The sequence below is a fragment of the Pseudomonas guariconensis genome (genome assembly GCF_024127895.1).
Lineage (GTDB): Bacteria > Pseudomonadota > Gammaproteobacteria > Pseudomonadales > Pseudomonadaceae > Aquipseudomonas > Aquipseudomonas guariconensis_B.
In genome coordinates this window covers 1-57,671 of record NZ_JAMYBK010000013.1, presented here as the reverse complement: position 1 = coordinate 57,671, position 57,671 = coordinate 1, and the positions used below count along the sequence as shown (strand labels likewise).

Here is a 57,671-nt window from a genome sequence, read left to right as displayed (position 1 = left end):
TTCAGGCAGGTCACGCCGATGCCGATGAGCACGGCACGCCAGTGCTGGGTCAGCAGTTCGCGGATCGGTGATGGCGTCGCGCAGGCCTTGCTTTCCAGACGCTGCTCCATCTCCAGGAACTTCGGCGTGTCCTGCAGGCTCATGCGGATGTAGCGGCCCACCAGGCCGAATGGCGCGGCCAGCAGGAATGGCAGGCGCCAGCCCCAGCTGTGCAGGTCCTCGGTGCTGAGCAGCGCGTGCAGGGTGGCGACGAAGGCCGCGCCGAACAGCAGGCCGGCCGCCGTGCTGGCGGGCACGATGCTGGTATAGAAACCTCGCCGGCCGGGCGGTGCGTACTCGGCGAGGAAGGCCGCGGCACCGGCGTACTCGCCCGAGGCGGAGAAACCCTGCACCAGGCGGATCAGCAACAGCAGGCACGGTGCCCACAGGCCGATCTGCGCATGCCCCGGCAGGATACCGATACAGAAGGTCGACACCGACATGATCAGGATCGACCAGGACAATGCGTTGCGCCGACCATGCCGGTCGCCGAAATGCCCCCATACGACACCGCCCAGGGGGCGCACGATGAACGACAGGGCGAATACCGCGAAGGTGGCCAGCAGGCCGGTGGTCTTGTCCGCCTCGGGGAAGAAGGTGACGGCGATGATGGTGGCCAGGTAACCGTAGGCGGCGTAGTCGAACCACTCGACGAAGTTACCCATGAAACTGGCCCGCGCGGCCTTGCGCAAGGCCTGGCGTTCGGCATCGCGGGCCTGGACGCCGAGATCTGGTGTGCTCATGGTGGTAGTGCCAGGGAGACTCATCGCGCACCTCCGCGGACGGCGTGCGAAATACGGCTCGAGACACAGCAATCGTGACGCTGGGACATGACGGGTACCCTCTGTTCTTGTAGTTGGTGGCAGGGTCTAACGGTCACACTGGAGGTGTTTTTTCTTGGAAGAACGCGGCCCACCTCCTGGCCGCAAGCGCCGCTGGCGCCAGTACCGCGCCCTTGGCGGGCAGGTCGGCAACCGACCGGTCCGCCAAGGGGCAACGCGATCACTTGCGGATGATGTTGTGCTCCGGGCCGTAGGGGAACTGGGTGATGTTCTCGGCGCCGCTCTCGTTGACGATCAGGATGTCGTGCTCACGATAGCCACCCGCGCCCGGCCGCCCCTCTGGCAGCATGATCATCGGCTCGATCGACACCACCATGCCCGGTTCCAGCACCGTATCGATGTCCTCGCGCAGCTCCAGGCCTGCCTCGCGGCCGTAGTAGTGGCTAAGGGTGCCGAAGGAGTGGCCGTAGCCGAAGGTGCGGTACTGCAGCAGGTCGTGGCGCAGGAAGATCTCGTTCAGCTCACGGGCGATGTCGCAGCAACGCATGCCGGGCTTGACCAGTTTCAGGCCCGCCTCGTGAACCTCGACATTGGCCTGCCACAGGCGCAGGTGCTCATCCGGGCAGTGGTCGAGGAACAGCGTGCGCTCCAGGGCGGTGTAGTAGCCAGCGATCATCGGGAAACAGTTGAGGCTGAGGATATCGCCCTTGTTCACCCGGCGGCTGGTGACCGGGTTGTGCGCGCCATCGGTGTTGATCCCGGACTGGAACCAGGTCCAGGTGTCCATCAGTTCGGCCTCGGGGAAGCTGCGGGCGATCTCGCGGACCATCGCCTGGGTGGCGTGCAGCGCCACTTCGTACTCGGGCACCTGGTCGCGCAGCGCCTCCACCACCGCCGCACCACCGATGTCGGCGATGCGTGCGCCATGACGGATCAGCGCCTGCTCCTCGCGCGACTTGATCATGCGCATGCGCATGCAGGGTGCAGCGATGTCCACCAGTTCGGCCTTGGGATAGCAGGCGGCGAGCTTGCCGTGGTTCTGCAGGTTGAGATGGTCGAACTCCACGCCGATGCGCGAGGCCAGCGGCAGGGCCTGCTGGATGGCGACGAAGAAGTTGTCGCGCTGCCAGTCGGTGTAGACGATGTTGTCGGTGCCGACCGTGCGCCGCCAGGGCTGGCCGCCGTCGATGTTGGCACTGATCGACACCACCTTGTCCTGGGTCACCACCAGCGCGTAGGGCCGACCGAAGGAACAGTAGAGGAAGTCGCTGTAGTAGTTGACGTTGTGGTACGAGGTGAAGATCGCCGCCTCGATGTCCTGCTCGGCCATGTAGGCACGCAGCCTGGCCTGGCGGGCGGCATATTCCTGCTCGGAAAAGGTCGGCTGGACCTTCTGGCCATTGCGGATGTTCAGGGTCTTGGGCATTTGCATGGTCGGGTATTCCTTGTCGTTGTGAGCACGCTGTTTCAGGCCGGTCGCCTGAGATGCATTGCAGCAGAACGCCCAAGGGAGCTTTTGTACCTATCCGACCTGGAATTGGCGAAATGGCCAGCGGCGCTGACGGATAAATTTCCCTACGCACGCCTCGTCTTCTGTTCAGAACAACCAACGAGAGAGCGTGCCGTGGACCTGCAGACCATTCTGGGCAAACTGTTTGCCAGCGCCGACAGCGTCGGCCTCAAGGGCCTCTTCCAGTTCGTCTTCGACGGCCATACCGCGCTCTGGTTCAAGGCCGGCGGCCAAGGGGGCAGCGGCCAGGGCCGACACCCGGCGGCGGATGTGACCATCGAGGTGGCCAGCGGCGACTTCATGAACATCATGGCCGGCAAGGCCAATGTCGAGGAGCTGTTCGCCAACGGCCGGCTGAAGATCGGGGGCAACCTGGGGCTGGCCACGCTGCTGCCCCAGGCGATTCACACGGCGCTACGCGGTACCCGTGCTCCTGCGGTCGAGGCCAATCGACGCTACCCGGCGCGGCCACGCGCCAGCGACCGGCTCTCGGCAAGCCAGGCGCCCCTGCTCGCCATACAACGCCGGCCACGCAGCGGCCTGTCGGTGGAGGAGTTCCGCGAGCGCTACATGCGCCATGGCATCCCCGTGGTGATCAGCGACGCCCTGCACGACTGGCCGTTGTTCAACATCGGCCGCCAGGCCTCGCTAGAGCTGTTCGCCAACCTGCAGGGCATCACGCGCCATGGCGACTACGTGAAGAAGACCTTCTCCACCGAGCGCGACTTCCGCTCCACCTCCATGGCCGAGTTCATCGCCAGCCTGGACGCGCCGGCACCCGCGACCCGCGACGGCCAACCGCCGGCCTACATGGGCAACAACATCTTGCCCACGCAGTTGCTCGAACATATCCGCTACCCCGCCTACTTCGAGCCCGACCAGTTCATCCCGCCGCGCATCTGGATCGGTCCGAAAGGCACCCTGACCCCGCTGCACCGGGACGACAGCGACAACCTGTTCGCCCAGGTGTGGGGAGAGAAGTCCTTCATCCTCGCCGCGCCCCATCACCGCGATGCCCTGGGCTGCTGGGCGACCTCGCCCGACGGCGGCCTGGAAGGCTGCGACGTCGACCCCAGAGCGCCGGACTTCGCGCGCTTCCCCGGGTGCAGGGCGGTGCATTTCATCGGGGTGATCCTGCAGGCTGGCGACCTGCTGTTCCTGCCGGAGGGGTGGTTCCACCAGGTGGAGTCACGCTCCACCTCGTTGTCGGTGAATTTCTGGGTGGATTCCGGGCGCGGCTGGCAGCGCTCGCCCCTGCCCGAGGTGCAGGCCGGCCATCTGCCGGCTTGATGTGCCTGTCGGCAGCGACTAACTGCTTGGGGGCGCGAAGCGCCCCCATGACAACGATTACGCCAGGTCGAACCGATCCAGCTCCATGACCTTGTTCCAGGCCGCGACGAAGTCTTTGACGAACTTGTCCTTGCCGTCACCGCTGCCATACACCTCGCACAGGGCCCGCAGCTGGGCATGGGAGCCGAACACCAAGTCGACGCGGGTACCGGTCCACTTCACCTGGCCGGTCTTGCGGTCGCGGCCTTCGAAGGTCTCGTTGTCCTCGGAGGTCGGTTTCCACTCCACGCCCATGTCCAGCAGGTTGGTGAAGAAGTCGTTGCTGAGCACGCCCGGCCGGTCGGTGAACACGCCATGCTTGCTGCCGCCGGTATTGGCCCCCAGCACCCGCAGGCCACCGACCAGCACGGTCATCTGCGGCGCGGTGAGGGTCAGCAGTTGGGCCTTGTCCACCAGCAGCCGCTCGGCCTTGACGCTGTAGCGGGCCTTGGAGAAGTTGCGGAACCCATCGGCCAACGGCTCCAGCACGCTGAACGACTCGACGTCGGTCTGCTCCTGGGAGGCGTCCATGCGCCCTGGCCTGAACGGGACGCGGACATCGTGCCCGGCATCCTTGGCAGCCTTTTCCACCGCTGCGTTGCCGGCCAGGACGATCAGGTCGGCCAGAGAGACCTTCTTGCCCGTGGCATTGAAGTCAGCCTGGATCTTCTCCAGCACCTTGAGCACCTTGTCCAACTGTTCGGGCTGGTTGGCCGCCCAGAAGCGTTGTGGCGCCAGGCGCAGGCGCGCACCATTGACGCCACCGCGCTTGTCCGAGCCGCGGAAGGTGGACGCCGCGGCCCAGGCCGTGGCCACCAGTTCCGACACGCTCAGGCCCGAGGCCAGCACCTTGGCCTTGAGCTCGGCGATGTCCTGCTCACCCACCAGCGGGTGGTCGACCGCCGGGATCGGGTCCTGCCAGAGCAGCTCTTCCTGGGGCATTTCCGGGCCCAGGTAGCGCGACAGCGGGCCCATGTCACGGTGGATCAGCTTGTACCAGGCGCGGGCGAAGGCGTCGGCCAATTGGTCCGGGTTGTCCTTGAAGCGGCGGGCGATCGGCTCGTAGATCGGGTCGAAACGCAGGGCCAGGTCGGAGGTCAGCATGGCCGGGGCATGGCGCTTGCTCGGGTCGTGGGCATCGGGGATCTGCCCTGCCCCTTCGCCATTCTTCGGCCGCCACTGGTGGGCACCGGCCGGGCTCTTGGTCAGTTCCCAGTCGAACTTGAACAGGTTCTCCAGGTACTCGTTGCTCCAGCGGGTCGGGGTGGACGTCCAGATCACCTCCAGGCCGCTGGTGATGGTATCGGCGCCTTTGCCGGTACCGTACTTGTTGTGCCAACCCAGGCCCTGCATCTCCAGGCCCGCAGCCTCAGGCTCAGGGCCGACGTTCTCGGCCGAGGCGGCGCCATGGGTCTTGCCGAAGGCGTGCCCACCGGCGATCAGCGCCACGGTTTCCTCGTCGTTCATGGCCATGCGGCCGAAGGTCTCACGGATGTCCTTGCCCGAGGCCACCGGGTCGGGGGTGCCGTCCGGGCCTTCCGGGTTGACGTAGATCAGGCCCATCTGCACGGCGGCCAGGGGGTTTTCCAGGTTGCGCCCAGGTGCCTCGTTGCGGCTCTCCTCGCTGCCGTGCAGTTGTGGCTGGGCTACCAGTGGGCCTTCGCCGCTGCTGGCGTAGCGCACGTCACCGCCGAGCCAGGTCGTTTCCGAGCCCCAGTAGACATCTTCGTCCGGCTCCCAGGCATCGACACGCCCGCCGGAGAAGCCAAAGGTCTTGAAGCCCATGGACTCGAGGGCGACGTTGCCGGTGAGGACGATCAGGTCGGCCCAGGAGATATTGCGACCGTACTTTTGCTTGATCGGCCAGAGCAAACGCCGGGCCTTGTCGAGGCTGACGTTGTCCGGCCAGCTGTTGAGCGGGGCGAAGCGCTGCTGGCCAGAACCCGCACCGCCACGGCCGTCACCGATGCGATAGGTACCGGCGCTGTGCCAGGCCATACGGATGAACAGTGGGCCATAGTGGCCGAAGTCGGCCGGCCACCAGTCCTGGGAGTCGGTCATCAAGGCGTGCAGGTCTTGCTTGAGGGCCTGGAAGTCGAGGCTCTTGAACGCCTTGGCATAGTCGAAATCCGGCTCCATCGGGTCGGACTTGGACGAATGCTGGTGAAGGATCCTGAGATTCAGGTAGTCAGGCCACCAGTCTTGGAGGGTGGGGCCGCCACCTGCGGTTTGATGGAACGGGCATTTCGATTCGTTCGCCATCTGCGTTTACCTTTGGGTCGGTTATCCAGATTTCCGGTCTATGCCAGGTATTCGATCAGCCGAGCACGGTGGCTCATGCCTACCCCTCATCAGGTCTGGTCGGTCTCGCGCCGACACGGGCTTGCGAAGCGCTGGCGGGCGTTGGACGGCAGGTACGGGCACGCCGCCTGCGCGTTTTTCGCGGGGCCAGGGGAAAGACTAGTCGAGCTTGCGCAGAGGTCTAATAGAGCCAGTATTCAGTGGCGATAGCGTCACTCTGTCAGCGCCCCGAAGCGGCACTGCGCAGCCACCCCAGGGCGTGAGCGACGCTACTTGCGGTGCATCCAGGCGGCGCCCAGGCCGCTGAGGCAGATGATGGCGATGCCCACCAGGCTGGTGTTGTCCGGCATCTGGCTGAAGATCAGCAGGCCCAGCAGCCCGGCGAAGACGATCTGGCAATAGCTGAACGGCGCCAGCAGCGCCGGCGCGGCATGACGGAAGGCCTGGGTGAGCAGCAAGTGCGCGGTCATGCCGCATCCGCCCAGGGCCAGCATCAGCAGCGCATGCTCCCACTGCGGCAGTTGCCAGAAGAACGGCACCAGCGCCGTCATCACCAGGGTGTTGCACAGGCCGGCGTAGAAGTTGCTGGTGGTCGGGCTGTCATGGGCGGCCAGCTTGCGCGTGAGCAACTGGTAGAAGCAAAAACCCAGGGCCGAGCCGAAGGGGAACAGGATCGCCGGGGTGAACATCGCCCCGCCCGGGTGCACCACCACCAGCACACCGATGAAGCCCATCACCACCGCCACCCACTGCCCCAGGCTGACCCGCTCCTTGAGCAGCGGCGCTGACAGGGCCGTGACCAGCACCGGGGCGAGGAAGTTGACCGCCGTCGCCTCGGCCAGCGGCAGGTACTGCAGGCCAGCGGTGAACAGCAGGCTGGTGCTCAGCAGGCTCAGGGCACGCAGGGTCTGCAGCATTGGCCGACGGGTACGCAGCACGCGCAGGCCGGCCTTGGGCAGGAAGATGCCGGCCATCAGCAAGGTATGCACCAGGTAGCGCGCCCAGACCACCATGATGATCGGGTACAGGCCCCCCAGGAACTTGGACAGGGCATCATGGCTGGCGAACAGGAAGGTCGCCATCACCACCAGGGCGATGCCACGTAGCGGATGGTTGACCCCGGACAACGGTGTGCTGGAACTCATGGTGTTCTCGACGACGGCGCGGCCCGATGCTGCGCCTGGGAGGCGCCCTGGCCTGTGCGGGCCTGGGGCATGGGACGGATTCTAGAAGAGATGGAGCGGGATGAGAAACCCGCCAGGCCGTGGGGCCTGGTCCGGGAGCGGTTTCCGTTCGCTGATCGACCAGATTCTGGGGGCCTTGGCAAATGTTGGGGCCGCTTCGCGCCCCCAATGGCGGCGACTGACTACATAGCCGCGACACTCTTCAACCGCTGGCTCGCCGGTGCCGGTCGGCCATACAGGTAGCCTTGGAAATGCGAGCAGCCTTCGGCGGCCAGGCGCGCCATCTGCTCCCGCGACTCCACGCCCTCGGCGGTGGTCTTGATCATCAGGCTGTTGGACAGCTCGGTGATGGCGCGGATGATCGACATGGCCTCGCGGCTCTCGCACATGTCATGGACGAACGACTTGTCGATCTTGATCCGGTCGAAGGGGAACGAACGCAGGTAGCCGAGCGACGAATAGCCCGTGCCGAAATCGTCCAAGGAAATCGACACCCCCAGGTCCTTGAGCGCACGCAAGGTACGCACGTTCTCCTCGCTGTTGCCCAGCAGCACCGACTCGGTGATCTCCAGCTCCAGCCGATGGGGCGCCAGGCCCGAGTCAGCCAAGGCCAGGGCCACGCTGTGCACCAGGTTGGCGCTCTTGAACTGCACCGGCGACAGGTTCACCGACACGGTCTGCTCGCTGTCCCAGGTGGCCGCCTCCTGGCACGCCAGGTTCAGGGCGCGGGCACCGATCTCGTGGATCAGCCCGGTTTCCTCGGCGATGGGGATGAAGTCCATGGGCATGACCATGCCCCGGGTCGGGTGCTCCCAGCGCAGCAGCGCCTCGTAGCCGGTGACGCTACGGCTCTGCTGGTCCACCACGGGTTGGTAGTGCAGTTGCAACTGCCCCATGTGCAGGGCGGTGCGCAGGTCGGTTTCCACCAGGCGACGCTGACGCGCGGCGACATCCAGCTCGACCTGGAAGCATTCGTAGCGGTTGCGGCCATTGCGCTTGGCCTCGTACAAGGCCATGTCGGCATAGCCGAGCAACTGTTCAGCCTGTTCGTGATCGTCCGGGGCGATGGCGATGCCGATGCTCACGCCGACCGAGAACTGGTGGCCCTCGATGTGGAACGGTGGGCAGACCGCATCGATCAGGCGCTGGGCAGTGCTGCAGGCGGACTCGCGGCTCTCCAGCCCGACCAGGACCACGGCGAATTCGTCGCCCCCCAGCCGTGCCAGGGTGTCGTGCTCACGCAGCTCACGGCGCAGGCGCTTGCCCAGGGCACGCAGCAGCTTGTCGCCGAAGGCATGGCCGAGGGAGTCGTTGATGTTCTTGAAGTTGTCCAGGTCCAGGCACAGCGCCGCGGTCAGCTTGCCGCTGTCGTCGCCACGCACCAAGGCTTGCTTGAGCCGCTCGTGGAAGAGGACACGGTTGGGCAGCCCGGTCAGGGCATCATGATGGGCCATGTGGTGGATCTGGGCATGGGCGGCCAGCTCTTCGGTGGCGTCCTCGGCGATGAACAGCACATAGTCGGCCTGGCCTTCGCGGTTCTGGCTGAGCAGCGCGCGGCTACGCAGGATCCGCAGGCCGCAAGCGGTGTCGACGCGGGTCTCGGCGGCGTACCCCTTGGTGCTGCGCGCACCGCGGGCCAGTTGCTGCTCCAGGTACTGAGCGATGGCCGGTGTCAGGCACTCGTCGGGGCGAAGGCCGACCATGCTTGTCTGCTGCCCGCCGAACAGGCGCTCGGCCTGCTGGTTGGCCAGCAGGATGCGCTGGCTGTCGAGGTCCTGGGCGATGACGCTGGCGGGAATGTTGGCGATCACCGAATCGAGGAAGCGCGACAGGGTGCCGGTCTCCTGGCTGCATCGCTCGGCCAGTTCCTTGGCCTGGACCAACGCCTCCTCGTAGCGGCGGCGCTCGGAGATGTCACGGGTGGTCTTGGCGAACCCCACCAGGCGCCCATCGTCGTCGTGCACCGCGTCGATCACCACATGGGCCTGGAAGGCCGAACCATCCTTGCGCAGGCGCCAGCCAGTGGCCTCGAAGCGACCGGTACGGCGCGCCTGGTCGAGGTTCTGCTCGGGCACCCCGGCGTCGCGCTCGGCCTGCGGGTAGAACAGCGAATAGTGCCGCCCGATGATTTCCTGCGCCTCGTAGCCCTTGGCCCGCTGCGCCCCCGGGTTCCAGTTGGCCACCACCCCCTCGGGGGTCAACAGGCAGATGGCGTAGTCCGCTACGCTCTGGATCAACAACCGGTACATGATGTCGGGACTTGCGACTAGCGACATAGGCTTTACCTGAACCTGCGGCACGCACGGAAACGGATCGCCAGCCCGACAGGGCCGGGCCTGGATGATGACGTGCTGGCATTATGCCGCTTGTCGGATTTTTTTGTGAAGCAGTTCACATAAATCCGTCGCCGCGGCACAACCCGAACCCTGACCGGCGCCGTCAATGACGCGAGGCGCTCACCAGGAAATTCAGCAGATCGGGCTCGTCTTCCAGCGCGATCGCCCTCGACGCGCGTGGCAGGCCGGTCAGCACGGCCTTGCAGAACGCCACGGCCACCGGGTCCTGGCGATAGCAGCGCAGCAACCAGTCGCCCTCCCCGCTGCACAGCAGCGACTGCGCCACAGTCTGGCCGATGCCCTGGCGGCGATATTTTTTCAGGATGAACAGGTCGGCCAGTTCGCTGGCCTCCAGGCCTGGCAGCTCACTGCGCTCGATCAGCACGAAGCCAGCGATGAAGCCGTCCACCAGCACCAGGCTGGCGCTCCAGCCGGGCGACTGCCAGTAGCGCTGCAGGTGTTCGTCGTGGATGTAGAAGCGGCCATCGGCCTCGACGTCCTCCTGTTCCCAGTCGGAGGACTCGTAGGCATAGAACTGGTAGAGGTTGCGGATCAGCTCGGCCTGGTCGGGGTGGGTCTGGAGCAGTTCGATGGGGGCAGGCATGAAGGGCTCGGGGTGGGCAAAGGGGTATTTTACGCCCGCATGCCCTGCGGGTGCCCAGGATTCTCATCCTGGGGCTGCTTTGCAGCCCAGATTCAGGCATGCACCCACCGACGATGCAGGCCCCGGGCCAAGGCATCGAGCATGAACCCCAACACACCGATCAACAGCACCATGGCCATCAGCTCCGAATAGGCCAGCCGGTCACGGGTATCGAGGATGAAGTAGCCCAGCCCCGCACTGACCCCGAGCATCTCGCACGGCACCAGCACGATCCACAGAATGCCGATGGCCAGGCGCACGCCGGTCAGCACATGACCGATCACCCCCGGGATTATCACCTTGCACAGGGTTTCCCAGCGCGTGGCGCTGAGGCTGCGCGAGAGCTGCAACCAACGCGGGTCGAGCTGGCGTACGCCAGCGGCGGTGTTGAGCAGGATCGGCCACAGCGCGGCGAAGGCCAGGAGGAAGTAGATCGGCTGGTCGCCCACGCCCATCAGCATGACCACCACAGGCATCCACGACAGCGGCGAGATCATCCGCAGGAACTGGAACGCTGGCGTGGTCGCCGCCTCCAGGTGCCGGTAGCTGCCCACCAGCAGCCCCAGGGGCACGCCGATCAGCAGCGCCAGCAGCAAGCCGACCAGGATGCGCTTGAGGCTCACCCAGACATGCCCGTAGACCTCACCCTGACCGAGCAGCTCGACCAAGCTGGCCAGGGTCGCCTCGGGCGAGAAGCGCGCCGACAGGCCATCGGCCTCGCCGAACACGCCGACCCCCGCCCACCACAGCAACAGCAGGGCCGCCAGGCCAGCCAGGCCCAGGGCACCTTGCACGACGTGCTTGCGCATCAGACCGAAAACTCCTCGCTACGCTCGAACCCCTCGGGCTGGCCGAAGGCCGACAGGCCGCCCGCCGCGGCGATGGCGTTGCGCACGAAGCGGTCGTCCACCAGGTCGCGGGCGGTCAGGGTCGGGTCCAGGCCGGCCAGGAAGCTGCTGTCGCCCTCAATCAGCGTGTGCTTCAGGCGCTTGACCAGTTCCTCGGTGTAGCTGGGGAACGGATAGGGCTGGAAATCGATGCGCCTCTCATCCCACTGCTGGTGGCGGATCGCACCGCTGGCGATGTAGCCGGCACGGTCCTCGGCGGCAGGCGCCAGCACCTTGCCGAGCACCTGCGGGGTGTGCGGGGTGTACTTGTTGGGGCCGGCCTTGGACAGCAACGCGGCCGCCTCGGCGCGGTGGTCGCGGGTCCACAGCTGGGCCTTGACGATGGCGTTGACCACCTTCTGCGACCACTCGGGGCGATTGGTCAGGTCGTGCTCGTGCATGAACACCACGCAGCAGGCATGGTTGCGCCAGACGTCGCCGGTGAAGCGCTGCACACGGCCGACTTTGAGGTCCTCGGCCAGCGCATTGAACGGCTCGGCGACGATATAGCCAGCGATGCGCTTGCTGGCCAGGGCCGGCGGCATGTCCGACGGCGGCAACACCAGCAGGTTGACTTCACTGCCCGCCAACTGCGCGCTGGCCGGCTTCGACACCGGCGTGAGGCCGTGGTCGCGCAACATCTGCTGCAGCACCACGTTGTGGATCGAGTACCAGAACGGAATGGCCACGGTCTTGCCGCCCAGCTGTTTCACGTCGGTAATGTCCGGCGCCACGGTCAGCCCCGAACCACCGACGTGGTTCCAGGCCACCACCTTGGCCGGCACCTTGCTGCCATAGCGCGCCCAGACCGTCATCGGCGACAGCAGGTGGATGACGTTGACCTGGCCGGAGATGAACGCCTCGATCACCTGCGCCCAGCTACGCAGCAGCACCGGGCGCTCGGCCTTGATGCCCTCGGCCTCGAACAGGCCATTGTTGTGCGCCACCAGCAACGGCGTGGCGTCGGTGATCGGCAGGTAGCCGATGCGCACCGGCGCGTCCGGCTCGACGGCGGCGCGCGCCTGCAGGCTCGTCAGCAATGGCAGCGCCCCGGCGGCACTGAGCATGGCGCCGAGCTTGATGAAATCGCGGCGGGAAGTAGAGGAACAGCAGTCATCCATGCACATGGGCAGCCTCCGACGGCAATGGCAAGGGGGAAGAAGAAGGTTCGCTGATGCGGCTTGCCCGCCGAAGGGTCTTGAGGATCTCGATACGCAGCGCGCCCAGTTCCTCGACCCACTGCCCACGCGGTTGCGGCAGGTCGATGTGCCATTGGCCAAGGGTGTGCGCCGGGTGGTTGCCCAGTAGCAGGACCCGGTCGGACAACAGTAGGGCTTCGTCGATATCGTGGGTGATCAGCACCGCCGCCGTCCCGTGGGTGGCGATCAGTTGCAGGAGCAATTGCTGCATGTCGGCGCGGGTCACCTCGTCGAGGGCACCGAAGGGTTCGTCGAGCAGCAGCACCTGCGGCTGGCGCGCCAGGCAGCGTGCCAGGGCGGTGCGCTGGGCCATGCCGCCAGACAGTTGCGCCGGGTACTGGTTGCGCGCATGGGCCAGGCCTACCGCCTCGATGGCATGGTCGATGCGCGCGCGCTGCTCGGCCGCCGCCAGCTTTGGCTGGCGCGCGAAGTCCAGGCCGAAGGCGACGTTCTTCTCCAGGCTCAACCAGGGCAGCAGGCTCGGGTCCTGGAAGGCCACCGCCAGGCGCGGGTGCGGGCCCAGCAAGGGCTCGCCGTGCAGGGCCACGCGGCCACCCTGGGGCTGCTGCAGGCCTGCCAGTACGCGCAACAGGCTGGACTTGCCGACCCCGCTAGGGCCGAGGATGCTCACCACCTCGCCCGGCGCCAGGCTCAGGTCGAACTGTTCCAGCACCGCTTGCCAGCCACCTTCACGCGGGTAGCCCAGGCAGATGTCACGGGCTTCGAGCACTGCCTGGCTCATGCCGCGGCCGCCTGGCGTTGCAGTTCGGCACGCAGTTGCACCAGGCTCGGGGTGACGATCGGCACGAACGCCGACTCGCGCCAGCGACGGGCGAAGCCGGCGCCATAGGCGTCCAGGTAGGCCTTGCCGCCGCTGGCCTGCAGCTCCAGTTGCACGGCGTCGGCGGCGCTTTCGGCCAGGATGATGCGCAGCTTGAACAGCGCCGCCGGCTGGCTGACGAAGCGGCCGTCGAGCAGGCCCTGCTTGAGTGCATCCACGGTATTCTCCAGGCGCTCGGCCAGCACCTGGCGGGCTTCCTCGAGGAACGAACCGCGCCCTTGCAGATGCCCGCTCACCTCTTCCAGGGCACGTCGGGCCAGGCCGATGGCCATGCCGCACTGCAACGCCAGGAAGGCCGGCCGCACCTTGGGCAGGAACTCGCGGGCGTTCTCGTGCAGCAGCCAGTCACGGCCCAGCTCGACCTGGTGGAAGGCCAGCGCGGCGGTGTTGCTCGATTGCAGCCCCATCAATCGCAGGTCCTCGGAGCGCTCCACGCCCACCTGAGTGGACGGGATCGCCAGGACGAACGGCGCAGCACCGGCATCCTCTTCGACCGCCGCGGCAACCACGAAACCGCTCTTGCGCAGGTTGGTCACCCAGTGCAGGCGGCCTTCCAGCGTCCAGCCGGCGGCTTGGGGGCGGGCTCGCACCTGCAGGGCCTCGATGCCAGACAGGTACTTCATGGCATTGGACAACCCGGTAGCGCCAGCCAGCTCGCCCTTGAGCAGGTCCGCCAGCAGGCGTTCGCGCAGGGCCAGGTTAGGGCTTTGCAGCAGGTATTCGATGAACGCGCGCTGGCCCCAGCAGACGAAGGCCGCCGCCAGCGAACGGCTGGCGATGGCGGCGATGGCTTCCACCGCGTCGGTGATCTGGCCGCCCGAACCGCCCAAGGCGGGGTCGATGCCCACGCGCAGCAGCTGCGACTCGGCGATATGCCCCAGGACCAGGTGCGGGTCGCACTGGCCCAGGTCGATAGCCTCGGCATTGGCGTCCAGCCATTGTCGAAATGCGGAATCAAGCATGTCCCTTCTCCTTTACGAAACGCGGCCCGAACGGCACCGCGCGCGGCTCACGCCGACGGCTGCCAGCGGTATTTGCCGAGTTCGTCGTTGAGCGGCGTCTGGGCGAACACATTAGCAAAGTTGCACAGGGTTGCGAGGCTCACCCCGAGAATCACTTCCAGGGCGTTGCCCTCGCTGTAGCCGGCCCCGCGAAACGCCGCGTAGGTGGCCTCGCCGACATTGCCACGGGTGGCGATCACTTCGCGGGCGAATTCGGCCAGGGCCTCGTACCTGGCATCGGGCAGCTCGCCACGGGCACGCAGGGCGTCGACCACGTCCTGAGGCAGCTTGGCCTTGTTCAGGGCCACGGCGGTGTGGCCGGCCACGCAGAAGTCGCACCCGTGGTGGGTGGCGGCGATCAGCTGTACCACCTCGCGCTCGGCCAAGGACAGCTGCGACTTGCCGTTGAGCGCCGAGACGGTGACGTAGGTTTCCAGCGCCGCTGGGGCGTTGGCCAGGATACCCAACAGGTTGGGGATGAAGCCGGAGTTCTTCAGGGCATTCTCGAGGAACGGACGCGCAGCTTCCGGGGCGCTCTGCAGAGTGTGTAGAGTAATGCGCGAGGACATGGCGTGGTCTCCTTTGGTGGGGGTTGCGTACAGTCTGTTGGTTATAAGAATTACCCTCCATATTCATCAGTCGCCTTTCCTTGCTCCTGAGTCTTTGCATTAGATGATTTCATCCTGCCACCCTGTCGATTGGTTATTAGAGAGCCTGGAGCTCGATGCCAGCCTGTTCCATGTCGGCCGCTACTGCGGCGGCTGGCACGCCAGCACCCAAGGCATGGGCCGGGCGAGCTTCCACCTGGTGGTGCAGGGGCACTGCTGGCTGCACATCGACGGGCAACCCGGGCCCATACGGCTGGAAAGCGGCGATGCGGTGTTCCTGCTGCGCGACCTGGCCTATCGGCTGTCTGGCGACGAAGACCCGGCCAGCGCCTGTGCCCAACCACGCCAGACGATGCAGCCACTGGACAGCGAAGCCGGCGACGGCGTTGGCCTGGTCTGCGGCTTTTTTCATTTTCGCTCGGGGTTGTCGTCGCTGATCGTCGAAGGCTTGGCCGACTGGATCCTGTTGCGCGCCGCAGAGCCTGCGGGGCATGCCGCACGCTCGCTGTTCGAGCTGATCCTCGAGGAGTGCCGGCGCACGCCCACGCCGTCGCAGGCGCTGCTGGAGCGCTTGACCCACCTGTTGTTCCTGTATGTATTGCGCCAGCAGGTACACGCTGGGCGATCCTTGGGTGGGTTGGTCGCCCTCGCCCGCCAGCCGGCCTTCGCGGCGTTGCTGGAGCAGTTGATCGCGCAGCCGGGTCAGGCCTGGCACCTGGAAAGCATGGCGGCCTGCACGGGGTTGTCGCGTTCAGCGTTCTTCAAGCGCTTCAACGAGCTGGCGGGGCAGTCGCCCGGCCGGGTGCTGCTGGCCTTGCGCATGCGCCATGCCTGCCAGTTGCTCAAGGCGGGGAATACCGTGGAACAGGTGGGGGCGCAGGTGGGGTATCAGTCGGTGGCGGCGTTTACCCGGGCGTTCGCCAAGGCGGTGGGGGTGCAGCCGGGAGCGTACCGCAAGCGGCATGAGGCCCGGGCGGGCTGAAGACATCTGGGGCCGCTTGACTGACTGACCTCGAGGCAACCCCACAGGGCCGGTACTGCCATTCCCCTTACACCTGGGTAACCGCGATCTCCCCTCCGCTCCCTTTGCCTTCCCGCCGCTCACTCATCCACTCATTGACCTTCACCCCGAACTCCGTCGGGGCCTTGCGCCCGAAACGCCGGGCCAGGTCGAGGATGGTCTGCTGCGCGAGCGCCTCTTCCATCCGCTTCTGCGCCCCCAGCATCACGGCATGGATGGCGCAGGTACCCTCGGTCGCCCAACCTGGCGCCGCGCCTTCGAACAGCGTGCAGCGCTCGCGGATTTCGCGGCAGTCGAAGATCTTCTTCGGCCCATCGATGGCGGTGACGATGTCGAGCACGGTGATCTCGTCGGACGGCCGCGCCAGACGAAAGCCCCCGCGCACGCCTTCGGTGGCGGCCACCAACCCCGCGCGCGCCAGCTTGGTGAAGACCTTGGCCAGGTACTCCTGGGGCACCCCCTGCAACTCGGCCAGGTCGCGCACGCTGGACTCGCGGGTATCGCCACGCTCGTCCACCAGGAACAGCAGGCAATGGAGGCCGTATTCGACGCCGGCACTGTATAGCGACATGTCAATCTCCGACTAATTTTGTCGTAAATACTACGCCTTCTCCTGCCGGCGAGCAAAGTGCCTTGGCGCCATCCGTCGTCTTTCTCGGCTCACGATACAGCCCTGTAAGCCAGGAAATACAGCATTATCGAAGGGGCCAGCGGGGCATGCAGGAAGACCTTCGGCGAAAAAAAGACTTGCCGCCACAAACTACGATCAATACAGTCGTAGTTATTCGGCGGGTACACGAATCCACGCCGTACACCTTTCACCCCCCATGCAATCCAGCGGAGCACCCTCATGAACCCACACATCCTGATCATCGGTGCCGGCTTCGCCGGTGTCTGGAGCGCCCTGAGCGCCGCACGCCTGCTCGACCAGGCCCAGCGCGGCGACGTCACGGTCAGCGTGCTCGCGCCCCAGCCTGAGCTGCGCATCCGCCCGCGCTTCTACGAAAGCGACGTACACGGCATGAAGGCACCGTTGGGCGCCCTGTTCGAGGCGGTGGGCGTGACCTTCATCCAGGGCCATGCCGACACCATCGACGTGGACGGCCGCAGCGTCGGCTACACCGACAATCACGGCCAGCGTCAGCGGATCGGCTACGACCGCCTGGTCCTGGCCGCCGGCAGCCAGGTGGCACGCCCGGCCGTGCCGGGCCTGGCCGAGCATGCCTTCGACGTCGACCAGATGGAGTCGGCCATGCGCCTGGAGCGGCATCTGGTCGACCTGGCCGCGCTGCCCGCCTCCCCTGCCCGCAATACCGTGGTGGTCTGCGGCGGCGGCTTCACTGGCATCGAGACCGCCACCGAGCTGCCCGCCCGCCTGCGCGCCATCCTCGGTAACGACGCAGCACCACGGGTGATCGTCGTCGACCGGGGCGCCAGCATCGGCGCAGCGCTGGGCGCGGGCATCACCCCGGCGATCGTCGCAGCCTGCGAGCAGGCCGGCGTGGAGTGGCTGGCAGGTACCTCGGTGATGGGCATCGACGCCGGCGGCGTGACGCTGGACAACGGCGACTACATCGCCAGCAAGACCGTGATCTGGACCGTGGGCGTCAAGGCCAGCCCGCTGACCGCCCAAGTGCCGGGCGAACGCGATGCCCTGGGCCGCCTGCGCGTCGACGAACACCTCAAAGTGATCGGCCAGGCGCACATCTATGCCACCGGCGACGTGGCCTGGGCCGTGGTGGACGAGCGAGGCAACCATGCCCTGATGACCTGCCAGCACGCCATTCCCATGGGCCGTCACAGCGGCAACAACGTGGCGGCCGACCTGCTGGGCGTGGCACCGGTGGTGTATCGCCAGCCCAAGTACGTGACCTGCCTCGACCTGGGCGACTGGGGCGCGGCGTTCAGCGAGGGCTGGGAGCGTGAGCTCAAGCTGCAGGGCCAGGAGGGCAAGGCCCTCAAGCGCCAGATCAACTCGGTGTGGATCTACCCGCCGGCCGCCGATCGCGCCCAGGCCCTGGCGGCAGCCGATCCACTGATTCCGATCGTGTAGACAGACCCGATCGTCACCGGGGCCGCTTCGCGTCTCCCCTGCGGCTCGATGCCGCGAGGGGGCGGGAGGCGGCCTTCTGTCTATTGTCTGTATACAATTTTATTGGATACCTGTTCAATCGATAGTGGCTATATGGCATCATTCAGCAAAAACACCATCAACTCTAGGGACTTAACCCACATTTGCAGCCCGTCGAGAGCCTGATCACCCTCCTGTGCCGTCTAGCGCTCTTGGGGCTGCCAACGCCAAGGAGCATTCAATGCAACTCCGGAACATGAAGATCGGCATACGGGCCGCCGCCGTATTCACCCTACTGGGCCTGTTGGTCCTGGCCATGGGGTTGTTCGCACTCTACGAAACCCGCCAGATGGACCGTGCCACCGACGAGATCCGCGTGACCTGGATGCCGGCAGTCATCGCGCTGGGCGATGTCAGCAACAACCTCGGCCGGGCGCGGGCGCTGACCCTGCGCAGCGTGCTGGAGGAACAGCCCAGCGCCAGGCAGGCGACACTGGCCTCGATCGTCCAGGTCAACCAGCAGTTGGAAAGCGACCTGAACGCCTACGAACGCACCATCATCGCCGATGACGATCGCGCCCTGTTCGACACCTTCATGAAGCTGAGCGAGCGTTACCACCGGTTGCAGAAGTCGATCCGCGACGCGGTCGCCACCGACCGTCTCGACGAGGCCCGGCGCCTGATCAACGGCCCCCTGGCCGAATACGCCGACACCATGCTCCAGTCCCTCAATGCGCTGATCCAGTACAACGCCGACGGCGCTGAAACGGCCTCCCGGCGCAGCAGCAGTGTGTTCGAGCAGGCCTTCTCGCTGATCATCACCTCCCTGGTGGTGATCATCCTGGCCTTGGCGGCCTTCGCCACCCTGCTCACCCGCAGCATCGTCATCCCCCTGGCCGACGCCGTGGCCGTGGCCGAGCGCGTGGCCACCGGCGACCTGACCCGCGACATCCAGGTCCACGGCCGCGACGAGCCGGCCCTGCTGCTGCGTGCCCTGGCCCGCATGCAGCAGAGCCTGCGCGAGACCATCCGCAAGATCGCCGCCTCCTCGGACCAGTTGGCCTCGGCCTCGGAAGAACTGCACACAGTCACCGAAGACACCAGCCGCGGTCTGCACCAGCAAAGCGCGGAGATCGACCAGGCGGCCACGGCGGTCAACCAGATGACCGCCGCCGTCGAGGAAGTGGCCAACAACGCGGTGAACACCGCCGATGCCTCCAAAGGGGCCGATCAGACCACCCGTGATGGTCGCGACCAGGTCAACCAGGCCCTGGCTTCGATCCAGCACCTGGTCAACGATGTCACCGGCACATCCGAGGAAATCGAGCAACTGGCCAATAACGCCAACGAAATCAGCCGCGTGCTCGACGTGATCGGCGCGATCGCCGGGCAGACCAACCTGCTGGCGCTCAATGCCGCCATCGAAGCGGCCCGTGCCGGCGAGGCCGGACGCGGTTTCGCCGTGGTCGCCGACGAAGTACGCGCCCTGGCCCACCGTACCCAGCAGTCCACCGCCGAGATCGAGCAGATGATCGTCGGGATCCAGTCCGGCACCGAGCGCGCGGTCACGGCCATGCACACCAGCCAGGGGCGTGCCACCGGCACCCTGGAAGTGGCCCAGTCGGCCGGCCAGGCTCTGGAGGTGATCGCCGAGGCCATCGCCTCGATCAATCAACGCAACCTGGTGATCGCCAGCGCATCGGAGCAGCAGGCGCAGGTGGCCCGCGAGGTGGACCGCAACCTGGTCAACATCCGCGACCTGGCCATGCAGACCTCGGCCGGGGCCAACCAGACCAGCGCGGCGGCCCAGGACCTGTCGCGACTGGCGGTGGAGTTGAATGGCATGGTGGCGCAGTTCAAGGTCTGAGCCGCCTGAGGCAGGCGGGGCTGCTTTGCAGCCCCGGATGCGGAGTCACTGACAGCTCACTGCCCGGACAGGAACCCCACCAACTGACGCCCATGGGAGCTGAGGCTCTCCCAACCACGAAAACACACCCGCAACTCCAGCGTCGCCCAGCGCTCCTCCAGCGCCAGCCGGCGCACCGGCAGCTCCTGCTCGGCACGCAGGGCTGCCGTCTCGGGCAACATGGCGATGCCGGCGCGCTGGGCCACCAGTTGGGCGATGGCCTCGAAGCTCGGCGCACGCACCCGGACCTTCAGGGGCATGGCCAGGTTCATCGCCAGCTCCTCGACGAAGCGCTGCATGGCACGCTCGGCCGGCAGGCAGACGAAGGGAAACCCTAGGGCATCGACCAGCCGCAGTTGCCCGCGGGACGCCAACGGGTGGTCGGCGGGCGTCAGCAGGACCAGGCGCTCGGTACGAAACGGCAGCGACACCAGCCCCTCGTTGGCCAGGTTGCCGTCGTACACGCCGATCTCGCACTCACCGGCCAGCACCACGCGCAGCACGTCCAGGCTCTTGTGCTCGACCAGTTGCAGGTCCACCTCCGGATAGTCGGCCAGAAACGGCCCAAGCACCGCCGGCAGCAGGGTGCTGTTGGTCACGGTGGACGCGGCCAGGTGCAAGGTGATGCGCCGCTGGCCGGCCAGCTCCTGCAAGGTGTCCTGCAGCCTCTGCGCCTCGCCCAGCACACTGCGGGCGGCTTCGAGCACCAGGCGGCCGGCCGGGGTCAGTTGCATGCCGTCGACCCGACGTACGAACAGGGCAAGGCCGCAACGTTCCTCGAACAGCCGCAAGCGGGTACTGGCGGCCGACACCGCCACCGGGAAGGTCGCCGCCGCCTTGCTCAGGCTACCGGTGGCGGCGATGGCGGCGAGCAGGCGCAGGTCAGGCAGGTCGAAATGCATGGGGCTTCTCCAAATCAGAACGCCATGTTCGATAAAAAGCGATTCTAGCGCCAGCGCCTTCTGCCCAGAATAAGCCTCGCCACTCCCCTTTCTCGGACACGCCATGCTCGCCATCCGCGCCCACTTGCAACGCCAACTGCACAACGGTGCCTTGTATGCCGTGCTCGCGGCCTTGGGTTTCAGCTTCAAGGCCATCTTCGTCAAACTCGCCTACGCGGCAGGCCCCGTGGACGCTATCAGCCTGCTGGCCATGCGCATGGGCATCGCGCTGCCCTTGTTCGTCTGGCTGGTGTGGTTCAGCCGTGGCTCGTCCAGCGCTGCCCTTGGGCTGGGGGATGGCCTGCGCGTAGCGCTACTCGGCCTGTTCGGCTATTACCTGGCCAGCCTGTTCGACTTCTATGGCCTACAGTACATCAGTGCCGGGCTGGAGCGGCTGATCCTGTTCACCTACCCGACCCTGGTACTGGTGTTCCAGGCCGTCGCCCTGCGTGAACGGCCCAGCCTGCGCACCCTGTCGGCCATGGGCTTGTGCTACCTCGGCCTGGGCATCGCCTTCGTCCACGACCTCGGCATGTCGGGGGGCGGCCAGCAGGTGCTCGTCGGCGCGCTGTGGGTGTTCGCCAGCGCGGTGACCTATGCCCTGTACTACGCCGGCACCGGCATGATGCTCAAGCGCATGGGCTCCATGCGCCTGGCCGGGCTGTGTGGCACGGCCTCGTCGCTGATGGTGCTGGCGCACTACCTGCTGGTGGCGGACACGGCCCAGTTGTGGCAACTGCCGCCGGCGGTATGGACCCATGCGGCGATGATGGCGGTGTTCTCCACCGTGCTGCCGATCTACTGGGTAGCCCTGGCGATCCAGCGCATGGGCGTGACCCAGACCGCGGCGGTCGGCAACCTGGGGCCGATGCTGACGGTGCTGGCGTCGTGGGCGATCCTCGGCGAGTCGATCTCGGCCTACCAGATCGCGGGGCTGGCGCTGGTACTGTTCGGGGTGTCGCGGTTGAAGCCGGCCAAGCGTTGAGCCTCGCGCACAGCCGCTTTGGGACAACCTATCGCGTACCGACGATGATCCCCTGCCCGCGCAGAGCCTCGAGCAAAGCCAGCCCCTGACGCTGGATCTCTTCGCCTCCCAAGGCCTGCAACCGCTCGCGCCCGCTACCCTGGAGCCCTGCCAGCAACTGGTAGGCCAGCGGCGTCAGGCGGGCGAAGCGCACCTGCAGGTCGGCGTCGCGATACACCAGCAGCAAGGTGGGTGTATCGGGGGGCTCGGCAGGCTGGTAGCCGGGGCCGATGCGCTCCACCGGCCAGCGGTAGGCGAGCACCCGGGCCACGCAGGAGAGCAACGGCTCGCCTTCGAGCAGATCCCCCTCGGGCCGGTGCTCTGGGTCCTCGGCATCGCTCAGGTACAACTGCGCCTCCAACCATTCATAGTGGGCCAGTTCCAACTGCCAGGGTGCATCCGCCTCGATGCCGTGCAGGTAGTCGATGAACACCTCGGCGACCTCGGTGAACAGCGGCGTCTGGCTGCGATAGTGGGCATGGAAGTCACGCACCCGGGCATGCCAGCGGGCCTCGCCGAGGGTCTGGCGCATGACTGGGAAGCTGCCGGCCAGCAAACCCTCGATGGCGTTGTAGAACAGCTCCCGATAGACCTTCAGGCGCCGCGCCTCGATGCCCGGCGGTGGTGGATTGGCTGCGGGATCGCGCAGATGGCGGGCCAGGGTGAACTGCTGCTGACGCAAGGTTTCATTCATCGCGCACACTCCCTGCCGCCTGCTGCAACTGGCGGATGCGTGCCGTCTCGTCGAGCAGCGCGTCCAGGGGCGGGTAATTGAAGTCGCGCTCCAGCACCGTCGGTTGCACGCCGAAGCGCTGGCAGGCACTGGCGAACAATGACCAGACATCTTCTTTCACCGGCGCCCCATGGGTGTCGACCTTCAGGTCCGGTGCTTCGTCGTAATGCCCGGCCACGTGCATGCCGACCACACGCTCGACCGGCAGGCCCTGGAGGAACGCCAGCGCGTCATAACGGTGGTTGCAGGCGTTGACGACGATGTTGTTGACGTCCAGCAGCAGGTCGCAGTCGGCCTCCTCGAGCACGGCGCGAATGAACGCCAGCTCGCTCATGGCTTGGTAGGGCGCGGCGTAGTAGCTGATGTTCTCCACGGCGATGCGGCGGCCAAGCTGGTCCTGGGCCTGGCGGATGCGCGCCGCGACATGCACCACGGCCTCGTCGGTGAACGGGATCGGCATCAGGTCGTAGAGGTGACCATCGTCGCTGCAGTAGCTCAAGTGCTCGCTGTACAGGCGTACCTGGTAGCGCTCGAGAAACTGCCGGGTACGCGCGAGAAAGGCCTGGTCCAGCGGTGCACTGCCGCCCAGTGACAGTGACAGGCCGTGGCAGGCGATGGCGAAACGTTCGGCCAGGCGTTCCAGGCCCTGGCCATAGGCTCCGCCGACACCGATCCAGTTTTCCGGCGCGCATTCGAGAAAATCCACCGCGCCGTCCGCCATCGTCAGCAGCTCGGGCAGCAGGCCACGGCGCAAGCCGAGGCCGGTGCGCAAGGGGTGGTCGTTCATGTTCGGTTCTCCACAAGGCGCTGCGACAAGGCCCCCACATCACCGCCCGCAGGCAGTCCGTGGGAGCCCGCTCGATCAGGACTCGCCAGCCAGGTGGCTGAACAGCCCCTCGGGCATCGGCTTGCCGCTGGCCTGGTAGAGGGCCTTGAGGTGGTCGTAAGCCTCCTGCTCGGAGATCACGCCGTCGTGGTTGCTGTCGATCTTGTCGAAGTCGGCGGCGCGGTCCTTGGCCACGGCGAGGAACTCCTCGCGCGAGACCTTGCCGTCATGGTTGCTGTCGGTACGGGCGAAGGAGGCATCGCCACACTTGCCCTCCCCGCACTTGCCCTCGGCCTGGCCGACCTTGGCGCTACCGCCACACTTGCCTTCGCCACACTTGCCTTCGCCCTGGGTGGCCTTGCCGCTGCCCCCACACTTGCCTTCGCCGCATTTGCCTTCGCCTGGGGTCTTGGCTGCGGCCAGTTGGTAGCCCTGGGCCAGGGGCTCGACAGCGAACGCGCTGTTGCCCAGGGCCATGCCGCCGAGCAGTGCGACGCTGAGCAGGCCAAGGGTGTTCTTCGAATGTTTCATGCTGGTGCTCCACTGTGGTTGAGAGGTGGAGCCATTTCGCCGCAGTGGTGTATCGCAGGTGTATCAGGCAGGTGGGCTTTCTGTATGGAAGTGGGTCGACCAGGTGGCTGGATACAGTCAGATACAGACCACTGGAACATCGCCTCGCGGCTATCAGCGAAGGGTCGGGGACGAGGCGTCGCCGGCGCCCCACCCCGCGCGGCACATCCTCAGTCTTCCAGCGGTTTGGGCGGCGCCAGGGGCTTGGTCGGCTTGCCGGGCTTGCTGTCCTTGGCCTTCTCGGTGCTGCTGGCCACCGGCTCGGGCGCGGTCACCGCCTTCTCGCTGGCGGGAAGCTCGTCCACCGCCTTGAAGATCACCTGCGGGTCGAGCTGCTCGCCGCTGTCGTCATCCTTGAGCATGTGCCGCTCACCATCCTTGCCCACCAGGATCACCTTGGTGCCCTTGCTGGCACCAAGCTTGAGCTCGCGGATCAAGGCCATGGTGGTCTGCTGCTCGAGGTTCTTGTCCTCGCGCTTGCCCATCATGTTGGCGACGCTGTAGAGCACCAGGCTGCGCTCCTTGAACGCGGCCTGGGTGGCCGGGTCCTTGAGGGCCTCGTTCAGGCCGCGCAAGGTGGGGTCGGCGGTGCTGGGGGCGATGATGATCAGCGGCCTGGCCTTGCCCAGCTCCTTGGCCAACGGTGCATCGCTGTCCGCAGCGAGCAAGGGGCCGGCGACGGCGAGCAAGGTGGCGAGGGTCAGTGACCGGACGAGCATGCGCATCTCCTTATTGTCTCGATGAACCAAATGACTACAGATCGGGGAGAAAGATCCGGCCTGCGAGCCTAAACCACCTGCCTGGGCAGGTGGTCAGGTCAAAGGTAACTTCCGGTTTCCAGACCAGGCCTACGGCATCTCCGGAAAATGCCGACACCCGAACCTGAGCATAGCCGAAAGCCACCGGGGTCGCGGCAGGTGCTCGCCCTACCCCTCGCCTCAGGAGGCCCCCGGGGTGTCGTCACTGGCAGGCGGCGCCTCGGCCAGGGCGATGCGGGTCAGGGCCAGCATCCGCTCGCGCCGAGCCGCCTGGCGCTCGCTGCCGATGCTATTCATCCGCGCTAGGTATTGGCCCTCCGGCAACGCCGACGATCTCTCCATCAATGCCTCGACGCGGCGTTGGAACGGCGCATCGAGGGCCTCGAAGACCTCGGCGTGGGCGCGTAGCAGGTGTTCCTGCCAGAAGTCCCGCTCTACCAGCGACTGCGCCAGGCGTTCCGGCGTCTGCAGTGCCAGCACGCGCTCCCGGGCCTGGTCGATGCGCGACCGGTCCAGCCCGGCAACGTCGGCGTAGGCCATGTCGGCAGGTTGCCCCGGCAGGTCGAGCGCATCACGCAATGCCAGGCGGTAGGCCAGGCTTACCTCGATCTCGTCCGGATCGCTGCCTGCGGCCCGGCGCGCCTGGATGTCCTCCAGGGCGATACGTTCGACCTCGTCCAGCCGCCACAGCTGGCGGCCCAACCGTACCAGGGCCTGCTCCTGGCCACCGGCGGCCGCGTCGACCCGCGCCTGCCAGACCAGCATGCGCAGTTCCAGGGCGCTGAAGCTCAGGATCACGCTGTCCTGGCAGGTCAGGGGCATGCGCGCTTGGTTGAACAGCTCGCTGCGCAGCCCTTCGTAGCGGCACATGCTCTGCAGCAGGGTGAACACCCGGTTGGCCAGGGCCTGGCGATGATCGCGAAAATCCACGGTTTCCAGCAGCCGCGCGAGCATGGCGAAGAAATCGTCCGCACCATCCTCGGCTTCCAGCTCGTCCCACGTCGAGGACTGCACGGCCCGTTGGACACTGTCGGCGGCGTCGAGCCAGCGTCGGCGCAACGACATCGAGGAAGGGCCCGCCACCTGCGGCGCCGGCATGCCATGGGCCTGGGAAAAGGCCTCCAGGCGTTGCGCGGCCTGTTCGTCCAACGGGTTGCCCGTCAGCATCACGGTACGCCCCACCCAGATCGGTGCACGATAGAAACGCTCCGGCAGCGTCGTGATCTGGTTGTCGCGCAGGTCGGCGATGGTCAGTTCCAGGCGGTCCATCAGGGCGGGCGGGAGTTCGTTGATCCCGGTGGCGCGAAGGTACAGACGCCGCAAGCGGTCCAGCCGGTACAGCGGGAAGGTTCGCCCCAGCGGGTTGCGCGACAGGTTGATGAACTCCAGCATTTCGCCGTTGGCCAGGGTCATGGCCTGCTCGGTGTCGAGCACGACACGGTTGTCGTACAGGTCCAGCTCACGCAGCGATGTCAGCGCCTCCAGGCCCGGCGGCAGGCGGGTCAAGCGGTTGCTGGCCAGCTCCAGCACCTGCAGGTTCGGGAAAGCGCCCAGGAAACGCTGTGGCATTTCCCGCAGCCCCAAGCCCATCAGCGACAACTCATGGATGTGGGGGAAACTCACAGCCTCGGGCAGCTCGGGCAAGCGCTCCAGGCTGAGCGCCCAGATACTCAGGCGATACCCCGTCGCTTGCCCACGCTGGTCGAACAACTGCGGCCCCCGGCGCTGCCAGCAACTGAGCAGGACCTGGGCGAAATGCCGCCGCTCGCGGCGCTGCATGCCGCTGGCGGGCTGCTCGCTCCAGGCCCGCAGGTGGTCATCCAGTGCCTCGAACTCATGCCCCAGCCGGGCGAGTTCGCTCTCCACCTGCCGGCCCGAGCGCCCCACCTCCTGCAGCCAGGCATCGATCTGCGCATCGTCGAACGTCGGATACACCGCCCGCACCCGGGCGAACAGCGCCTGCGGCCTGCCCCGCGATGCGCCCCGGCCACTCAGCGGATAACCGACTCGGCCATCGTCCAGGCGCCGTGGAGGCCGGAACCAGCCGATGGGCTCGCCCTGCCCCAGTAGCCGTGCGACCGCCTCACGCTGGCGCGCCGCCAGCCGCCCCACCAGCACCCGCAGGTTATGGGCGAAGGGCTCGCCGATGCCCATGGCATCCCGCTGGCGGTCGCCGTAGGCGGCGGCGATGACCTCGAACAGCTCCCCCCAGCCGGCCAGCACCTGGCCCTGCTCGTCGAGCAACTGGAAGCGGCCATCGCGGTGGAGCAGGTCGAAGCCGCCGCCCTCCTCGCCCTGCTCCAGGACCAGCAGCAATGGCCCTTGCACGCTACCCTCGAACAAGCGCCAGCGCCCCGCCGGCGCGCCCGGCAGTTGCCTGGCCATGGCCAGGGCCACACGCGCCAGGTCGCCCGTCTGCAAGGTGTCCAGGTACAGCGCCTCGAATACCCTGGCCACACGTATCTGTCCCACGCTCGTCCTCGCCGACTCGGCCAGGCGCAGCGCAACCCGACCGGTGTCGAGCAAGCGGCGCCGGTCCGCGACCCGGGCCGCCTCCAACAACGCTTCGGCAGCCCGGCCATGCAGGCCGGGGAATGCTCGGCGCAGGGTCGCGACACCGGGCTTGTCGCTGCCCTGGGCGCTCTCGTACAGGCGCTGGAACAATGGCCTGCGCAGGTTCCAGGCCAGCTCTGCCACCCCCTGGTCGGGCAGCCCAGCCGCCCCGGGCAAGGCCTGGGCATGCTGCAGCACGAAGCGGTCGCTGACCGGCTCGCCGCCGCGCAGGCGGCCGACCAACTCACGGATACGCTGCTCGAGCAATACCCGCTCGACGCTGTCGACCAACTGCGCCTCGGGCGCCTGCCCCTGGACATGCAGCGCACGCAGGTGACTGGCCTCCAGGCCATGCGCCGTCATGAGCTGGTCGATCTGTTCGTCGTCGAGGCGCGCGAACGGGCCACCCAGGCGGCGGAACAGGCGATGAGGATCGTCCCAGCGGGCCGGCTGCTCCGACCACAGGCGCCAGGCACCGGCACCGTTGTGGCATAGCAGCGGCCCATGGCCGCCCTGTGGGCGCAATTGCCAGCGGCCATCACCGGCGCGCTGGACGATAGGGTAATGATGCCCGTCCATCTCGATCCAGGCCTGTGCCCCCAGGCGGTGGATACCCTGCGCATCGGGCACGGCTTGCGGCGGTGGCGCCTCGCTGCGAAAGGCCGCCAGGTCAAGCTTGTACAAGCGTGTGCTGCCGTCCTCCAACTGCGCCGGCAACAGGCTGTCGACAAGGCTGGAGCGGGACCAGGCGTTGCGCACCAGGGTGATGCCCGCAGCGGTAGCGGCGACTACGGCAACGTCGATGGCGACATTGAACAGGTGCTCGAGCGCTTCGGTGGTTTCCCCCTCGTGCCAGGCCTCGATACCGTGGTAGACCTCGCCAAGCAGCTCCCAGGCGCTCACCGCCAGCAGCGCCGCGCCGATCACCGGGACGAACAACCCGGCGAGGTTGAGCAGGGTCCAGCCTTCGGCTGCCAGGCGCTGGGCGTGCTCGCGCTGGACCTGGCGATCGACCTCGGCCTTCGGCACCGCGATCATGGCGGCATCGTCCTTGATCTGGCCGATGCGCGCCCGGGCCAGGCTATCGAACAGCGGCTCCGGGTAGGCATGCATGCGCGCCTCCAGGTCGATGTTGGCCAGCTCGGACACCCCCTGGTAGCCCTGGACCACGCTGGCAAAGAAGCGCTGGCTGTCGCGCCGCCGCACGAAGCGGCTGAAGAAGCGTTGGTACTGCGGGGTGCGCAGGCGCTTGCCCAAGGCATTGGCGAAATGACGCAAGTCCGGAAACGCCTGCCAGGGTGCCTGCGGATCGTCCGGGATATGCACCAGTACCCGGCGGCTGGTGCTGTACAGCGGGCTGAGGCTTTCATCGCGGACATCGAGCACGACGATCTGCTCCAGCGTGCAACCGAGCAGGCTCAAGCGCTTGGCGATGACCGGGCTGCCCTCGAGCGTGGGCGCGCGATGCAGGCCACACAGCCGCACCAACAGCTGCAGCTCGGCCTCGTTCAACGCACCCTTGATCCTGGCCACATGGGCATCGGCCAGCATGCCGTAGCGCCGTGCCCGCGCCAGCAACGACAGCACCTGGCGGCGCGCCTCGCCGTCGGCCGGTTCGAGGATACCCTGCAGATGGCGCTGGTAGCGCCCACCCAGGTCGAGTTCACGGCACAGGCTGGCGAACTGCTGCGCGCACGGCAGCTTGGCCTGGGCATCCAGCGGGTCCACCAGGCCGTTGCCGGGCAACTGCCCTCCTGCCTCGGCCTCTGCCGCAGTGAAATTGCGCAGCGCGGCCTCGAACAGGCCGATCTCGGCATAGACCGGCACCGTCACCGGATAGCCGATCGGCTGCGAGGTGATCACCGGTTCCCGGTGCCCCAGGCGAAAACGCAGGCGATGAATGTCCAGCGCTGCGCCGAAGCGCGCCCGCAACGCCTGGACCAGCAAGGGCTCGGCGAAGCGGTCGATGCCCTGCACGCCTGCAAGTAACTGCCGAACCCGCTGGCGAAAGTACAGGCTCAGGCCCATGGCATCCTGCAACGGTGCCAGTTGCTCGACGCTCGCCGAGCGCAGCCAGTACGGCAGACGCGCACCGATGAGCGCGTCCTGGGCGGCCGCGTATGCCGAAGGTGGGGTGTGGGTGACCATCGATTGCCTCTCCTGGGTGGCGGAAAAGGCAGCACCCTAGGCCGTGCGAGGCGGCGGACGGCGTTAGAGGGGTAATACCCGCGGGTCAGAAGAGCAGTAGCTGGCGATCGGTCAGGGCCGCGAAATCATCGCCCACGAACGGCAGTATGGCGTCCGCCACCGGTTGCAACTGGCGGCTCAGGTAATGCTCGTGGTCGATCGGCGACTGCAGGTTCTCGAGGGGTTCGGGGCCCGAGGTGGTGATGACGTAGCTGATCCAGCCACCGTTCTGGTACTGCCGGGGCCGGCCCAGGCGGCTGTTGAACGCATCGGCCAGCCGTGCGGCGCGCACGTGGGGCGGCACGTTGCGCTGGTAGTCGGCCAGCGGCCTGCGCAGGCGCTTGCGGTACACCAGCAACTCGTCCTGCTCACCGGCCAGGGTGCGGCGCACATAGTCACGGACATAGTCGCGGTAAGGCTGGCCACGGAAGATCCGCCCGTAGAGCTCCTGCTGGAACTGCCGGGCCAGGGGCGACCAGTCGGTGCGCACCGACTCCAAGCCCTTGAACACCAGTTCCTCGCGCCCCTCGCCGCGCTGTACCAGGCCGGCGTAGCGCTTCTTGCTGCCCTCGTCGGCACCACGGATGGTCGGCATGAGAAAGCGCCGGTAGTGGGTCTCGAACTGCAGCTCCAGGGCGCTGTCCAGGTCCATCGTCTCGCGCAGGTGTTGCCGCCACCACTGGTTGACCTCGGCGACCAGGGCCTGGCCGATGCGCGCGGCGGCCGCTTCGTCATGGGCCTCTTTGAGCCAGACGAAGGTCGAGTCGGTGTCGCCGTAGATCACGTCGAAGCCACGGGCTTCGATCAGGGCGCGGGTCTGGCGCATGATCTGGTGCCCGCGCAGGGTGATGGACGAGGCCAGGCGCGGGTCGAAGAAGCGGCAACCGCTGGAGCCGAGCACGCCGTAGAAGGCGTTCATGATGATTTTCAGCGCCTGGGACAGCGGCGCGTTACCGGCCCGCTTGGCCGCCTCGCGCCCCTGCCAGACCCGCTCGACGATGGCTGGCAGGCAATGTTGGCGGCGGGCGAAACGCGCCCCACGAAAGCCCTCCACGGAATCGGCGTGATCCGGCTGGCGCAGGCCCTCGACCAGGCCCACCGGGTCTATCAGGAAGGTACGGATGATCGAGGGGTACAGGCTCTTGTAGTCGAGCACCAACACCGAGTCGTACAGGCCAGGCCGCGAGTCCATGACGAAACCGCCGGGGCTGGCTTCGTCCGGGCGGCTGCCCAGGTTGGGGGCGACGAAGCCCAGGCGGTGCATGGACGGGATGTACAGGTGGCAGAACGCGGCCACCGAGCCGCCACTGCGGTCCACCGGCAAGCCGGTGACGGTGGAACGCTCGAGCAGGAACTCGAGCAGCCGGGTATGGGCGAAGATCCGCGTGACCAGCTCGCAGTCCTTGAGGTTGTAGCGGGCCAGGGCCGGCTTGTCCTCGGCGAACATGCGGTTGATCTCGTCCATGCGCTGGTACGGGGTGTCGATGGCCTTGCCTTCGCCGAGCAGGGCCTGGGCGACGCTTTCCAGGCTGAACGAAGGAAAGCTCCAGGTCGCCGCGCGCAGTGCCTCGATGCCATCGATCAGCAGGCGCCCCGGCGCATCGGCGAACACATGGTTGCGCCCGCTGTGGGCACGCAGGCCCAGGGGCGCGCCGTTGCGGCCGAGGGCCAGCGGTACCTGCAGGCGCGTGGCGTGCTCGTGCAGCAGGCGCAGGTCGAACTGCACCAGGTTCCAGCCGATGATCGCATCCGGGTCATGGCGGGCCAGCCACTGGTTCAGGCAGCCGAGCAACTGGGTACGGTCGTCGCAATACTGCAGGTCGAAATCCAGGTCATCGGCCTGGCCGTTGGCCGGCCCGAGCATGTAGACCTGGCGCTGGCCGCAGCCCTCCAGAGCGATGCTGTAGAGCTCGCCGCGCTCGCTGGTCTCGATGTCCAGCGATACCAGGCGCAACGCCGGGCGGTAATCCGGCAAGGGCTTGAGCTGGGCATCGCAGAGCACGCCCTGGGCATCCGGGCGACCGCTGAACAGCACCGGGGCGGTGATGAAGCGCTCCATCAGGTAGCGCTCCGGGGGACGGATATCGGCTTCGTAGACGTCGATGCCGGCACTGCGCAGGCGCTGTTCGAGCTGGATCAACTGACGGTGCTGGCGGCAGTACAGGCCCAGTACCGGCCGCTGCTCGAAATCGCGCAGGCGCAGGGGCCGCAGCTCGACGCCCCGCTCGTTGGCCAGCAAGGCACGGGCGCGCACGGCATGCGCCAGTGGCACGAACGCCACCGACTCCTGCGGTGCCAGGCGCAGTTGCCGTGGGCCTTGGTCGGTGGCGAGCCAGAACTCCACGCAGGTCCCCTCGGGCGTGTCATGCCAATGCCGGGTGAGGACAAAGCCCTGCTGCAACTCCACCGCGTCGACCTCGAATCGTTTTGCTCAAGCGAAGGAAGCATTCTACCGCTGAATGCCAGAGATGGGCTGCGCAGCAGCCAGCAGGAACCTCAGCCGTACAGGTAGTCGATGTCCTTGTGCGCCAATGGCGGCACCTGGCTGAGCAGGAAGTCGCGCAGCCGGTGCATCTGCCGCGCCTTGGGGCTGGCCTTGAGCCAGGTCATGTAGTAGCCGTCGCCGGTGGCCACCGCATGCTTGAACGGCATGACCAGCCGCCCTGCAGCCAGGTCGGCGCTGGCCAGCACCAGGTCGACCACCGAAATGCCCAGGCCCTGCTGGGCTGCCGAGATGCCCTGGTCGAGCGTATCGAACACCTGCCCCCTGTCGATGCTGATGTCCAGCGCATCCATGCGCGCCAGCCAGCGCCGCCAGTCGCGCCGGTCCGCGGAGGGGTGCAAAAGCTCGCAGCGCTCCAGCACCGCCAGGTCCGGCTTCGGCTGGTCCAGGTACTCGGGATGGCACACCGGGATCAGCCACTCGTCGAACAGCTTGAGGCTCTCGACGTCGGCCGGGAAACGCCCGCTGCCCAGCAGGATGGCGCAGTCGTAGGGTTCGGAATAGAAATCCACCGTGTCGATGTCCATCCACACGCTCGAGAGTTGCACGCTGCAGCTGTTGTCGACCTTCTTGAAGGCATCCAGCGCCTTGAGCAGCCAGCGCACGGTGAGGGTCGAGGGGGCCTTCAGGCGCAGGCCGTAGCGGTCCTGGCGCAACAGCGCGCAGGCGTTCTCGATGATCTTGAAGCCGACCTTGAGCTCCTGCGCCAGCAGCCGGCCGTGCTCGGTCAGGCGCAACTTGGGGCCGCGCCGCTCGAACAGGTCGCAGCCGAACAGGGTCTCGAGGGTCTTGATGTGGTGGCTGACCGCCCCCTGGGTCAGGGCCAGCTCCTGCGCCGCCCGGGTGAAAGAGCCGTAGCGTGATGCCACTTCAAAGGCACGCAGGGCATGCAGCGCCTGGATCCGTTCCGACATTCGCAGCGTCCGAAGCATGAGTGAAGCTAATAGTAGGTCATAGTTCCAGGCGTTTTACAACCTGGGGGTGTTCTCAGAAAATGCAGGTAAACAATAAACATATATAGCGAAACCGCTTGTATCTGGCGGGAAGTTCAAAAGAACTGCTGGGGTAATCATGTTTACGGGTTATGGGAACTGCTATCGCCTGGATGCGCTAGAGCTAGCCTCTGAACATATCCAGAACCAACGACACTGGGCGTACGAAACCATCGAACGCTTTCGCGCCATCCTCGCCAACCCCGACTTTCCGTGCCTGTTCGGCCGCAAGGCGGTGGCCGCCGGCACCTGCTCCATCGTCTTCGCCCGTGCCGGGCAACTGGCCGCGGACATTGCCCGGGGCCTGGCCGAATACGTACGCGCCCTCGAGCCCGTGCCGCTCAAGCAGCGCATCGGCAACCCACTGCTGGTGTTCCTCGAGACCCATGCCGGCAGCAGCCTGGCGCAGCAGCAGGCGCTGGCCTGGTCGGTGCTGCAAGAGCTGCATGAGCACGACCCGCTGCCCTGGCCGGAGGACATCCCCAAGGATCCCCACGACAGCGGCTGGTCGTTCTGCTTCGCCGGCATGCCCCTGTTCATCAACATGAACTTCCCGGCCCACCAGCAGATGAAGAGCCGCAACCTGGGCGAGCATATCGTCTTCGTCATCAACCCCCGGGAAAGCTTCGACGAAGTGGCCAGCGCCACCAGCGAAAGCGGCCAACGCATCCGGGCACGCATCCGCGAACGGGTGCGCCATTACAACGACGGGGTGATGCCCGATACCCTGGGCTTCTTCGGCCAGGCCGACAACTTCGAATGGCGCCAGTACCAACTCCAGGAACCGGGCTCGCTGAATCCTCCGCGCTGCCCGTTCCAGGCCCTTGCGACACCCGACACACTGATCGAGAACTGAACGTGAATACCGCACTGACCGCCACCTACGCCCTCACCGTCCTGCTGCTGATCGCCACGCCCGGCCCGGTGGTGGCACTGATCGTCAACACCGCCGCGGCCTCCGGCACGCGCAAGGCCCTGTTCACCGCCGTCGGCACCAACTGGGCCTCGCTGGTACTGATCGGCGCCGCGGCCTGGATCATCATGACCAGCGCGGCCGTCGACAAGGCCTGGCTCAGCGGCATGAGCCTGCTGGGTTGCCTGTTCATCGGCTACATCGCCATCGGCACCCTCAGGGAAGCGCTGCAGGCCCCCATCGCCGAGGCCGGGCCCGACACCGCCGGGCCCGGGCGCGGTGGGCTGCTGCAGGGGTTCATGGTGGGCATCTCCAACCCCAAGGACATCATCTTCTTCATTTCCTTCTTCCCGCAGTTCATCCAGATCACCGAATCCTTCGAAAAAAGCATGGTGGTGCTGTCGCTGCTGTGGATCGCCATCGATTTCGCCGTGCTCAGCCTGTACATCTTCGCCATCGGCAGGATCACCTCGCAGCGCAGCAATCGCCTGATCACCCTGGCATCGGGCGTCGCCCTGCTGCTGATCGCCGTCGGCGGGCTTGCCTACAACATCAAGGCGCTGGCCGGCTAAGCCGGCACGCCCCAGACCGTCGATTCGACAAGGAGCGCCCATGAGGCCGATCGATCACGCCACGCACGCCCAGGACAGCCTCCTTCCTCTGCCCCAGGACTACCAGCGCTTCCTGCTGCTGGGTAGCCGCCGGGCGCCGCATACCCTGTACATGCACGAGCGTGGCTATCGATCCGGCACCATCAATACCGACGCCCTCGGGATGCGCTACAGCCACGCGGGAGACAAGCGCTACTCGGTGGCCGAACACAAGGGCGCGAAGCGGGTCAATCTGCTGGTGGGCGGCTCGACCGCCCTGGGGATTGGCGCCAGTTCCGATGAACACACGGTGGCGTCCTACCTGTCGCGGCTCACCGGCGAGGTCTGGCTGAACCTGGCCGGCTGTGGGCTCAACGCCACCCAGGAACTGCTGACCTTCCTCAGTCATCAGCACCGTTTCGCGCAGATCGGCCACGTCGTGGTGCTGAGCGGCCTGAACACCCTGGCGCAAGAGGCACTGGGCGAGGTCCTGGCGAGCGAGCAGGCCACCGCCTACCAGGATGTGCTCAACAGTTTCAACGAAGGGGTACAGGCCTGCGACGCACCGCGCCGCGAATCGTTCTGGCAGCGCCTGGGCAAGGCCTTCGCGCCCCGCCACCAGCCCGCAGCGGTCGCCTGGACGCTGCCGGCCCCGGGCAAACGCCTGAACCAGGCGGCAGACTGCATCGGCCGCACCCTGCAACAGTGGGACCGGCTCCTGGCCAACGGCCATGCCACCCTCACCTTCATTCTCCAGCCCCTGCTGCCCTGGTGCCGGGAGAGCCTGCCGGCCGGCGAACAGGCCATGCTCACGGCGCTGCAACAGCAACCGACGAATTTCGACCGGCTCCTGGCCGACGTTTTCGACAGCCAGTTGCACACGGCATTTTTCCGGCGCATCAAGGACCAGGCCGGGCCAGTCCCGTGCTACGACATGAACAGCATGCTCAGCAGCTCGCCGGTGTTCGGCGAGCCCCTGTTCGTCGATCGCCTGCACTTCAACGACCTGGGCAACAATGCCCTGGCCAAGGTGATCACCGCCAAGCTGGGGCTGGCCCAGGAAAAGTACGAATTACAAGCTGCCTCCCGTCTGGCTCGTCCGACAGGTCGGGAAATGGGCTTCCGGCATGTACCGGTCGGTGGCTAGAATACGGGCTTGTCGTTCTGATTTGCCTGAGGCACATGTGTAACCGTGAACATCGAAGCCGCCCTGCCACATCTGGCCGCACGCCGTAAACGGTCCGCCACCGAGGTCTGCCCGTGAGTCGTGCCGCGCTCCTGCCGCCCTTGCTCATGGCCCTCGCACCGCTCGGCGCCCACGCGCTGGAGGTGCAGATCGATCCACATGCCGACCTGCTCTATCGCCAGGCCTTGCCCCTGCTCGAACAGGCCGACACCCAGGACGACAGCGCCAGCACCCTGCGTACCGCCGTCGACAGCGATCCGGAGCTCAGCCGCCAAGGCCAGGCCATGGCCAGGACCCTGCCTACGGCCGTGGCGCTGCTCAAGAAATCAGTAGCGCTTGGCCACCCGGTGGCTCAGTACCGCCTGGCCCTGTACTACATGACCTACCTGCCGGCCGCACAGATTCCCGATGCAGCCTGCCCATTGCTGCAGGCCAGTCTCAAGCAGGGCTTCGCGCCGCCGGCGCCGGCGATCGCCACCTGGTGCCCGCCCTACAACGCCAGCCCCGCCTATCGCGATGCCTTGGAGGCGATCCCCGGCATGGCCACCCTGTATGCGCCCTACTACCCGCAACCGGCGGTGCGCCTGGCCTGTAACCGCAGCCAACCGCAGGGGCTGGAGATGCAATGGGGGCGCCAGCGCGACTACCAGGCCGAAGTCTACCGCCTGCTCGGCGACCTCGATCCGCAGCATCGCCAGGTACTGCTGCAAAAAGCCGTGGAGATCAACGGCTGCGCCGCGGCCCAGCAGCGGCTGACCAGCAGCCACTAGGGGCTTCGCTTGCCCCCGACGTCAGTCGGTTGAGCTGCATTGGGGGCTGCTTTGCAGCCCATCGCCGGCAAGCCGGCTCCAGCCCCTGCAAACCGCATCAAGTATGGCCGACTCGAACCCTGTGGGAGTCGGCTTGCCGGCGATGGGGCGCGAAGCGGCCCAATAGCGTTGAACAGCATCGAAGCGAACAGCCCCCGCAAGCAGAGCAAGATCATTCAAGCCACGCCCCTTGCGCCTCTGGCATGCTGCCCTTCCCTGTCGACTCATCGCCGCCACCATGCCCAGCAGTCCGCCCATCGCTCGCCAAGCCTTCCTCCACGGCGCCGTCGCCATCCTTCCCCTGTCCCTGGCCGTCGCGCCCTGGGGCCTGCTCGCCGGCTCCATGGCCATCGAAGCCAAACTCAGCCCCTGGGAAGGCCAAGGGCTGTCCGCCATCGTCTTCGCCGGTGCAGCACAACTGGTGGCGATCGGTATGCTCAAGGGCGGCGCCAACCTGCTGTCGATCCTGCTGACTACCTTGCTGCTGACCTCCCAGCACCTGCTCTACGGCCTGTCCATGCGCCCGGTGCTGTCCGGCCAGCCGCTGCGCTGGCGGCTGGGGCTGGGCTTCCTGCTCACCGACGAATTCTTCGCCCTGACCAGCCAGTACGACCAGCAGCAATTCAACCGCTGGTACGCCCTGGGGGTCGGCCTGACGTTCTACGTCGCCTGGAACCTGTTCACCCTGGCCGGCATCGTCCTCGGCCAGAACATCCCGCACCTGGATCGGTTGGGCCTGGATTTTTCCATCGTCGCCACCTTCGTCGCGCTGATCGCCCCGCTGGTGCGCAACCTGCCGACGCTGGTCTGCGTGGCAGTGTCGCTGTTCTGTTCGGTGCTGTTCAGCTACTGGCACTGGGAAACCGCCCTGGTCGCCGCCGGCCTGCTGGGCATGGCGGCCGGCTTCGTCTGCCAGAAACTCTCGGGAGCCCGCCCATGACCTGGTTGCTGATCTTCGCCATGGGCGCTGTGGTGTTCCTCAATCGTTACGCCTTCCTCGAGCCACGCCTGCCGCTGCGCCTGAGCTCCAATGCCCGGCAGTTCCTCGGCTTTGCCGTGCCTGGCATGCTCACTGCGATCTGCGGGCCGATCATCTTCCTGCCCGGCCACCAACTCGACCTGAGCCCGGGCAACCCCTACCTGCTCGGCGCGCTGGTCGCTATCGGCCTGGTGCTGTTGACCCGCAGCGTATTGCTGAGCATGCTGGCGAGCATGCTGATCTTCTTTCTCCTGCGCAGTTGGCTGGCATGAGCACGTCCCTGCGCGAACAGACCCATCTCTGGCAGGCACCGGCCCTGGGCGACGTGGAAATGCTGCATGCGCGGTATTTCCAGCAGCGTTTCGCCCCGCACGTGCATGAAGGCTATGTGTTCACCGTGATCGAGTCCGGCGCCCAGCGCTTCTGGCACCGTGGCAGCGAGCACCTGGCACCGGTCGGCAGCATGGTGCTGATCAACCCCGATGAACTGCACACCGGGGCCACCGCCCATGAGGCGGGCTGGCGTTATCGCGGCTTCTATCCGGAGCATGAGCGGGTCACTGGCGTGCTGAAGGAGCTGGAACTGGGCCGCCACGGCATGCCCCACTTCAAGCAGAGCGTGATCCAGGACCCGGCCCTGGCCGCGGCCTTCAGCCACTTGCACCAGCTCTCCGAGTCTGGCGCCAGCGCCCTGGAGCAGCAGACGGCCTGGCGCCATGCCGTACTGGCGTTGGTGCAGCGCCACGGCCATTGCGCCGAGGCGCCCGCGCCGGGCAACGAGCCCTTGGCCGTGGCCCGCGCTCGGGAATTGCTGGAAAGCCAACTGGCCGACCCGCCCTCGCTGGAAGCCCTGGCCAGTGCCGTGAACCTCTCGCCCTTCCATTTCGCCCGGGTATTCCGCCAGGCCACCGGCCTGCCGCCGCATGCCTGGCTCAAGCAGCGACGCCTGGCCCGCGCCCGGGAGTTCCTCAAGAGCGGCCTGCCCGCCTCGGAGGTGGCCTTCGCCCTGGGATTCGCCGACCAGAGCCACCTGAACCGGCAGTTCAAGCAAGCCTATGGGGTGACGCCGGGGGACTATCGGCAAGCCTGCCTGCAGCCGTGACGGCAGTCGCCAGCGGCGCTGGCACCGTGCGGCAGTTGGCCCCAGGCAAGCTGCCCGGCCGCTGCTACACTGACAAGGCTGAATGGAGGATCCTGCCATGTCCGAAAGAGAGCTCACCACCCTCCTGACGCTGATGAACCAGCGCCAAGCCTGCCTGAGCAGCGCCTGCAAGGAGATCGCCGACTGGATCGACCGGCAGGGCGACGTGCCCGCCGCTGGCAAGATCCGCGCAAGCCTCAAGGCCCTGGAAGCCGACGAAGCCCAGCTGCGCAAGACCCTGACATCGCTGTCGATCGAACGACCGTTGCCGCGGTTTCGTAGCTGAATGGGGGCCGCTTTGCGGCCCTTTCGCAACGCAAGGCCGCTCCCACAGATAGCGCGCAAGTTTCGAGCTAGCGCGCTATCTGTGGGCTTGATCCTGCACCGAAGCCAGCTCCTCGCACAGCGCTAGCGCTTATCCAGTTTTCCCCTGATATTCCAGCGCAAGGGCGCGACAAACAGCATGAACGTCATCCAGATGAAGGTAGCTGGCCCTGCCAGTACGTAGACCAGGCTGGCAACCAGGCCTGATACGGCATCGCCGATGACAGCGGTGAAGTAGTACAACGAGAAGTTCCGACCGACCTCATGATCGTTGGACAGGCACTGGATATTGGTCACGATGGCGATATCGACGAAAGCGCCGATGAACCCGACGAAAAACAACAGCAGCAGAAACAATGCGCTATTGAGCTGAAGCGCCACCGCGGCGGCGAAGAACAATGCTCCGTACAAGGACCAATAGCGCAGCACTAGACGCGCGGTAGTTCGTTTATTGAAGCGGGTATAGAGCATCCCACCCAGCACAGTGCCCACTGCCAGCAAGGAAAATACATAGCCGACCGCAGCCTCCGAACCAAAGTGCTCGAGCACCGAGGCCGGGAGGATGAAACGAATCACCGAAGTGGCGAACATGGCGCAGAGCGTGGTGCAGCAGATAACCGCAAACAGCGGTGCATTGCTGCCCCTAAGCTGGCCCACGCTACGCGCCGCATCGCGGATCAAACCGGGGGCATCGAACGTGACGCCGGGCCCCTTCTTTCCAGCTGGCAGTGTGGCGATGCTGGCGGCCGACAGCGATAGGCAAAAAGCAAAGAACACGAATGTCGCATCGCTGGAAAGCGATAGGACAAGTACCGAAAACACCAGCGGTCCAAGAATCGAGGCAATATCTTCGACCACTTGTACGCCGCTGTTGACAAAAGACAGGTCGTCCTTCTCGACAATATCTGGAAAATAGGCGCGAAATGTTGGTACGAACAAACAGTCCAAGGCCGTCATCGACATTGCCAGAGCGATGACTACAACCAGCGTGGGTGCAGACCAGGCGAACATGAAATAGAACACCACGGCCACAATGCTCTTGGCCAACTCGACTGTTACGAGAGTGCGCTTCTTGTCGCAGTGGTCGGCCAGCCATCCACCCATGGGGGAGAACAGTGCGCTGGGCAAGAAACGGAAGAAATAGACCATTCCAATCAACAGCAAGTCTGCCTTGGCCATTGAGACTACCGAGACAGCGAAGGCAGTTTCGAAGGCGAACTCACCACATTTGGAAAAAAAGTAGCCTGTGGAAAGAGTCCTGGTTCCACGGTTCAGGTTCAATGCCCGCATATCGTCTCGCCTGCCCTAGCCTTCCGCATGGAGCGACTCATCCTGGTGACGCCACAGCCCGGCGTAACCAGGTGCACGTAGACCAATGAACGTTTCCTGGCGCATCACCCAATATATGCGCCTTCATCTTTAGTAAATTCTAAATTTAAAAACCCAATACCTGCGGCGTGGAAAACTACGCCCCCGACAACCGAGAAGCAACTTAAAACATGTAATAAGTTATTTTTAATCCCACCGGAAATATCTTAAGGAAAACACCTACACCAAAGCCAAATAATCTGCTGACTAAATAAACAGAATGTTTAATGCAGTTCTTAAGAGCGGGGCCGCTCCCACACGAACCTGCAGGCCGCATCATGTGTGGTCGACGTGGGCTTTGTAGGAGCGGGCTTGCCGGGCCGCCGCGAATGGGCTGCGCAGCAGCCCCGGGCGAGGTGGGAGGTCAGTGCATGTGCGCGTGGTCGTGACCGTGGCCGGCGCCTTCGGTCAGCGGGCGTACCGGGGCCTGCACTTGCAAGGTCTGCTTGGCGCCCTTGGCGTCCTCGATGGTCAGGGTCAGCGGCACCTGCTCGCCTTCCTTGACCTGCTTGTTCAAGCCCATCAGCATCACGTGGTACCCACTCGGGTCCAGGCTCACGGCCTTGCCGGCAGGCAGCTCGACGGCCTTGACTTCCCGCATGCCCATCACGTCGCCATCCATGGTCATTTCGTGGATCTGCACGGTCTTGGCGACCGTCGAGGCCACGCCCACCAGCTTGCTGTCGCTGCTCGCGGTCAGGGTCATGAACGCACCGGTGGACTGCTGGTGCGGCACGCTGGCGCGGACCCAGGCGTCGCTCACGGTGGTTTCGGCCAGGGCCGGCAGGGCCAGGCCCATCAAGGCCAGGGCGGCCAGGCCGCGCTTGATCGGTTGCATCGAAATTGCCATTAGCAGATCTCCATCAGGGTGAGCAGGTCTTCGCTGCATTCCTTGGCGTTCAGGGAATGACCCAGGCTCAGGCGCAGGGTGCCACGGGAATCGTAGACGTAGCTGGTGGACGAATGGGAGATGGTGTAGGTGTCGCCGGCCGGCACCTTCTCGTAGAACACCTTGAACTCCTTGGCCACCTCGGCGATTTCCTCCGGGGTGCCAGTCAGGGCGGTGAACGACGGGTCGAAGGCCTTGACGTAGGCATCGAGCACCTCGGGGGTGTCGCGCTCCGGGTCCAGGGTGATGAACACCACCTGCAGGAAGCCGGCATCGCGCCCCATCAGCTTCTTGATCTGCACCGCGCGCGCCAGGGCGGTCGGGCACACCGCCGGGCACTGGGTGAAACCGAAGAAGATCATCGGCATCGTGCCGTAGAAGCTCGACAGGGTGCGCTCGTTGCCTTGGGTGTCCTTCAGGCGGAACTTGCGCCCGAGGATCTCGTTGCTCATGTTCTTGCCATACTTGAACTCGAGCCCCCGGGCCGGGCTGCAGCCCGCCAGCAGGCCAAGCCCCAGAACGCCCATCCCGGCGACGACAGCACGCCGGGTCAGTAGATCAGTCATGGAACCATCCTTTACAGGGAAGGTGCCGGCCCTTGGGACAGGCCAGCGAAAAACCGGGGCATTCTGGCATGACACCCGCGGGTCTTCTACCCGAGGAAGGGGGCATCGGCCTGCAGGCCTTTGAATACGGGCTGCGGCCTGTTGTCGCAGGGGTTGAATCGGTAACAGTTTGTTGCTAGATGAAGACGCTGTCAGGTGCCAGACAGTCAAGCGGCGCTTGCCATCTTGGGGCACGAAGCGGCCCCACATGACAAACGCCTGTCGCCTGCCGATCAGTAGTAGGCGTTTTCCTTGTTGCTGTGGTCGGTCACGTCACGCACGCCCTTGAGCTCGGGAATACGCTCGAGCAGGGTGCGCTCGATGCCGTCCTTGAGGGTGACGTCGGCCTGGCCACAGCCCTGGCAACCGCCACCGAACTGCAGCACGGCGATGCCGTCTTCGACCACGTCGACCAGGCTCACGGCGCCGCCGTGGCTGGCCAGGCCCGGGTTGATCTCGGTCTGCAGGTAATAGTTGATCCGCTCGTTGAGTGGGCTGTCCTCGTTGACCATCGGCACCTTGGCGTTCGGCGCCTTGATGGTCAGCTGGCCGCCCATGCGGTCGGTGGCGTAGTCGACCAGCGCGTCCTCGAGGAAGGGCTCGCTGACCGCATCGATGTAGGCGGTGAAGCTCTTCAGGCCCACGGCGGTGTCGTCGGGTTTTTCCTCGCCCGGCTTGCAGTAGGCGATGCAGGTTTCGGCGTACTGGGTGCCCGGCTGGGTGATGAAGATACGGATGCCGATACCCGGGGTGTTCTGCTTGGACAGCAGATCGGCCAGGTAATCATGGGCGGCGTCGGTAATGGTTATAGCGCTCATGGAAGTTCCTCACAGACTTGCCGGCAAGTGTACGCCAAGCTGGCGCCTGAACAAAGTCCTAGCATTTGACTCGGGAAAGCGCCAGTGCCTGGCGTTGCCCAGGCCGCGCCGCGAACCAGGCCTGCAGTCGCCGGTACAGGCCGCGCTCGAGCCAGTGGTAGCTGAGCCACGACATCAGGCCAATGAGCGGCACGCAGAAAGCGAACGCCAGGTAGGGGTCCAACCCCAGGCGTCGGCTGGCGAACCACCCGCCATAGAGCACCAGCACATGGATCAGGTACACCGAGTAGGAACAGTCGCCCAGTGCCTTGAGCACCCGGTTGCCCCGGAACCAGGGCTCCAGGGCCACGAACGCGAACACCACCAGGGCACTGGGCAGGCCCCAGTGCAGCAGCCGCATCGAAGCGTCCAGGTGATAGAGCGCAAAGCCTGCCGCCGCCAGCACCGCCAGGGGCAGCCACAGCCCTTCGCGGATCATGCCGCGACGGTACAGCACGCCCAGGCCGATGCCGAGCAGGAACTCGTAGATGATGTCGTTGTTGTAGAAGCGACTGAGCACGCCCAGGCGCCCCAGTACCTCGCTGACCAGCAGCAACGCGGCGCTGACCAGCACCAGGTGATGGCGCTGGCGCACCAGGAAGGCCAGGCCGAACAGCAGGTAGAAGAACATCTCGAAGTTGAGCGTCCAGCCCACATTGAGGGTCGGGTACAGCCCGTAGCCTCCTGGGTTCTCGGCGGGGATGAACAGCAGCGACAGCAGCAGGTGCTGCCATTCGAACACCTGGTGCGGCATCCAACGGCTGGCGGCGAGCAACAGCAAGGCCATGAGCAAGGTGTAGAACCAGTAGGCCGGGACGATACGCAACACCCGGTTGAGCAGGAACTGCCCAGGGGCGACCGCTTTGTCGCGGGTCGAGAGGTAGATCACCATCCCGCTGATGACGAAGAAGATATCGACGCCTACCGCGCCGCGGTGGCTGAACAGTCGGCCGATGGGGCCGGTGGCATGGAAGTCGAAGAAGATCTGCATGAAATGGTGGCAGACCACCACCCAGGCGGCGAACGCCCGTAGTGCCTGAAGCGAATACAGCATGGATTGCCCTGCGTTTTCTGGTGCATTCAGGCCCCGCTTTCATCGCCTGGCGCGTGCCTCGCACGCGCTCGCGGGCAAGCTCGCCCCACAGGGGTAGCGCCGTTCCTCAGCGGGCGCTCCCACAGGCCAGGCAGCTCCAAGCGGGACCGCCCGTGCGTGGGACCGCAGGATGCCGGGAAAGGTCAGGCGCCCGTCCCGGCGACCGATCAAAGGTTCTCGTAGCGGTTCATGTCCAGCACGCCTGCCTCCACCGGGTCGGTCTCCTGGATGTAGCGGTTCAGGTCATGGAAGTAACGCCAGAACTGCGGATGGCTACGGCGCACGCCCCAGCGCTCGACGAGGGTCTCGAACTTGCCCTGGTCGTCACGGGCCGCCTCCATGTCTTCGACGAACTCCGGCACATCGCGGGTGGGAATGTTGAAGATGAAATTGGGGTAGCTGCTGAGCACGCCCGGGTACAGCGTCAGGGTGTCCAGGCCCGGCTGGTAGCGGTAGGCCTCGCCGAGCAGGAAGGCGACGTTGCTGTGCGCGCGGTTGCGCAGCAGGCTGTAGACCTGGCGCTGGCCGCCCTGCCCTTCGATGCGCAGCAGGGTCGCCTCGGGCAGTTGGCCGATCACCTTCAAGCCTGCGGCCGGGCGCGACACCAGGCGGCTGAGGCTCTGCTCGGCGTCACGGAACTCCGACGCCAACCCCGGCCGCGAGCAATAGGCGCCCTGGCAGCGGTTGATCGGGTCGGGCGCGGCATTGAGGCTGCCGGTACGCTGCAACAGTTTCAGGCCGAAGTCGCGCTTGGGGTCGTGCTCGTCCAGCTTGAGCGCGCTCGGGGTGCTGGTATCGATGTCCTCGTAGTCGAGCCACATCTTCACCTTGCCGCTGTTCTGGTACCAGTCGCCGAGGATCGCGCCGCGCTGGTCGGCGGGCATCAGGCGCAGGAAGTTGACCTCCGCGCCATTGCGGATCAGGTCGAAGTACAGGCGCGTCTGCAGCTGGTGCGAGACGTTGCCGAACACGTCGAAATTGACCGCCAACTGGTAGTAGGTGCGCTCGAACAACGGGTAGTCGAACAGCCAGACGGTCAAGGGTACGTCACCGATCAGGCCCTTGCTCACCGAGGCGCTGTCGAAGTGGCGGAAGATGGTCAGCAGCGCATTGTCGTTACCCGCCCACAGGGTCGACCAGCTCGGCGCCGGCATCTGCGCGTAGGCCTCGCGGCGCAGAGTCTCATAGGCGTTGCGCTTGTCGCGGTAGGCGTGCCAGAGCGTCAGCACGCTGCCGACGTCGTCGATCTGCCCCGGCATGGCCAGCAGTGGCGTGGCCTCGCCACGGTATCGGGCATCGGTGACATAGCGGTCGTAGGCCGGCTCCTGGAACAGTGCCCAGAAGTGGTCGCGGATCACGTCGGTGGCGATCTGGCCGCGGCACACCGGGCCTCGGATGAAGGTGCGCACGAAGTACTCGGCGTTGTCCAGCATGAACTGGTAGCGCGCCACCGCCGGGATCGCCTCGAAGGTTTCGAACGGGTTGGCGCGGTGACGCGGGCCATAGCCGGGCAACGAAGTGGCGTGCCAGTCGCCGCTGTAGAACAGCTGCTTGACCCGCTTGAGCTTCTGCGGCCCCATCGGGTAGGTGATGTGGGTCTTGTGCACGATCACGCCCTGCACCGGGACCAGGCGGTAGTAGAAGTCGGTCCCCGGCGGGTCATTGGGCCGGCGGGTGGCGATCACGTCGACCGGCTGGCCGCTCGGCGTGCGCGAGCGCACCCACTGGAAGAAGTGGCCCGGCTCGCCACCGACGAAATAGATGTGGGCAAGGAACAGGTGCTCGTACAGCCAGCGGCCGACCAGGGCCTCGGTAGAGCCCGGGCGGTTGAGCAACTCCTCCCACTCGGCGATCTGCCTGGCCTCGGCCGCACTGGGCTGGAGCGGCTGGTATTCGACCGGAGCACCGGCCGCCAGCCAGCGCTGCAAGGTCTGGTACTCGGCGTCGGTCAGGCCGGTGACCGCCAGGGGCATGCCCTCCTTGGGATGGGCGCCGGCATAGGCGTCGAACTCATGGGGCAATGGGCACATGTTGTTGCGGTTGAGCCCCAGGACGATCTCTTCGGGCAACTTGGCGTTGGGTGTGAGCGGGGTCTTGTGGCCGAGCTCGAGCATGCGCGCCATCAGCGCGGCCTGGCTGCCCTGGCCGTCGAGCACCGAGTAGAAGCCCTTCTTGCGCCACTGCTCCTCGCTGTGGGCATCGTAGAACAGGCGCGTGGTGGGCACCGCCTTGCTGCGGTCGCCCTGGTACACCGGGACCTTGGATGCCCCGCGCACCGCCCCTTCGGGGCTTTCCAGCTTGAGCTGGCAGGCGGCATCGTTGCAGGCGTGGCAGGCCACGCATTTCTCGGTGAAGATCGGTTGAATATCCCGGGTGTAGGAGATTGCCGGGCTCGATTGCGGGGCTTGCCCCGCCGCCACGCCGCTGATGAGCAGCGCGAAGGCGCCGGCAAGTAAGCGATGCACCATGTGCCGAATGTCCTGGTTCCTGTAAGCCATCACGATGTGCCTGGCGGGTAGTGGGTGCGCGAACATGAAGGAAATTCATGCAAACGGGCGATGCGTCTAAAAACCGCGCACCTTTGTTATCATGGCGCACCCTCTGTCATTTGCCCGACCAGGTAGTTCCTATGTCCGACCGCAGCGCTCGTTTCCAAGCACTTCAGCAAGCACTCAAGGAGCGCATACTGATCCTCGACGGCGGCATGGGTACTATGATCCAGAGTTACCGCCTCGAGGAACACGACTATCGTGGCACGCGCTTCGCCGATTGGCCAAGCGACGTGAAAGGCAACAACGACCTGCTGCTGCTGACCCAGCCCGATGTCATCGCCGCCATCGAGAAGGCCTACCTGGACGCCGGCGCCGATATCCTCGAGACCAACACCTTCAACGCCACGCAGATTTCCCAGGCCGACTACGGCATGGAGGCGTTGGTCTACGAACTGAACGTCGAGGGCGCACGCATCGCCCGCCAGGTGGCCGACGCCAAGACCCTCGAGACCCCGGACAAACCGCGTTTCGTCGCCGGCGTGCTCGGCCCGACCAGCCGTACCTGCTCGATCTCCCCGGACGTCAACGACCCGGGCTACCGCAACGTCACCTTCGACGAACTGGTGGAAAACTACACCGAGGCCACCCGTGGCCTGATCGAGGGCGGCGCCGACCTGATCCTGATCGAGACCATCTTCGACACCCTCAACGCCAAGGCGGCGATCTTCGCCGTGCAGCAGGTGTTCGAGGAAGACGGCGTCGAACTGCCGATCATGATTTCCGGCACCATCACCGATGCCTCCGGCCGCACCCTGTCCGGGCAAACTACCGAGGCGTTCTGGAACTCGGTGCGCCACGCCAAGCCGATCTCCGTGGGCCTGAACTGCGCCCTCGGCGCCAAGGACCTGCGCCCTTACCTGGAAGAGCTGGCGACCAAGGCCGACACCCATGTCTCGGCCCACCCCAATGCCGGCCTGCCCAACGCCTTCGGCGAATACGACGAAACCCCGGCGGAAATGGCCGCGGTGGTCGAGGAGTTCGCTGCCAGCGGCTTTCTCAACATCATCGGCGGTTGCTGCGGCACCACCCCGCCGCACATCCAGGCCATCGCCGAGGCCGTGGCCAAGTACAAGCCGCGTGAGATCCCGGAAATCCCCAGGGCTTGCCGCCTCTCGGGCCTGGAGCCGTTCACCATCGATCGCCAGTCGCTGTTCGTCAACGTCGGCGAGCGCACCAACATCACCGGTTCGGCCAAGTTCGCCCGGCTGATCCGCGAGGAGAACTACACCGAGGCCCTGGAGGTCGCCCTGCAGCAGGTCGAGGCCGGCGCCCAGGTGATCGACATCAACATGGACGAAGGCATGCTCGACTCCAAGGCTGCCATGGTCCGCTTCCTCAACCTGATCGCCGGCGAGCCGGACATCTCCCGCGTGCCGATCATGATCGACTCCTCCAAGTGGGACGTGATCGAGGCGGGCCTCAAGTGCATCCAGGGCAAGGGCATCGTCAACTCGATCTCCATGAAGGAAGGCGTCGAGCAGTTCAAGCACCATGCCCGCCTGTGCAAGCGCTACGGCGCCGCAGTGGTGGTGATGGCCTTCGACGAGGTCGGCCAGGCCGACACCGCCGCGCGCAAGAAGGAAATCTGTCAGCGCAGCTACGACATCCTGGTCAATGAAGTGGGCTTCCCGCCGGAAGACATCATCTTCGACCCGAACATCTTCGCCGTGGCCACCGGCATCGAAGAGCACAACAACTACGCCGTGGACTTCATCGAAGCCTGCGCCTACATCCGCGACCACCTGCCCTACGCGCTGTCGTCGGGTGGCGTGTCCAACGTGTCGTTCTCGTTCCGTGGCAACAACCCGGTGCGCGAGGCGATCCACTCGGTGTTCCTGTTCCATGCCATCGGCAACGGCCTGACCATGGGTATCGTCAACGCCGGCCAGCTGGAGATCTACGACGAGATCCCCGCGACCCTGCGCGACAGGGTCGAGGACGTGGTGCTCAACCGTACCCCGGAAGGCACCGATGCCCTGCTGGCCATCGCCGACGAATACAAGGGCGGCGGCGCCAGCAAGGAAGTCGAGGACGAGGCCTGGCGCGCCATGCCGGTCGACAAGCGCCTGGAGCACGCCCTGGTCAAGGGCATCACCGCGCACATCGTCGAGGACACCGAGGAGTGCCGCCAGCAGTGCGCGCGCCCCATCGAGGTCATCGAAGGGCCGCTGATGAGCGGCATGAACGTGGTCGGCGACCTGTTCGGCGCCGGCAAGATGTTCCTGCCCCAGGTGGTCAAGTCCGCCCGGGTGATGAAGCAGGCCGTGGCGCACCTGATCCCCTTCATCGAAGCGGAGAAAGGCGACACCCCGGAGGCCAAGGGCAAGATACTCATGGCCACGGTCAAGGGTGACGTGCACGACATCGGCAAGAACATCGTCGGCGTGGTGCTCGGTTGCAACGGCTACGACATCGTCGACCTGGGCGTGATGGTGCCGGCAGAGAAGATCCTGCAGACCGCCCGCGAGCAGAAGTGCGACATCATCGGCCTGTCCGGCCTGATCACCCCGTCGCTGGACGAGATGGTCCACGTCGCCCGCGAGATGCAGCGCCAGGGCTTCGAACTGCCGCTGATGATCGGTGGCGCCACCACCTCCAAGGCACACACCGCGGTGAAGATCGAGCCCAAGTACTCCAACGACGCCGTGGTCTACGTCACCGACGCCTCCCGCGCCGTGGGCGTGGCCACCCAGTTGCTGTCCAAGGAGCTCAAGGCCGGCTTCGTCGAGAAGACCCGCGAGGAATACCAGCAGGTGCGCGAGCGCACCGCCAACCGCAGCGCCCGCACCGAGCGCCTGGGCTACGACCAGGCCATCGCCGCCAAGCCCCAGTACGACTGGGCCGGCTACACCCCGGCGGTGCCCTCCTTCACCGGCGTCAAGGTGCTGGAGGACATCGACCTGCGAATGCTGGCCGAGTACATCGACTGGACGCCGTTCTTCATCTCCTGGGACCTGGCCGGCAAGTTCCCGCGCATCCTCACCGACGAAGTGGTCGGCGAGGCGGCCACGGCGCTGTACAAGGATGCCCGCGAGATGCTCGACAAGCTGATCGACGAGAAGCTGATCAGCGCCCGCGCGGTGCTCGGCTTCTGGCCGGCCAACCAGGTGGAGCACGACGACATCGAGGTCTATGGCGACGGCGGCGAGAAACTGGCCACCCTGCACCATCTGCGCCAGCAGACCATCAAGCCCGACGGCAAGCCCAACCTGTCGCTGGCCGACTTCGTCGCGCCGAAGGACAGCGGTGTCACCGACTACATCGGCGGCTTCATCACCACCGCCGGCATCGGTGCCGAGGAAGTGGCCAAGGCCTACCAGGACAAGGGCGACGACTACAGCTCGATCATGGTCAAGGCCCTCGCCGACCGTCTGGCCGAGGCCTGCGCCGAATGGCTGCACGAGCGGGTGCGCAAGGAATACTGGGGCTATGCCAAGGACGAACAGCTGGACAACGAGGCGCTGATCAAGGAGCAATACAGCGGCATCCGCCCGGCCCCCGGCTACCCGGCCTGCCCGGACCACACCGAGAAGGCCACCCTGTTCCGCCTGCTCGATGGCACCGCCATCGGCGAGAAAGGGCCGAGTGGTGTATTCCTCACCGAGCACTTCGCCATGTTCCCGGCGGCGGCGGTCAGCGGCTGGTACTTCGCCCATCCGCAGGCCCAGTACTTTGCCGTGGGCAAGGTCGACAAGGACCAGATCGAGCGCTACAGCGCGCGCAAGGGCCAGGACATCAGCGTCAGCGAGCGCTGGCTGGCGCCGAACCTGGGCTACGAGGGCTAGGTCCAGCTTCTTTACAAGCCATTCTGGCCTCTTCGCGGGCTTGCCCCGCGAAGAGGCCGGTACAGCCCACCCAAATCCCCGGGTTGCCTACACTATCCCTGATTGCCTCTGACATCAGGAGCCACTCATGGACGACCGCGACCAGGACAAACCACCCACCTTCTGGCAGATGCTGCACAGCGTCCTCGCCGCGGCCTTCGGCGTGCAAAGCGGCAAGAACCGTGCGCGCGACTTCACCCATGGCAAGGCCAGCCACTTCATCGTGCTGGGCACGCTGTTCACCCTGGTGTTCATCCTCGTGCTGATCGGCCTGGTGCAACTGGCGCTGCACCTGACTGCGCGCTAGGCCTGCGGCTTGTCCCACTGCCGGTCAGTCAGAGATTTGCGTGAATGCTGGAGCCAGAGCAACCCGCCTGCGGATATCCCTTCCGCAGGCGGCTCAGGCTTGGATCAAGGTCGTTGCGAATGAAAGCTACTGATGGCTGACCCAATACACAGCGGCCACGACTACCAGGACGATCAGGCAAAGGATCGCCCAGGCATCCACAGTGCTGTCAGTCTTGCGCAGCTTGGTCGAGTTTCCCATTGCATTGCCTCTTGTAGTGGTTATGGGAATGCACTTCACCTCCAGCAGTTAAGCCTAGCAATGCCCTTCTCTCAAGCAGGGGCTTTCGGTAATCGACGACCGACGACCAACCAGGGCACGGAAAACCCGCGCCACCAACCTTCGGCGCTGTAATGCTGAAAATCGCCCCACAGTCGGTAAAGATACCGCCACATCCCCGCACCGTATTCGCGCCATCATCGCCGGCAAATGCCAGTCAATCTCACTTAGTCCAATTGGTTCTTTTCATATGCAAAAACATCACTTTAGCGCATAAACACAAACTGCTATCGTTCCCCCGCTCCGAAGCGGAGTGCGCGGCCGTGCGCGCGATTAGCTGCATGCAGCCTGAGACAGGACTTATATGTACGTATACGACGAGTACGATCAGCGGATCATCGAGGACCGCGTCAAGCAGTTCCGTGATCAGACCCGCCGCTACCTGGCCGGTGAGCTGAGCGAAGAAGAATTCCGCCCTCTGCGCCTGCAGAATGGCCTCTATATCCAACGTTTTGCCCCGATGCTGCGCGTCGCCGTGCCTTATGGCCAGCTGAACTCGACCCAGGTGCGCATGCTGGCGAAGATCGCTCGCGACTACGACAAGGGCTACGCACACATCAGTACCCGGCAGAACGTGCAGTACAACTGGCCGGCGCTGGAAGACGTCCCAGAGATCCTCGCCGAACTGGCCACCGTGCAGATGCACGCGATCCAGACCAGCGGCAACTGCCTGCGCAACACCACCACCGACCAGTTCGCCGGTGTTGCCGCCGATGAAGTGATCGACCCGCGCCCCTGGTGCGAGATCGTCCGCCAGTGGACCACCTTCCACCCGGAATTCGCCTACCTACCGCGCAAGTTCAAGATCGCCATCAACGGCTCGAAGGAAGACCGCGCGGCCATCGAGGTGCACGACATCGGCCTGGAGCCGGTGTACAACGAGGCCGGCGAGCTGGGCTTCCGCGTGCTGGTCGGTGGTGGCTTGGGCCGTACCCCCGTGGTCGGTGCGTTCATCAACGAGTTCCTGCCCTGGCAGGACCTGATCAGCTACCTGGACGCCATCCTGCGCGTGTACAACCGTTACGGTCGCCGTGACAACAAGTACAAGGCGCGGATCAAGATCCTGGTCAAGGCCCTGACCCCGGAAGTCTTCGCCGAGAAGGTCGAGGCCGAGATGGCCCACTTGCGTGGCGGCAGCACGACCCTGACCGAAGCGGAAGTCGAGCGCGTCTCGCGCCACTTCGTCGACCCGGCCTACCTGACCCTGGACAACGTCGACTACAGCGCCCTCGACCAGGAATTCCCAGGCTTCGCCCGCTGGCGCTCGCGCAATACCCGCGCCCACAAGCGCCCGGGCTACGTTGCCGTGACCCTGTCGCTCAAGCCCACTGGCGTTGCCCCGGGCGACCTGACCGACAAGCAGCTCGACGCCGTCGCCGACCTGGCCGACCGCTACAGCTTCGGCTTCCTGCGTACCTCCCATGAGCAGAACATCATCCTCGCCGACGTCGAGCAGCGCCAACTGCATGCCCTGTGGCTGGAACTGCGCGAGCTGGGCTTCGCCACGCCGAACATCGGCCTGCTGACCGACATCATCTGCTGCCCGGGTGGCGACTACTGCTCCCTGGCCAACGCCAAGTCGATCCCGATCGCCGAATCCATCCAGCGTCGCTTCGACGACTTGGACTACCTGTTCGACATCGGCGAGATCGACCTGAACATCTCCGGCTGCATGAATGCCTGCGGCCACCACCACGTCGGCCACATCGGTATCCTTGGCGTCGACAAGAAGGGCGAGGAGTTCTACCAGGTTTCCCTGGGCGGCAACGCCGCACGCGATGCGAGCCTGGGCAAGATCCTCGGCCCGTCCTTCGCCCAGGATGAAATGGCCGATGTGATCGAGAAGCTGATCTCGGTGTACGTGGAACGACGTACCGAGGACGAGCGCTTCATCGACACCTACCAGCGTATCGGCATCGACCCTTTCAAGGAACGCGTCTATGCAGCGAATCATTAAGAACAACGAGATCGTCGACGAGACCTGGCACCTGCTGCCCAAGGACACGCCCCTCGACGAGCTGACCAACTGCGACGACTACATCGTCCCGCTGCAACTGTGGCGCGAGCATGCCCACGCCCTCAAGGCCCGCGACGGCGGCCTGGGCGTGTGGTTGGACAGCGATGAAGAGGCCGAGGAGATCGGCGACGACGTCGAGCACTTCCAGGTCATCGCCCTGAACTTCCCGGCCTTCACCGACGGGCGCAACTACTCCAACGCGCGCCTGCTGCGTGACCGCTACAAGTTCAAGGGCGAGCTGCGCGCCATCGGCGACGTGCTGCGCGACCAGTTGTTCTACATGGCCCGCTGCGGCTTCGATGCCTTCGCCATTCGTGCCGACAAAGACCCGGAAGATGCCCTGCAGGGACTGAAGGACTTCTCGGTCACCTACCAGGCCGCCACCGACGAACCGCTGCCGCTGTTCCGCCGCCGCTGATCGATGCCTCCCCCACCGGCCCGCCCTTTGGCGGGCCGGTTCGTTTCCAACCTGCAAACCCCGCCATTCCTGACTCCAAGTCAAAAGACCTTGCTCCCCGCAAGCCTTAATCCCATCCCGCCAAACGTCCACACTGGAGATAGCTGCAAGCCGCGAGCTGCAAGCTGCAACTCCCCCATCCAGGAGCACATCCCATGAGCATCCCATCCTTCGGCCTCGGCACCTTCCGCCTGACTGGCCAGGCTGTCATCGATTCGGTGAAGGCCGCACTGGCGCTGGGCTACCGCGCCATCGACACCGCACAGGTCTACGGCAACGAGGCCGATATCGGCCAGGCCATCGCCGAGAGCGGCATCGATCGTAGCGAATTGTTCATCACTACCAAGATCTGGGTCGACAACTATGCTGCCGACAAACTGATCCCCAGCCTGCGCGAAAGCCTGGCGAAACTGCGCACCGACCATGTCGACCTGACCCTGATCCACTGGCCGGCGCCTGGCAACGGCGTCGAGCTGGGCGAGTTCATGACCGCCCTGGCCGAAGCCAAGAAGCAGGGCCTGACCCGCCAGATCGGTATCTCCAACTTCAACATCGAGCTGACCCGCCAGGCCATCGACGTGGTGGGCAAGGGCGAGATCGCCACCAACCAGATCGAGCTCAGCCCCTACCTGCAGAACGCCAAGCTCGTGGCCTTCCTCAAGGAACAGGGCATCACCGTCACCTCGTACATGACCCTGGCCTACGGCAAGGTGCTCAAGGACCCGGTGCTGGCCAGCATCGCCGCCAAGCACAAGGCCACCGTGGCGCAGGTCGCGCTGGCCTGGGCGATGCAACTGGGCTACGCGGTGATCCCCTCCTCCACCAAGCACGAGAACCTGGCCAGCAACCTGCTCGCCCGCGACCTGCGCCTGGACGACGAGGACATGGCACGCATCGCCACGCTCGAACGCAACGGTCGCGAAGTCAGCCCTGACGGCCTGGCGCCGGCCTGGGACTGAGGCATTCCCTACCCTAGCTGCCTTGAGTAATGGAGCCTGAAGCTCGCTGGGCAGTTAGGACTTTGTGGGGCTGCAACGCAGCCCACGCCCCTGCTCGCCCCTCGCCAATGGACAGAAAACGAACGCCACGGACGAATCCCGCATTCATCCTCACGCCGCCGCCGAGCCGCTGACCACGCCACGCCTGAGCGGCATGGACAATGTCCGTGACATCGCCGGCACCACCACCGCCTATGGCACCGCCCACGACGGCACGATGCGCGCCGGGGTGTTCTACCGCTCCAGCGCCCTGACCCGACCGCTTCGGACCTGGTCACGCTGAACGGCCTGAACATCAGCGACGTCTACGACCTGCACACACCCAGCGAGATCGCGGCCACGCCCGACACCCTGCCGGCCGGCCCGCGCTACCAGAACATCGACATCATCGGCAGCACCACCTCGGGCGCGGACATCACCCATATCGCGTTCTCCAGCGCCGCCGAAGCCACCACCATGATGCAGGAGACCAATCGCGCCTTCGTCAGCGACGCCGGCATGCACAGCCAGTTCGCGGTGCTGTTCAACGAACTGGCCAGCGCCCATGCCGGTTTCGGCTACAGCCGGGCAATATCGGCAGGGCCGGCGGCGAAGCGAACACCGACCTGACGTTCCTCAAGGCGGGTGCCCGCTTCACCCCGGACGGCCTGGAGCGTGGCATGTTCATCGACGCCAACGCCAGCGCCGGCGCCGGCTGGCTATGCATTCTGACGGGGAGCGCCGGCCGCTCCCGCAGGGGCGGCCTGGCGCTCCACTACCCTCGCCCTCCGCGCTTCACATCGGCCGGGCACACCCCGTAGGCCTGCTGGAAATACAGTGAAAACCGGCCGGCATTGCTGACCCCATGTCGCAGCCCCACCTCCGCCACCGACACCTCCAGCACGGCATCCACCAGCATCTCCTGCAGGCGCAGCGGCATCAGGGCACCGCTAGCGCACCGAAGGCGTCGCTGGACATATCGGCGCAGCGGAGGATGATCCGCTTGCGGGGCATGCTGGGGTACACCGTGCGTGTCACCTTGAGGCCAGGACTGGACGGAAAAATCGCCAACACCTTAGCAACCACGGATGACAGACACGTGACGGGCAGCCCCTTGCCCAATAATCCTCAGCGCAGCACTCAACAGGCGCTACCGCCGATGAGCATCGTCAGCACAGTGGCGGTTCGAGGAACGGGGCGCAAGGCAAGGCTGCCAGGCAACCTCTCGAGCCGGTCGCGGCACGGTTTCCTACAACGGCGTACCGGAACGGCCAAGCGCCCGACGCTGCGCCAGGCAGACGTAGCCCAACCCCAACACACCGATGAACAGGCACGCCAGCAACAGCATCAGTTCCCTGCTATACCTGCCTACCCAGGCCGGGAAGCCAACGAACTCCCGGTAGACCTGCACATCCGCCAGCCCATCGGCATGCCGGATGCTGATGCCACCTTGGCGGATCTGCGAGTAGTCCGAATCGAAATAGACCCAGACCTTGCAGTGACCTTCCCGGCCGATCGAGGCGATATCGATAAGGCCGGTCGGCTCCTGAAGGATGTTGTCGTTGCCGTTTTCGTCGCGGATCTGCACCAGCCCCTTGGCCGGCAAGCGGATCCGCACGTCGCGCACGGGCGCATCGCCCTTGTTGCGCAACTCGATGAGCAGCCCGGTACGGTGATCCACCAGGCCCGCCTCGAAGGGCTTGGCGAACAGTTGCAGGTAAGGCGCCTGGGCCAGGTCGACCAGCTTGTCGAGCTGCTGACGATTGAGCGCGCCCTTGCCGACCTCCCTGATCTGGGCGTGCAGTCTCTCGTACTTGAGCAGCTCGTTGGTCTTGCTGATGCGCTCGCTGAACTGGCTCGGGTAGGTCAGGTAGGAATAGGTCAGGCGCGCCTGCAGGCCGTCGTCGTCCTTGAACATCGCATAGAGCGCGGCGGCGGAAGCGGCGACGACCAGCAGGCCCACGAGGGATTTCCCGACTTTTTCCCAACTCACCTTGGCGGTTCCTTCTTTCGCTATGTGGGTAGCACGAAATGGCTGGCAAAGCGTGCCAAGTTCCTGGGGTGGGGGCAAGGGCTGGTGTCCAGATGAACGACATGGCGCAGAATTAGCGCCCTGAATATCGCGGTACCGGGCGCAGCAGCGGCACTGGGTTGAACCTGCGGTTGACAGGCTAGCCATTGGCCACTTAGCATTCCGCAATGCCTTGGGAGGCACCCTGCTGCATTGGGGAACACCCTATTTATCTCCTAACTTGATTTTCGCCAGAAAGGGCCAAGCAAGCAGCAATGCGGGTATCGGTTATTCCCGATATTGGCCTGTGGAGAAAGTCATGTCTGCATCCGCCGATTGCATCGAACATTTCAAGTACCTCGTTCGCCGCTCATCCGACCAAGGCCTGAGCTACTCCGAACGCCTTGATTTCCATGCCAGGGCAATAGGCTTCAACAACTATCACCACTTCCTTGCCTCGATTGCAAAGTTCAGCGACGACCGTATCGGTAAGATCAGTACCAAACTGATGCGCCTTGCTTGTGCCCGGGCGCAGCCCAAGCCAAGCAAACATTATTACGAGTTCATCGCCCACAAAGATCGCCGTATGCGTTTCTACAGCCACTGGATCGGCTGGGACATGCGTGGCCAGGAAGTACGCATGCCCAGCTTGATGAATGCTCCCTATCGTGTCCCGCATCTTCGCGAACGGCTGGCAGCCCCAGTCTATGTCATCGAGACCCGCACACAACTGATCGCCTGGCGCCACAAATGGCATGGCATGGCCTACATCGTGAGTCATGAGGCCGAACGTGAACTGTGTGAGGCCTTCGACCGACAGAGAGATGTGGTACCAGGGGCTCGCAGCAAAGACTTCGACCTGGAGGAAGACTACAGCCACAACTACGCCACCTGGTATCCATCGGGCAAGTGATACCTCCCATCGTTCGACACCTGGGGCGTCTGCGGCCCCAGGATCAGCAGTGTTGAATCGCAAAACGTGTTCTCGAATCGAAGAGCCACCAGATGCTTGGTCATCGCCCCTGGACGATCTTGCCCCACCTACGCTCAAGCATAGGCGGCACAGGAGCTGTTGAGGGCTTGCCTGCGAACAAAGGCGCAGCCCTTGGTGTACTGGGGAGCCAGGTGAACTGCCTATTCACGGCGGTTTGGCACCCCGACAAGCCCACTTCTACAGCAGAAGGGTTCGCCGCTCAACGCCAACCAGAGCCCCAAACCAACCTGCGCGAACCCTACGCAGGTTTCTACCCGTAGTCTGGCCTGCCCTCATCGGTGAAGAACGGCGAACCAGGCGAGACTAGAACGCCTTCCAGAGCACTACAACGGCCATACTAGGGAATCGGCACCTTTCGGAAATGGACTACAAGGAACGAAAGAAAAAATGCGCCAGCTTCCTACAAACACACCGAACTGAGTTTGCTTCGATGATGTAATCGTCCAGGCACTCCGACAGCAGTGTGGCCTGCGTCCGAGCCTCACCCCCGATGAATCGCTCACGATCGTCCCCGCCACGATCTCGACGATCAGAAGGTTAGACAATCGCAGGTGTTTCACACAGCCTGGGCCAAGAGCAGACATTCACATCGTCAAAAGAAACATTGAATCACCCCGGGTTTCGTGGAGGCCGTTTCGTTTAAGTCAGGCCGCCACGGCCTGATCTGTTTGCTGCTGGTGGAAGTTTGCCTCAGCCTCCGCAGGCGGGATATAGC

The 57,671-nt window shown here is 65.5% G+C and carries 47 protein-coding genes and 1 pseudogene (1 of these 48 running past the window's edge); 20 read left to right on the top strand and 28 right to left on the bottom strand.

All coding sequences use genetic code 11. The annotated features are described in order from the left end of the window. Positions 1-782 carry the 5' portion of an MFS transporter gene (locus NJF35_RS14920; protein WP_225789688.1) on the bottom strand. The gene continues 538 nt to the left of window position 1, outside the view, so only the first 782 of its 1,320 coding nucleotides appear in the window; the start codon lies at positions 780-782; the stop codon falls past the left edge of the window. Positions 783-1,041: 259 nt separating this feature from the next. Continuing rightward, positions 1,042-2,253: a M24 family metallopeptidase gene (locus NJF35_RS14915; protein ID WP_225789689.1), complete on the bottom strand. Its 1,212-nt coding sequence runs from the start codon at positions 2,251-2,253 to the stop codon at positions 1,042-1,044. Between the two features lie 192 nt (positions 2,254-2,445). On the opposite strand from NJF35_RS14915, the gene NJF35_RS14910 reads away from it, so the two are divergent. After that, positions 2,446-3,621, top strand: coding sequence for a cupin-like domain-containing protein (locus tag NJF35_RS14910; RefSeq protein ID WP_253091210.1), 1,176 nt, complete (start codon positions 2,446-2,448; stop codon positions 3,619-3,621). A gap of 57 nt (positions 3,622-3,678) precedes the next feature. Here the strand turns inward: NJF35_RS14910 and katG are convergent, their stop codons facing one another. From katG to NJF35_RS14865, 9 genes are all read right to left on the bottom strand, one after another. Further along, a complete protein-coding gene (gene katG, locus NJF35_RS14905; protein ID WP_253091209.1) occupies positions 3,679-5,922 on the bottom strand; it encodes a catalase/peroxidase HPI in 2,244 nt (747 codons plus the stop codon). Between the two features lie 308 nt (positions 5,923-6,230). After that, entirely contained in the window at positions 6,231-7,106 is an 876-nt protein-coding gene (locus NJF35_RS14900; RefSeq protein ID WP_225789692.1) for a DMT family transporter, read from the bottom strand. A gap of 221 nt (positions 7,107-7,327) precedes the next feature. After that, positions 7,328-9,421: an EAL domain-containing protein gene (locus tag NJF35_RS14895; protein WP_225789693.1), complete on the bottom strand. Its 2,094-nt coding sequence runs from the start codon at positions 9,419-9,421 to the stop codon at positions 7,328-7,330. 163 nt (positions 9,422-9,584) lie between these two features. Continuing rightward, positions 9,585-10,085 carry a GNAT family N-acetyltransferase gene (locus NJF35_RS14890; RefSeq protein WP_225789694.1) on the bottom strand — a complete coding sequence of 167 codons (501 nt, stop codon included), beginning with the start codon at positions 10,083-10,085 and terminating at the stop codon, positions 9,585-9,587. A gap of 92 nt (positions 10,086-10,177) precedes the next feature. Further along, positions 10,178-10,933 carry an ABC transporter permease gene (locus tag NJF35_RS14885; protein ID WP_253080329.1) on the bottom strand — a complete coding sequence of 252 codons (756 nt, stop codon included), beginning with the start codon at positions 10,931-10,933 and terminating at the stop codon, positions 10,178-10,180. Further along, positions 10,933-12,138: an ABC transporter substrate-binding protein gene (locus tag NJF35_RS14880; RefSeq protein ID WP_253091208.1), complete on the bottom strand. Its 1,206-nt coding sequence runs from the start codon at positions 12,136-12,138 to the stop codon at positions 10,933-10,935. Before NJF35_RS14880 ends, NJF35_RS14885 begins: the two co-directional genes overlap by 1 nt. Beyond that, positions 12,125-12,952 carry an ABC transporter ATP-binding protein gene (locus NJF35_RS14875; protein WP_225789697.1) on the bottom strand — a complete coding sequence of 276 codons (828 nt, stop codon included), beginning with the start codon at positions 12,950-12,952 and terminating at the stop codon, positions 12,125-12,127. Before NJF35_RS14875 ends, NJF35_RS14880 begins: the two co-directional genes overlap by 14 nt. Next, positions 12,949-14,013 (bottom strand): acyl-CoA dehydrogenase family protein, encoded by a 1,065-nt coding sequence (locus tag NJF35_RS14870; protein ID WP_225789698.1) that lies wholly within the window; start codon positions 14,011-14,013, stop codon positions 12,949-12,951. The genes NJF35_RS14875 and NJF35_RS14870 overlap by 4 nt, the downstream gene beginning before the upstream one ends. A 47-nt stretch (positions 14,014-14,060) precedes the next feature. Next, complete coding sequence (locus NJF35_RS14865; protein ID WP_225789699.1) at positions 14,061-14,621, bottom strand: carboxymuconolactone decarboxylase family protein; 561 nt, start codon at positions 14,619-14,621, stop codon at positions 14,061-14,063. Positions 14,622-14,724: 103 nt separating this feature from the next. On the opposite strand from NJF35_RS14865, the gene NJF35_RS14860 reads away from it, so the two are divergent. Then, on the top strand, positions 14,725-15,642 hold the full coding sequence (locus NJF35_RS14860) for an AraC family transcriptional regulator (protein WP_225789700.1): 918 nt from the start codon (positions 14,725-14,727) through the stop codon (positions 15,640-15,642). 67 nt (positions 15,643-15,709) lie between these two features. Here NJF35_RS14860 and NJF35_RS14855 read toward each other — a convergent pair whose 3' ends face one another. Further along, positions 15,710-16,252, bottom strand: coding sequence for an RrF2 family transcriptional regulator (locus NJF35_RS14855; RefSeq protein WP_225789701.1), 543 nt, complete (start codon positions 16,250-16,252; stop codon positions 15,710-15,712). 279 nt (positions 16,253-16,531) lie between these two features. Here NJF35_RS14855 and NJF35_RS14850 point away from each other — a divergent pair, with 279 nt between their 5' ends. Both NJF35_RS14850 and NJF35_RS14845 read left to right on the top strand, forming a co-directional pair. Then, positions 16,532-17,734, top strand: a complete 1,203-nt coding sequence (locus tag NJF35_RS14850; protein ID WP_225789702.1) for an NAD(P)/FAD-dependent oxidoreductase — start codon at positions 16,532-16,534, stop codon at positions 17,732-17,734. 259 nt (positions 17,735-17,993) lie between these two features. Continuing rightward, positions 17,994-19,619: a methyl-accepting chemotaxis protein gene (locus NJF35_RS14845; protein ID WP_225789703.1), complete on the top strand. Its 1,626-nt coding sequence runs from the start codon at positions 17,994-17,996 to the stop codon at positions 19,617-19,619. A 56-nt stretch (positions 19,620-19,675) separates the two neighbouring features. Here NJF35_RS14845 and NJF35_RS14840 read toward each other — a convergent pair whose 3' ends face one another. Then, the gene (locus tag NJF35_RS14840; RefSeq protein ID WP_225789704.1) at positions 19,676-20,560 is read right to left on the bottom strand and encodes a LysR substrate-binding domain-containing protein; all 885 of its coding nucleotides are present in this window, start codon (positions 20,558-20,560) and stop codon (positions 19,676-19,678) included. Between the two features lie 103 nt (positions 20,561-20,663). Here NJF35_RS14840 and NJF35_RS14835 point away from each other — a divergent pair, with 103 nt between their 5' ends. Then, entirely contained in the window at positions 20,664-21,584 is a 921-nt protein-coding gene (locus NJF35_RS14835; RefSeq protein ID WP_225789705.1) for a DMT family transporter, read from the top strand. Positions 21,585-21,612: 28 nt separating this feature from the next. Here NJF35_RS14835 and NJF35_RS14830 read toward each other — a convergent pair whose 3' ends face one another. From NJF35_RS14830 to NJF35_RS14800, 7 genes are all read right to left on the bottom strand, one after another. Further along, entirely contained in the window at positions 21,613-22,317 is a 705-nt protein-coding gene (locus NJF35_RS14830) for a DUF2063 domain-containing protein (RefSeq protein ID WP_225789706.1), read from the bottom strand. Then, positions 22,310-23,143, bottom strand: coding sequence for a DUF692 domain-containing protein (locus NJF35_RS14825; RefSeq protein WP_225789707.1), 834 nt, complete (start codon positions 23,141-23,143; stop codon positions 22,310-22,312). Before NJF35_RS14825 ends, NJF35_RS14830 begins: the two co-directional genes overlap by 8 nt. Positions 23,144-23,218: 75 nt before the next feature. Continuing rightward, a complete protein-coding gene (locus NJF35_RS14820; RefSeq protein WP_253091207.1) occupies positions 23,219-23,713 on the bottom strand; it encodes an EF-hand domain-containing protein in 495 nt (164 codons plus the stop codon). A 209-nt stretch (positions 23,714-23,922) separates the two neighbouring features. Continuing rightward, a complete protein-coding gene (locus NJF35_RS14815; RefSeq protein ID WP_225789709.1) occupies positions 23,923-24,471 on the bottom strand; it encodes a DUF4174 domain-containing protein in 549 nt (182 codons plus the stop codon). Positions 24,472-24,690: 219 nt separating this feature from the next. Further along, on the bottom strand, positions 24,691-29,211 hold the full coding sequence (locus NJF35_RS14810; protein ID WP_253091206.1) for an NEL-type E3 ubiquitin ligase domain-containing protein: 4,521 nt from the start codon (positions 29,209-29,211) through the stop codon (positions 24,691-24,693). Positions 29,212-29,296: 85 nt separating this feature from the next. Beyond that, positions 29,297-31,657, bottom strand: a complete 2,361-nt coding sequence (locus tag NJF35_RS14805) for a DNA polymerase II (RefSeq protein ID WP_253091205.1) — start codon at positions 31,655-31,657, stop codon at positions 29,297-29,299. Between the two features lie 89 nt (positions 31,658-31,746). Further along, positions 31,747-32,667, bottom strand: a complete 921-nt coding sequence (locus tag NJF35_RS14800) for a LysR substrate-binding domain-containing protein (RefSeq protein ID WP_225789712.1) — start codon at positions 32,665-32,667, stop codon at positions 31,747-31,749. Positions 32,668-32,824: 157 nt separating this feature from the next. Between NJF35_RS14800 and NJF35_RS14795 the strand changes: the two genes are divergently transcribed. From NJF35_RS14795 to NJF35_RS14760, 8 genes are all read left to right on the top strand, one after another. Next, positions 32,825-33,601 carry a YqcI/YcgG family protein gene (locus NJF35_RS14795; RefSeq protein ID WP_225789713.1) on the top strand — a complete coding sequence of 259 codons (777 nt, stop codon included), beginning with the start codon at positions 32,825-32,827 and terminating at the stop codon, positions 33,599-33,601. 2 nt (positions 33,602-33,603) lie between these two features. Then, a complete protein-coding gene (locus NJF35_RS14790) occupies positions 33,604-34,230 on the top strand; it encodes a LysE family translocator (protein WP_225789714.1) in 627 nt (208 codons plus the stop codon). A 40-nt stretch (positions 34,231-34,270) separates the two neighbouring features. Next, positions 34,271-35,395, top strand: a complete 1,125-nt coding sequence (locus tag NJF35_RS14785; RefSeq protein WP_225789715.1) for a hypothetical protein — start codon at positions 34,271-34,273, stop codon at positions 35,393-35,395. A gap of 146 nt (positions 35,396-35,541) precedes the next feature. Then, positions 35,542-36,204 (top strand): sel1 repeat family protein, encoded by a 663-nt coding sequence (locus NJF35_RS14780; protein ID WP_225789735.1) that lies wholly within the window; start codon positions 35,542-35,544, stop codon positions 36,202-36,204. A 277-nt stretch (positions 36,205-36,481) separates the two neighbouring features. Continuing rightward, entirely contained in the window at positions 36,482-37,183 is a 702-nt protein-coding gene (locus NJF35_RS14775) for an AzlC family ABC transporter permease (RefSeq protein ID WP_225789716.1), read from the top strand. Continuing rightward, on the top strand, positions 37,180-37,494 hold the full coding sequence (locus NJF35_RS14770; protein WP_225789717.1) for an AzlD domain-containing protein: 315 nt from the start codon (positions 37,180-37,182) through the stop codon (positions 37,492-37,494). Before NJF35_RS14775 ends, NJF35_RS14770 begins: the two co-directional genes overlap by 4 nt. Beyond that, positions 37,491-38,324, top strand: coding sequence for an AraC family transcriptional regulator (locus tag NJF35_RS14765; protein WP_253080339.1), 834 nt, complete (start codon positions 37,491-37,493; stop codon positions 38,322-38,324). The genes NJF35_RS14770 and NJF35_RS14765 overlap by 4 nt, the downstream gene beginning before the upstream one ends. Before the next feature lie 97 nt (positions 38,325-38,421). Continuing rightward, positions 38,422-38,649: a hypothetical protein gene (locus tag NJF35_RS14760; RefSeq protein WP_225789719.1), complete on the top strand. Its 228-nt coding sequence runs from the start codon at positions 38,422-38,424 to the stop codon at positions 38,647-38,649. 122 nt (positions 38,650-38,771) lie between these two features. Here the strand turns inward: NJF35_RS14760 and NJF35_RS14755 are convergent, their stop codons facing one another. The 6 genes from NJF35_RS14755 to NJF35_RS14730 form a co-directional block, all read right to left on the bottom strand. Then, positions 38,772-39,977, bottom strand: a complete 1,206-nt coding sequence (locus NJF35_RS14755) for an MFS transporter (protein ID WP_225789720.1) — start codon at positions 39,975-39,977, stop codon at positions 38,772-38,774. Between the two features lie 442 nt (positions 39,978-40,419). Further along, the gene (locus tag NJF35_RS14750) at positions 40,420-40,899 is read right to left on the bottom strand and encodes a copper chaperone PCu(A)C (protein ID WP_225789736.1); all 480 of its coding nucleotides are present in this window, start codon (positions 40,897-40,899) and stop codon (positions 40,420-40,422) included. A 5-nt stretch (positions 40,900-40,904) separates the two neighbouring features. Then, the gene (locus NJF35_RS14745) at positions 40,905-41,510 is read right to left on the bottom strand and encodes an SCO family protein (protein WP_225789721.1); all 606 of its coding nucleotides are present in this window, start codon (positions 41,508-41,510) and stop codon (positions 40,905-40,907) included. Between the two features lie 272 nt (positions 41,511-41,782). After that, positions 41,783-42,367, bottom strand: a complete 585-nt coding sequence (gene nfuA, locus NJF35_RS14740) for a Fe-S biogenesis protein NfuA (protein WP_253080340.1) — start codon at positions 42,365-42,367, stop codon at positions 41,783-41,785. Between the two features lie 58 nt (positions 42,368-42,425). Continuing rightward, the gene (locus tag NJF35_RS14735; RefSeq protein ID WP_225789723.1) at positions 42,426-43,460 is read right to left on the bottom strand and encodes an acyltransferase family protein; all 1,035 of its coding nucleotides are present in this window, start codon (positions 43,458-43,460) and stop codon (positions 42,426-42,428) included. 206 nt (positions 43,461-43,666) lie between these two features. Next, complete coding sequence (locus NJF35_RS14730; RefSeq protein ID WP_253091204.1) at positions 43,667-45,967, bottom strand: fatty acid cis/trans isomerase; 2,301 nt, start codon at positions 45,965-45,967, stop codon at positions 43,667-43,669. Positions 45,968-46,128: 161 nt separating this feature from the next. Between NJF35_RS14730 and metH the strand changes: the two genes are divergently transcribed. The 6 genes and pseudogenes from metH to NJF35_RS14700 form a co-directional block, all read left to right on the top strand. After that, positions 46,129-49,836, top strand: a complete 3,708-nt coding sequence (gene metH / locus NJF35_RS14725) for a methionine synthase (protein WP_253091203.1) — start codon at positions 46,129-46,131, stop codon at positions 49,834-49,836. A gap of 127 nt (positions 49,837-49,963) precedes the next feature. Beyond that, on the top strand, positions 49,964-50,182 hold the full coding sequence (locus NJF35_RS14720) for a DUF2970 domain-containing protein (protein WP_225789726.1): 219 nt from the start codon (positions 49,964-49,966) through the stop codon (positions 50,180-50,182). Between the two features lie 622 nt (positions 50,183-50,804). After that, the gene (locus NJF35_RS14715; protein WP_225789727.1) at positions 50,805-52,457 is read left to right on the top strand and encodes a nitrite/sulfite reductase; all 1,653 of its coding nucleotides are present in this window, start codon (positions 50,805-50,807) and stop codon (positions 52,455-52,457) included. Then, positions 52,441-52,935 carry a DUF934 domain-containing protein gene (locus NJF35_RS14710; protein ID WP_225789728.1) on the top strand — a complete coding sequence of 165 codons (495 nt, stop codon included), beginning with the start codon at positions 52,441-52,443 and terminating at the stop codon, positions 52,933-52,935. Before NJF35_RS14715 ends, NJF35_RS14710 begins: the two co-directional genes overlap by 17 nt. Before the next feature lie 194 nt (positions 52,936-53,129). Beyond that, positions 53,130-53,933, top strand: a complete 804-nt coding sequence (gene dkgB, locus NJF35_RS14705) for a 2,5-didehydrogluconate reductase DkgB (protein ID WP_225789729.1) — start codon at positions 53,130-53,132, stop codon at positions 53,931-53,933. 142 nt (positions 53,934-54,075) lie between these two features. Further along, positions 54,076-54,515 (top strand): annotated as a pseudogene (locus NJF35_RS14700) (tyrosine-protein phosphatase); the annotation flags it as partial. 211 nt (positions 54,516-54,726) lie between these two features. Here NJF35_RS14700 and NJF35_RS14695 read toward each other — a convergent pair. Beyond that, positions 54,727-54,891: a hypothetical protein gene (locus NJF35_RS14695; RefSeq protein ID WP_317246597.1), complete on the bottom strand. Its 165-nt coding sequence runs from the start codon at positions 54,889-54,891 to the stop codon at positions 54,727-54,729. A 309-nt stretch (positions 54,892-55,200) separates the two neighbouring features. Beyond that, a complete protein-coding gene (locus NJF35_RS14690) occupies positions 55,201-55,944 on the bottom strand; it encodes a hypothetical protein (RefSeq protein ID WP_225789730.1) in 744 nt (247 codons plus the stop codon). Between the two features lie 337 nt (positions 55,945-56,281). On the opposite strand from NJF35_RS14690, the gene NJF35_RS14685 reads away from it, so the two are divergent. Beyond that, positions 56,282-56,875 (top strand): hypothetical protein, encoded by a 594-nt coding sequence (locus tag NJF35_RS14685; protein WP_225789731.1) that lies wholly within the window; start codon positions 56,282-56,284, stop codon positions 56,873-56,875. Positions 56,876-57,671 lie beyond the last annotated feature (796 nt).

Excerpts from the sequence above, each read along its gene's own strand:
- NJF35_RS14915 (WP_225789689.1), bottom strand. The coding sequence starts at position 2,253 with ATGCAAATGCCCAAGACCCTGAACATCCGCAATGGCCAGAAGGTCCAG.
- katG (WP_253091209.1), bottom strand. The coding sequence starts at position 5,922 with ATGGCGAACGAATCGAAATGCCCGTTCCATCAAACCGCAGGTGGCGGC.
- NJF35_RS14900 (WP_225789692.1), bottom strand. The coding sequence starts at position 7,106 with ATGAGTTCCAGCACACCGTTGTCCGGGGTCAACCATCCGCTACGTGGC.
- NJF35_RS14895 (WP_225789693.1), bottom strand. The coding sequence starts at position 9,421 with ATGTCGCTAGTCGCAAGTCCCGACATCATGTACCGGTTGTTGATCCAG.
- NJF35_RS14890 (WP_225789694.1), bottom strand. The coding sequence starts at position 10,085 with ATGCCTGCCCCCATCGAACTGCTCCAGACCCACCCCGACCAGGCCGAG.
- NJF35_RS14885 (WP_253080329.1), bottom strand. The coding sequence starts at position 10,933 with ATGCGCAAGCACGTCGTGCAAGGTGCCCTGGGCCTGGCTGGCCTGGCG.
- NJF35_RS14880 (WP_253091208.1), bottom strand. The coding sequence starts at position 12,138 with ATGTGCATGGATGACTGCTGTTCCTCTACTTCCCGCCGCGATTTCATC.
- NJF35_RS14875 (WP_225789697.1), bottom strand. The coding sequence starts at position 12,952 with ATGAGCCAGGCAGTGCTCGAAGCCCGTGACATCTGCCTGGGCTACCCG.
- NJF35_RS14870 (WP_225789698.1), bottom strand. The coding sequence starts at position 14,013 with ATGCTTGATTCCGCATTTCGACAATGGCTGGACGCCAATGCCGAGGCT.
- NJF35_RS14865 (WP_225789699.1), bottom strand. The coding sequence starts at position 14,621 with ATGTCCTCGCGCATTACTCTACACACTCTGCAGAGCGCCCCGGAAGCT.
- NJF35_RS14860 (WP_225789700.1), top strand. The coding sequence starts at position 14,725 with ATGATTTCATCCTGCCACCCTGTCGATTGGTTATTAGAGAGCCTGGAG.
- NJF35_RS14855 (WP_225789701.1), bottom strand. The coding sequence starts at position 16,252 with ATGTCGCTATACAGTGCCGGCGTCGAATACGGCCTCCATTGCCTGCTG.
- NJF35_RS14850 (WP_225789702.1), top strand. The coding sequence starts at position 16,532 with ATGAACCCACACATCCTGATCATCGGTGCCGGCTTCGCCGGTGTCTGG.
- NJF35_RS14845 (WP_225789703.1), top strand. The coding sequence starts at position 17,994 with ATGCAACTCCGGAACATGAAGATCGGCATACGGGCCGCCGCCGTATTC.
- NJF35_RS14840 (WP_225789704.1), bottom strand. The coding sequence starts at position 20,560 with ATGCATTTCGACCTGCCTGACCTGCGCCTGCTCGCCGCCATCGCCGCC.
- NJF35_RS14835 (WP_225789705.1), top strand. The coding sequence starts at position 20,664 with ATGCTCGCCATCCGCGCCCACTTGCAACGCCAACTGCACAACGGTGCC.
- NJF35_RS14830 (WP_225789706.1), bottom strand. The coding sequence starts at position 22,317 with ATGAATGAAACCTTGCGTCAGCAGCAGTTCACCCTGGCCCGCCATCTG.
- NJF35_RS14825 (WP_225789707.1), bottom strand. The coding sequence starts at position 23,143 with ATGAACGACCACCCCTTGCGCACCGGCCTCGGCTTGCGCCGTGGCCTG.
- NJF35_RS14820 (WP_253091207.1), bottom strand. The coding sequence starts at position 23,713 with ATGAAACATTCGAAGAACACCCTTGGCCTGCTCAGCGTCGCACTGCTC.
- NJF35_RS14815 (WP_225789709.1), bottom strand. The coding sequence starts at position 24,471 with ATGCTCGTCCGGTCACTGACCCTCGCCACCTTGCTCGCCGTCGCCGGC.
- NJF35_RS14810 (WP_253091206.1), bottom strand. The coding sequence starts at position 29,211 with ATGGTCACCCACACCCCACCTTCGGCATACGCGGCCGCCCAGGACGCG.
- NJF35_RS14800 (WP_225789712.1), bottom strand. The coding sequence starts at position 32,667 with ATGTCGGAACGGATCCAGGCGCTGCATGCCCTGCGTGCCTTTGAAGTG.
- NJF35_RS14795 (WP_225789713.1), top strand. The coding sequence starts at position 32,825 with ATGTTTACGGGTTATGGGAACTGCTATCGCCTGGATGCGCTAGAGCTA.
- NJF35_RS14785 (WP_225789715.1), top strand. The coding sequence starts at position 34,271 with ATGAGGCCGATCGATCACGCCACGCACGCCCAGGACAGCCTCCTTCCT.
- NJF35_RS14780 (WP_225789735.1), top strand. The coding sequence starts at position 35,542 with ATGGCCCTCGCACCGCTCGGCGCCCACGCGCTGGAGGTGCAGATCGAT.
- NJF35_RS14775 (WP_225789716.1), top strand. The coding sequence starts at position 36,482 with ATGCCCAGCAGTCCGCCCATCGCTCGCCAAGCCTTCCTCCACGGCGCC.
- NJF35_RS14770 (WP_225789717.1), top strand. The coding sequence starts at position 37,180 with ATGACCTGGTTGCTGATCTTCGCCATGGGCGCTGTGGTGTTCCTCAAT.
- NJF35_RS14765 (WP_253080339.1), top strand. The coding sequence starts at position 37,491 with ATGAGCACGTCCCTGCGCGAACAGACCCATCTCTGGCAGGCACCGGCC.
- NJF35_RS14760 (WP_225789719.1), top strand. The coding sequence starts at position 38,422 with ATGTCCGAAAGAGAGCTCACCACCCTCCTGACGCTGATGAACCAGCGC.
- NJF35_RS14755 (WP_225789720.1), bottom strand. The coding sequence starts at position 39,977 with ATGCGGGCATTGAACCTGAACCGTGGAACCAGGACTCTTTCCACAGGC.
- NJF35_RS14745 (WP_225789721.1), bottom strand. The coding sequence starts at position 41,510 with ATGACTGATCTACTGACCCGGCGTGCTGTCGTCGCCGGGATGGGCGTT.
- nfuA (WP_253080340.1), bottom strand. The coding sequence starts at position 42,367 with ATGAGCGCTATAACCATTACCGACGCCGCCCATGATTACCTGGCCGAT.
- NJF35_RS14735 (WP_225789723.1), bottom strand. The coding sequence starts at position 43,460 with ATGCTGTATTCGCTTCAGGCACTACGGGCGTTCGCCGCCTGGGTGGTG.
- NJF35_RS14730 (WP_253091204.1), bottom strand. The coding sequence starts at position 45,967 with ATGGTGCATCGCTTACTTGCCGGCGCCTTCGCGCTGCTCATCAGCGGC.
- metH (WP_253091203.1), top strand. The coding sequence starts at position 46,129 with ATGTCCGACCGCAGCGCTCGTTTCCAAGCACTTCAGCAAGCACTCAAG.
- NJF35_RS14720 (WP_225789726.1), top strand. The coding sequence starts at position 49,964 with ATGGACGACCGCGACCAGGACAAACCACCCACCTTCTGGCAGATGCTG.
- NJF35_RS14715 (WP_225789727.1), top strand. The coding sequence starts at position 50,805 with ATGTACGTATACGACGAGTACGATCAGCGGATCATCGAGGACCGCGTC.
- NJF35_RS14710 (WP_225789728.1), top strand. The coding sequence starts at position 52,441 with ATGCAGCGAATCATTAAGAACAACGAGATCGTCGACGAGACCTGGCAC.
- dkgB (WP_225789729.1), top strand. The coding sequence starts at position 53,130 with ATGAGCATCCCATCCTTCGGCCTCGGCACCTTCCGCCTGACTGGCCAG.
- NJF35_RS14695 (WP_317246597.1), bottom strand. The coding sequence starts at position 54,891 with ATGCCGCTGCGCCTGCAGGAGATGCTGGTGGATGCCGTGCTGGAGGTG.
- NJF35_RS14685 (WP_225789731.1), top strand. The coding sequence starts at position 56,282 with ATGTCTGCATCCGCCGATTGCATCGAACATTTCAAGTACCTCGTTCGC.